Source organism: Pseudomonas sp. 43mfcvi1.1 (assembly GCF_900115935.1).
Taxonomy (GTDB): domain Bacteria; phylum Pseudomonadota; class Gammaproteobacteria; order Pseudomonadales; family Pseudomonadaceae; genus Aquipseudomonas; species Aquipseudomonas bijieensis.
The window spans coordinates 115,344-173,014 of the sequence record NZ_UETT01000005.1; the positions used below are offsets into that span (position 1 = coordinate 115,344).

The window sequence follows — 57,671 nt, forward strand, 5'->3', positions numbered from 1 at the left end:
CATTTTTTTCGCGTGGGCCAGGGATTCCTTGGTGAGGTCGATACCTCCGAGCATTCGCGCCACCTCTTCCACGCGCTCATTTTTGTTGAGTTTGGACACAGCGGTGCGGGTGGCGTCCTCGCCACGCACTTTGTGCACGAACAAATGCTGGTGTCCCTGGGCGGCGACTTGGGGCAGGTGGGTAACCGTCAGCACTTGGCCACGCTCACCCAGTCGGCGCAGCAGTTGGCCGACAATTTCCGCGGTTGGGCCGCCGATGCCTACGTCCACTTCGTCGAATACCAGCGTCGGCACGCGAGAGGTCTGTGCGGTGATGACCTGGATAGCCAGGCTGATTCGTGACAATTCGCCGCCGGAGGCGACTTTGGCCAGGGCCTTGAGTGGTTGTCCGGGGTTGGCGCTGACCAGCAATTCCACTTGCTCAAGTCCATTGGGCTGGAGCTCGTCGCCGGCATTGGGGCGCAATTCGATGGTGAAGCGCCCGCCGGGCATGCCCAGGCGCTGGATTTCCTGCTCCACGGCGCAGGCCAGCCCTGTTGCGGCCTGCCGGCGCAGTTCACTGAGTTCCTTGGCCTTTTCCTGATAATGACGGGCATAAGAAGCCAGTTCGTCCCCCAGGCGTTCGATGGATTCATCGTTGGCGTTCAGGGTTTCCAGTTCGTCCAGTAGCCGCTGCTGGAGCTCGGCAACATCGGTCGGTTGGATGCGGTGCTTGCGCGCCAGCGTATAGATGGTGTCCAGGCGTTCTTCCAGGTATTGCAGGCGTGCCGGGTCGGCATCGAAATGATCGAGGAAGCGATTCAGCTCCCCGACGGCCTCTTCGACCTGGATCTGCGCACTCGTCAGCAGGTTGGTCGCTTCGTTCAAGGCGCCCACCGAATTGTTCACGCTGGAGAGTCGGTTCAGGCTCGCTGTCAGTGCATTGAGCACATTGCCCGAATCGCTCTCGCTGCATTGCTCGACCACTTGGCGGCAGATACCCAGCAGGGTTTCGGCGTTGGTCAGGTTCTTGTGTTCCTGCTCCAGCTCTTCCAGTTCATTTTCACCCAGGGCCAGGTTCTCCAGCTCTTCGAGCTGGTAGCTCAGCAACTGGTGACGGGCGCGTTGTTCGTCGCCGGAGTTGGAAAGTCGATCCAGTTCCTGCCGGGTCTGGCGCCAGCGTTGGGCCGCCAGTTGGACCTGCCGGGCCAGGTCCGTGGCGCCGGCATACTCATCCAGCAAGCGGCGGTGGGTGTCGGTCTTGAGCAGGGATTGGTGTTCATGCTGGCTGTGGATGTCGATCAGCAGTTCGCCAAGGGCCTTGAGATCGCCCAAGGGGCAGGGCGTGCCGTTGATATAGCCTCGGGAACGGCCTTCGGCGGTGATGACCCGGCGAAGGATGCACAGGCCATCGGTGTCCAGGTCGCGCTCGGCCAGCCAGGCGCTGGCCTCGGGGATGTCGACCAGGTCGAACGTCGCCAGGATGTCGGCCTTGTCTGCTCCGGGGCGCACTACGCCACTGTCGGCGCGGTCGCCCAGCGTCAGGCCCAGGGCATCGAGCATGATCGACTTGCCCGCGCCGGTTTCACCGGTGATCACGCTCATGCCTCGGTCAAGTTCGAGGTCGAGATGTTCGACGATGGCGTAGTTGTGTACGGACAGGTGCACCAGCATAAGGCCGCTCCCAGGCTTTAGGTCTGGTTATTTATACAGTGTTTTGTTTCGGCCTGACAATGCCCTCGCTTAGCTCGATTTGCTTGGGCGGATGGTTTTCTTAGCGCTGCGAGGAATGACTATGCAGCTGTTTTTTGTAAGGTTAATTCGTCAGATGGCCCTTGAAGCTGGAAAACCCGACCCCATATACCGGGGCAGAAGCGCGAGTCGAGCTCGCGGACGAAGTTGAGAGGAGAAATCTATGGCTGACGAACAGACGCAGGATACGCAAAATCTAGACGCCAACCAGGCTTCCCAGGATTCCGGTGAAGACCTGGCGGCACGTGTACAAGTGCTCGAAGAGCAACTGGCCGGTGCGCAGGATCAGGCGTTGCGTGTAGCAGCCGACCTGCAGAATGTCCGCCGTCGCGCCGAGCAAGATGTAGAGAAGGCTCATAAATTCGCCTTGGAGCGTTTCGCTGGCGACCTGCTGCCGATCATCGACAGCCTGGAGCGCGGCCTGGAACTGTCCAACCCGGATGACGAAAACATCCGTCCGATGCGTGAAGGCATCGAGCTGACCCTGAAAATGTTCCAGGACACCCTCAAGCGTTATCAGCTCGAAGCCCTCGACCCCCATGGCGAACCCTTCAATGCCGAGCACCATCAGGCCATGGCGATGCAGGAAAGTGCCGACGTCGAGCCAAACAGCGTCCTGAAGGTTTTCCAGAAGGGTTACCTGCTCAACGGTCGTCTGTTGCGCCCGGCCATGGTCGTGGTCAGCAAGACGCCAGCACCGGTTTCGCCTTCTATTGATGAGCAGGCTTGAAATCGGTCGTAGCGGCCCCATCTATTAAGTCAAGCGTTTAAGTGCTACCGCAGTTAGCCACCACTGCTGCGGCAACAAAATCCAAGTTCCGGGAGAGTTAACATGGGCAAGATTATCGGCATCGACCTGGGGACCACCAACTCGTGCGTCTCCGTGCTGGAAAACGGCAAGGCCAAAGTTATCGAGAACGCTGAAGGCGCGCGTACCACGCCGTCGATCATCGCTTACGCCAACGATGGCGAGATTCTGGTTGGCCAGTCGGCCAAGCGTCAGGCAGTGACCAATCCGCATAACACCCTGTACGCGGTGAAGCGTCTGATCGGTCGCAAGTTCGACGAAGAAGTCGTTCAGAAAGACATCAAGATGGTGCCTTACAAAATCGCCAAGGCTGACAATGGCGACGCCTGGGTTGAAGTGAACGGCCAGAAAATGGCACCGCCACAGATCTCGGCTGAAATTCTCAAGAAAATGAAGAAGACCGCTGAGGATTATCTCGGCGAAGCCGTGACCGAAGCGGTCATCACCGTTCCTGCATACTTCAACGACAGCCAGCGCCAGGCGACCAAAGACGCCGGCCGCATCGCGGGCCTTGACGTAAAACGTATCATCAACGAACCAACTGCGGCAGCTCTGGCCTATGGTATGGACAAGGCCAAGGGCGATCACACCGTGATCGTTTATGACCTGGGCGGCGGTACCTTCGACGTCTCTGTGATCGAGATCGCTGAAGTCGATGGCGAACACCAGTTCGAAGTACTGGCGACCAACGGTGACACCTTCCTCGGTGGTGAAGACTTCGACATTCGCTTGATCGACTACCTCGTCGACGAGTTCAAGAAAGAAAGCGGCATGAACCTCAAGGGTGACCCGCTGGCCATGCAGCGCCTGAAAGAAGCCGCTGAAAAAGCCAAGATCGAACTGTCCTCGAGCCAGTCGACCGACGTGAACCTGCCGTACATCACCGCAGACGCCACCGGTCCTAAGCACCTGAACGTAAAAATCTCCCGCGCCAAGCTTGAAGCGCTGGTGGAAGACCTGGTTCAGCGCACCATCGAGCCTTGCCGCATTGCGATGAAAGATGCCGGTATCGACGTTGGCTCGATCAACGACGTGATCCTGGTTGGCGGCCAGACCCGTATGCCGCTGGTTCAGAAGCTGGTGACCGATTTCTTCGGCAAAGAAGCGCGTAAGGACGTGAACCCGGACGAAGCCGTTGCCATGGGTGCTGCCATCCAGGGCGCCGTTCTGGCCGGTGATGTGAAGGACGTTCTGCTGCTCGACGTCAGCCCGCTGACCCTGGGTATCGAAACCATGGGTGGCGTGATGACCGCGCTGATCGAGAAAAACACCACGATTCCTACCAAGAAATCCCAAGTGTTCTCGACTGCTGACGATAACCAGGGCGCCGTGACCATCCATGTGCTGCAAGGTGAGCGCAAGCAGGCTGCCCAGAACAAATCCCTGGGCAAGTTCGACCTGGCCGAGATTCCACCGGCTCCACGTGGCGTGCCACAAATCGAAGTGACCTTCGACATCGACGCCAACGGCATCCTGCATGTCGGCGCGAAAGACAAGGCCACCGGCAAGACCCAGTCGATCGTGATCAAGGCCAACTCCGGTCTGTCCGAGGAAGAAATTCAGCAGATGGTTCGCGATGCTGAAGTCAACGCCGAGGAAGACCGCAAGTTCGAAGAACTGGCTAGCGCCCGCAACCAGGGCGACGCCCTGGTGCACTCGACCCGCAAGATGATCGCCGATGCTGGCGAGAAAGTGACCGCGGAAGAGAAAACCGCTATCGAAGCGGCTGTGGTTGCCCTGGAAGCTGCCGTCAAAGGCGACGACAAGGCTGCCATCGAGGCGAAGATCGAAGAGTTGTCCAAGGTCTCCGCTCCAGTGGCCCAGAAGATGTACGCCGAGCAGGCTCAGCCCGCTGAAGGCGCAGCCCAGGGCGAGTCGGCCGAAAAAGCCGACGATGTCGTTGACGCTGAGTTCGAAGAAGTGAAAGACCACAAGTAATCGCTTGTTGGTCGGCCGGTTGACTGCATTTGTGCGGTGGCTGGTAGGATGTCGCCGCGCGGGAGCTTGCTCCCGCGTTGGCGTGTCTGGAGTCAGTGAATTTTTACAGCATGCGACAACGCTCGGATGCTGGCGGTGTGATCGGGAATGCTCCTGCTTTCCGAACGACATACACCGCGTTTTGGCCGGGTCCCTGGCTGAAAGATTAAAGACCAGGATCGTTGAATCGACGTGAGTTGGGTCCGGGCCTGTATTGGGGCTCAACGAGTTTGGCAAGGTTCAGGAGAGGTTTGCCGGACGTCCTATAAGAGTGCAAAGACTAATGGCAAAGCGTGACTTTTACGAAGTATTGGGTGTCGAGCGGGGGGCCAGCGAGGCAGACCTGAAAAAGGCCTATCGTCGCCTGGCGATGAAGCACCACCCGGACCGTAATCCCGGCGACAAAGCGTCGGAAGAGATGTTCAAGGAGGCCAACGAGGCCTACGAAGTACTGTCCGATTCCAGTAAACGCGCGGCTTACGACCAGTACGGTCATGCCGGTGTCGACCCAAGCATGGGTGGCGGCGGTGCCGGTTTTGGCGGTCAGAATTTCTCCGATATTTTCGGCGATGTGTTCAGCGATTTCTTCGGTGGCGGTCGCGGCGGTGCCCGTGGTGGCGCCCAGCGTGGCAGTGACCTGCGTTACACGTTGGAGTTGGACCTGGAAGAGGCGGTGCGCGGTACTACCGTGAATATCCGTGTTCCGACACTGGTCAATTGCAAGCCGTGCGATGGCTCGGGTGCCAAGAAGGGGTCCTCGCCTGTTACGTGCCCAACCTGCGGCGGCATCGGCCAGGTCCGCATGCAACAGGGCTTCTTCTCGGTGCAGCAGACCTGCCCGCGTTGCCATGGCCAGGGCAAGATCATTTCCGACCCGTGCGACTCCTGCCACGGTGAAGGGCGTGTCGAAGAGTACAAGACGCTGTCGGTGAAAGTGCCGGCCGGGGTCGATACCGGTGACCGCATTCGTCTGTCCGGCGAAGGCGAGGCGGGTGCCCAGGGTGGCCCGACTGGCGACCTGTACGTGGTCATCAACGTGCGCGAGCATTCGATTTTCCAACGTGACGGCAAGCACCTGTTCTGCGAAGTGCCGATCAGCTTCGTCGATGCTGCCTTGGGCGGTGAGCTTGAGATCCCGACCCTCGACGGTCGCGTCAAGTTGAAAATCCCCGAGGGTACGCAGACCGGCAAGCAGTTCCGGATTCGTGGCAAGGGCGTTGCACCAGTGCGTGGTGGCGGCGCGGGTGACCTGATGTGCCGCGTGGCGGTGGAGACTCCGGTCAACCTGAGTCGGCGCCAGCGTGAGTTGCTGGAGGAGTTTCGCAGCTCGCTGGCCGATGACAACAGTCACTCCCCGAAAACCACCGGCTGGTTCGAAGGCGTGAAGCGCTTCTTCGGCGACCTGTAAGGAGTTGGCATGCGACGTATAGCTGTGATGGGCGCTGCGGGGCGCATGGGCAAGGCGCTGGTCGAGGCGGTGCAGCAGCGCTCTCCGCTCTCCGGCCTGACGGCAGCCATTGTGCGGCCCGACAGTACGCTGGTGGGTGCCGATGCTGGCGAGCTGGCCTCGCTGGGGCGTATCGGTGTGCCGATGTCCGGTGGCCTGGAGAAGGTGCTCGACGAGTTCGATGTGCTGATCGACTTCACCCTGCCGGACGTGATGCTGAAAAACCTCGCGATCTGCCGCAAACATGGCAAGGCCATGGTGATCGGCACGACGGGGCTGGATGCCGCGCAAAAGCAGTTGCTGGCCGATGCGGGCAAAGACATTGCGATCGTGTTCGCGGCGAACTTCAGCGTGGGTGTGAACCTGTCACTGAAGCTGCTGGAGATGACGGCCCGGGTCTTGGGTGACGATGCGGATATCGAAATCATCGAGGCGCACCACCGCCACAAGATCGACGCGCCTTCGGGAACGGCCTTGCGCATGGGGGAAGTGATTGCCGATACGCTGGGTCGCGATCTGCAGGAAGTGGCCGTGTATGGGCGCCAGGGGCATACCGGTGCTCGTGAGCGCGATACCATCGGTTTCGCCACTGTGCGCGGTGGCGATGTGGTGGGCGACCATACCGTGCTGTTCGCCACTGAGGGCGAGCGCCTGGAAATCACCCACAAGGCATCGAGCCGGATGACCTTCGCCAAGGGTGCCGTACGTGCTGCGCTGTGGCTGGATGGCCGCGAGCCGGGTTTGTACGACATGCAGGACGTTCTCGACCTGCGTTGATGCCATTGAACGCGGGGTTCAGGTTATACTGAGCCCCGTTTTACACCGCTTCGCGACGGCCTGTCGCATTCCCCTGCCTTTAAGGCTCATTAGCGGTGGACCAAAAAAGCCTTTTTCTGTAAGCTACAGCTTTAGTGTGTCCACTAAAAGCGCGCAGAATAATTCAGTGAAGAAGCGGGGTGACGTGTCCATACGTCACTCCGCTTTTTTACAACCTGCGATCGCCCTTTCAGGCTTTATTTACGGGAGGTCTTCTTGACTAAGCCAGCCATACTCGCCCTTGCTGATGGCAGCATTTTTCGCGGCGAAGCCATTGGAGCCGACGGCCAGACCGTTGGTGAGGTGGTGTTTAACACCGCAATGACCGGCTATCAGGAAATTCTTACCGATCCTTCCTACGCCCAGCAAATCGTTACCCTGACTTACCCGCACATCGGCAACACCGGCACCACGCCGGAAGATGCCGAGTCTGATCGTGTCTGGTCCGCCGGCCTGGTCATCCGTGACTTGCCGCTGGTAGCGAGCAACTGGCGTAACACGATGTCCCTGTCCGATTACCTGAAAGCCAACAACGTTGTGGCGATCGCTGGTATCGACACTCGTCGCCTGACCCGCATCCTTCGGGAAAAAGGCGCGCAGAACGGCTGCATCATGGCCGGCGACAACATTTCCGAAGAAGCCGCCATTGCCGCTGCCCAGGGTTTCCCGGGTCTCAAGGGCATGGACCTGGCGAAAGTCGTCAGCACCAAGAAACAATACGAATGGCGCTCCACGGTCTGGGACCTGAAGACCGACAGTCACGCGACGATCGAGGCTTCCGAGCTGCCATACCACGTGGTTGCTTACGACTATGGCGTCAAGCTGAACATCCTGCGCATGTTGGTCGAGCGCGGTTGCCGCGTCACCGTGGTGCCAGCCCAAACCCCGGCCGCCGACGTCCTGGCCCTCAAGCCCGACGGCGTGTTCCTGTCCAACGGCCCTGGTGACCCCGAGCCTTGCGACTACGCGATCCAGGCGATCAAGGACGTGCTGGAAACCGAGATCCCGGTATTCGGCATCTGCCTCGGTCATCAATTGCTGGCCCTCGCCTCGGGCGCCAAGACCTTGAAGATGGGCCATGGCCACCATGGTGCCAACCACCCGGTGCAGGACCTGGACACGGGCGTGGTGATGATCACCAGCCAGAACCACGGTTTTGCGGTAGATGAAGCGACTCTGCCAGCCAACGTGCGTGCGATCCATAAGTCGCTGTTCGACGGCACGCTGCAAGGCATCGAGCGTACCGACAAGAGCGCGTTCAGCTTCCAGGGCCACCCTGAAGCCAGCCCGGGCCCGAACGATGTGGCGCCGCTGTTCGATCGCTTCATCAATGAGATGGCCAAGCGACGCTGACCGCGTGAAGCCCGAGGGCGGCCCCGAGTGCGGCGGCCCCCTCGGGCGCTTCAAAGATTGTTCGACGGCCTAGCCGACTGACCTGCGGATTTGAGTGACAAACCCATGCCAAAACGTACAGACATAAAAAGCATCCTGATTCTCGGCGCTGGCCCGATCGTGATCGGCCAGGCCTGCGAATTCGACTACTCCGGCGCGCAGGCCTGTAAAGCCCTGCGCGAAGAGGGCTACCGCGTCATCCTGGTGAACTCCAACCCGGCCACCATCATGACCGACCCGGCCATGGCCGACGCCACCTACATCGAGCCGATCAAGTGGCAGACCGTTGCCAAGATCATCGAGAAAGAGCGCCCGGACGCACTGCTGCCGACCATGGGTGGCCAGACCGCGCTGAACTGCGCCCTGGACCTGGAGCGCGAAGGCGTCCTGGAGAAGTTCGGTGTGGAAATGATCGGCGCCAACGCCGATACCATCGACAAGGCCGAAGACCGTTCGCGCTTCGACAAGGCGATGAAATCCATCGGCCTGGACTGCCCGCGCTCGGGCATCGCCCACAGCATGGAAGAGGCCAACGCTGTCCTGGAACGCCTTGGCTTCCCGTGCATCATCCGTCCGTCCTTCACCATGGGCGGCACCGGTGGTGGTATCGCCTACAACCGTGAAGAGTTCGAAGAAATCTGTGCCCGTGGTCTCGACTTGTCGCCGACCAAGGAACTGCTGATCGACGAATCCCTGATCGGCTGGAAAGAATACGAAATGGAAGTTGTCCGCGACAAAAAGGACAACTGCATCATCGTCTGCTCCATCGAGAACTTCGACCCGATGGGCGTGCACACCGGTGACTCGATCACTGTCGCGCCGGCCCAGACCCTGACCGACAAGGAATACCAGATCCTGCGTAACGCCTCCCTGGCGGTATTGCGCGAGATCGGCGTGGAAACCGGCGGCTCCAACGTCCAGTTCGGCATCTGCCCGAACACCGGTCGCATGGTGGTCATCGAGATGAACCCGCGGGTATCCCGTTCGTCGGCCCTGGCTTCCAAGGCCACCGGTTTCCCGATTGCCAAGGTCGCTGCCAAGCTGGCCGTGGGCTACACCCTGGACGAGTTGTCGAACGACATCACCGGCGGCAAGACCCCGGCGTCCTTCGAGCCGTCCATCGACTACGTCGTTACCAAGCTGCCACGCTTCGCCTTCGAGAAATTCGCCAAGGCCGATGCCCGCCTGACTACTCAGATGAAGTCGGTTGGTGAAGTCATGGCCATCGGCCGGACTTTCCAGGAATCCCTGCAGAAAGCCCTTCGCGGCCTGGAAGTGGGCGTTTGCGGCCTCGATCCGAAGCTGGACCTGAATGATCCGGAAAGCATGAGCGTGCTCAAGCGCGAGCTGACCGTGCCGGGCGCCGAGCGTATCTGGTACGTGGCCGATGCCTTCCGTGCCGGCATGACCGTCGAGCAGATCTTCGGCATGAACATGATCGACCCTTGGTTCCTGGTGCAGATCGAAGATCTGATCAAGGAAGAAGAGAAGGTCAAGACCCTGGGCATGTCCAGCATCGACCGCGACACGATGTTCCGCCTCAAGCGCAAAGGCTTCTCCGACATGCGCCTAGCCAAGCTGCTGGGTGTGACCGAGAAGAGCCTGCGCGCTCATCGCCACAAGTTGGAAGTGTTCCCGGTCTACAAGCGCGTCGACACCTGCGCGGCCGAGTTCGCCACCGACACCGCCTACCTGTACTCCACGTACGAAGAAGAGTGCGAAGCGGCGCCATCGACCCGCGACAAGATCATGATCCTGGGTGGCGGTCCTAACCGGATCGGCCAGGGCATCGAGTTCGACTACTGCTGCGTACACGCGGCGCTGGCCCTGCGCGACGACGGTTACGAGACCATCATGGTCAACTGCAACCCGGAAACCGTCTCCACCGACTACGACACCTCCGATCGCCTGTACTTCGAACCCGTGACCCTGGAAGACGTGCTGGAAATCGTTCGCGTCGAGAAGCCCAAAGGCGTGATCGTCCAGTACGGCGGCCAGACCCCGCTGAAGCTGGCGCGCGCCCTTGAAGCCGCTGGCGTGCCGATCATCGGTACCAGCCCGGATGCGATCGACCGCGCCGAAGACCGTGAGCGTTTCCAGCAGATGGTCGAGCGCCTGAACCTGCGTCAGCCGCCAAACGCCACCGTGCGCAGCGAGGACGAAGCGATTCGTGCCGCGGCCAAGATCGGCTACCCGCTGGTGGTGCGTCCGTCCTATGTACTGGGTGGCCGTGCGATGGAAATCGTCTACCAGGAGGACGAGCTCAAGCGCTACCTGCGCGAAGCGGTCCAGGTGTCCAACGACAGCCCGGTGCTGCTGGACCACTTCCTCAACTGCGCCATCGAAATGGACGTGGACGCAGTCAGCGACGGCAAGGATGTGGTGATCGGTGCGATCATGCAGCACATCGAGCAAGCAGGTGTTCACTCCGGTGACTCCGCCTGTTCGCTGCCGCCTTACTCGCTGCCGGCGCACATCCAGGACGAGATGCGCGAGCAGGTCAAGAAAATGGCCCTGGAACTGGGCGTTGTCGGCCTGATGAACGTGCAGCTGGCCTTGCAGGGCGAGGACATCTACGTCATCGAAGTCAACCCGCGCGCTTCCCGGACCGTGCCGTTCGTCTCCAAGTGCATCGGTGTTTCCCTGGCGATGATCGCGGCACGGGTCATGGCTGGCAAAACCCTGAAAGAGCTGAATTTCACCAAGGAAATCATTCCGAACTTCTACAGTGTGAAAGAGGCGGTGTTCCCGTTCGCCAAGTTCCCAGGCGTGGACCCGATCCTCGGCCCGGAAATGAAATCCACCGGTGAAGTGATGGGCGTGGGCGATACCTTCGGCGAGGCCTTCGCCAAGGCCCAGATGGGCGCCAGCGAAGTATTGCCGACTGGCGGTACGGCGTTCATCAGCGTGCGTGATGACGACAAGCCACTGGTTGCAGGCGTAGCCCGTGATCTGATCAACTTGGGCTTCGAAGTGGTCGCCACTGCCGGCACTGCCAGACTGATCGAGGCGGCAGGCCTGAAAGTGCGCCGCGTGAACAAGGTGACCGAGGGGCGTCCGCACGTGGTCGACATGATCAAGAATGACGAAGTCACACTGATCATCAACACCACCGAAGGTCGCCAGTCGATCGCCGATTCCTACTCCATTCGTCGCAATGCGCTGCAGCACAAGATCTACTGCACCACGACCATTGCTGCGGGCGAAGCGATCTGCGAAGCGCTCAAGTTCGGTCCCGAGAAGACCGTGCGTCGCTTGCAGGATCTACATGCAGGATTGAAGGCATGAGCATAACCAAGTACCCGATGACGGTTCAGGGCGCGAAGGCCCTGGAAGAAGAACACGCTTTCCTGACGAAGGTCGAGCGCCCGCGCTTGAGCCAGGCTATTGGTGAAGCGCGCGAGCTGGGCGATCTCAAGGAGAACGCCGAATACCACGCTGCCCGAGAGGAGCAGGGGATGGTCGAGGCGCGTGTCCGTGATATCGAAGGCCGTATGCAGAATGCGGTGATCATCGACGTCACGACGATCCCGCACACCGGCAAGGTGATCTTTGGCACTACCGTGGAAATCGCCAACGTCGAGACCGATGAAAGCGTCACTTACCAGATCGTTGGTGAGGACGAGGCAGACATCAAGCTCGGCAAGATTTCCGTTGGTTCGCCCATCGCTCGCGCCTTGATTGCCAAGGAAGAGGGTGATGTGGTGGCGGTGAAGACACCTGGCGGTGTCATCGAGTATGAGATTGTCGAAGTCCGTCACATCTGAACGAAGGCGCCCGCTGCGAGCAGGCGCCATGATCTGGCAGCTCACCCAGATGTTGTGGGTGGGCGGCGTCTGGTTGTTGCACATCGGTTTGCTGCCGGTGCTGGGTCGAGTCGGCTTGGCACCGCTGCTCATCGATGAAATCGCAGGCATGCTGACGGCGCTGCTGGTAGGTTTTTCCGCAGCGTGCGTGATATTTCAGGTCTTGGTGCTGGTTCAGGCCGAGGGCCTTGCCAGTCTATGGCGCGACATTCGTGGGCAATTGTTGCTCATGTCGTTGTACGCGTGCGGGATGTTCTTTGCAGTGCGTCTCGGCTGGCCGGATGCGAGCCAATGGCAGGTATTCAGTTACCTGGTGCTGGGTTTTTCCGGGTTGGTGCTGGTGTTGCAGCCGGTTCCCGGATGGGGCGGCAGGGTGCGCGAGGCACACCCTTGACCCTTTGACATCACTTGAAGCGGTGAACGTTCGACAGTTGCTTGTTGACGCTGAAATTCTTGCGATAAATCAGCGCCATCTTGCCGATGACCTGCACCAGGTCGGCCTTGCCGGTCTTGCACAGTTCAGCAACGGCAGCCAGGCGGGCTTCGCGGTCGAGGATGTTGAGCTTGATCTTGATCAGCTCGTGATCGCCCAAGGCGCGTTCCAGTTCGGCGAGTACACCTTCAGTCAAACCGTTGTCAGCCACAGTCAAAACCGGTTTCAGATGGTGGCCAATGGATTTGTATTGTTTCTTCTGCTCTTGAGTGAGCGGCATAATCTGACCCCTGCGTCTGATCTTGTAAAAAGCGGCGGCCAGTTTACCCGAGCAAGTCCGGGACCGCCCACTTAATCACGACCCGTTTTATTTTTAGAGGTGGCCCGTGGCCCGTTCCAAGACTAGCCAGAACTGGCTCAGAGAGCATTTCAACGATCCATTCGTGAAAATGGCGCAAAAAGACGGGTATCGTTCCCGTGCCAGCTACAAGCTGCTGGAGATTCAAGAAAGAGACCGTTTGATCCGTCCAGGCATGAGTGTGATCGACTTGGGCGCCGCCCCGGGTGGCTGGTCCCAAGTGACCAGTCGTCTGATTGGTGGACAAGGCACACTGATCGCTTCCGATATCCTGGAAATGGACAGCATCCCGGATGTGACCTTCATTCAGGGTGACTTCACCGAGGACGCCGTACTGGCGCAGATCCTTGAAGCGGTTGGAAAAAACGAGGTGGACCTTGTGATTTCCGATATGGCCCCCAATATGAGTGGATTGGCATCTGTTGATATGCCGCGATCAATGTTCCTGTGCGAGTTGGCACTGGATCTTGCGACTCGGGTATTGAAGCCAGGTGGTGATTTTTTGATCAAGGTCTTCCAGGGTGAAGGCTTCGACGAATACCACAAGAGCGTGCGCAAGCAGTTCGAGAAGGTCACGACGCGCAAGCCGAAATCATCGCGTGATCGCTCCCGTGAGCAGTACCTGCTGGGCCGTGGTTTCCGTGGTCGCAGTGAGGAATAAGAGGTTTTTCGACCGGGGCGATAGGTTTTTCGTATTTCGTCCCGTGAGCATTAGCGAATATTGTGTAGAAAGTGTTTCACAAAGGGTTACAGACGGCGCCTGCCAGAGTCGTAGGTAATGTAGTAAGTTAGGCCGGTGAATATCATGCGAAGCGCGCGCCAGTAGCGGAGCTTGCTTCAGAGGGTAGTTAATTGAACGATATGGCAAAGAATCTGATCCTGTGGTTGATCATCGCCGCTGTCCTTGTGACCGTGATGAACAACTTCTCCAGCCCTAACGAGCCGCAGACCCTCAACTATTCCGACTTCATCCAGCAGGTCAAGGATGGCAAGGTCGAGCGTGTAGCCGTTGATGGCTATGTGATTACCGGCAAGCGCACCGATGGCGACAGCTTCAAGACCATTCGTCCGGCAATCCAGGACAATGGCCTGATCGGCGACCTGGTGGACAACCACGTCGTGGTCGAAGGCAAGCAGCCTGAGCAGCAAAGCATCTGGACCCAGCTCCTGGTCGCCAGCTTCCCGATCCTGGTGATCATCGCCGTGTTCATGTTCTTCATGCGCCAGATGCAGGGTGGCGGGGGAGGCAAGGGTGGGCCGATGAGCTTTGGCAAGAGCAAGGCTCGACTGCTTTCCGAAGATCAGGTGAAAACCACCCTGGCCGACGTCGCGGGCTGCGACGAAGCCAAGGAAGAAGTGGGCGAACTGGTCGAGTTCCTGCGTGATCCGGGCAAATTCCAGCGCCTGGGCGGTCGTATTCCACGCGGCGTGCTGATGGTTGGCCCGCCAGGTACCGGTAAAACCTTGCTGGCCAAGGCGATTGCCGGTGAGGCCAAGGTGCCGTTCTTCACGATTTCCGGTTCCGACTTCGTCGAAATGTTCGTCGGCGTGGGCGCCAGTCGTGTCCGCGACATGTTCGAGCAGGCCAAGAAACACGCGCCATGCATCATCTTCATCGATGAGATCGACGCCGTCGGTCGCCACCGTGGCGCCGGCATGGGTGGCGGGCACGACGAGCGCGAGCAGACCCTCAACCAGTTGCTGGTCGAGATGGACGGCTTCGAAATGAACGACGGCATCATTGTGATTGCCGCCACCAACCGTCCTGACGTACTCGACCCTGCGCTGTTGCGTCCGGGACGTTTCGACCGCCAGGTCGTGGTGGGGCTGCCGGACATTCGCGGTCGCGAGCAGATCCTCAAGGTCCATATGCGCAAGGTGCCAATGGGTGATGACGTCGCTCCGGCAGTCATCGCGCGTGGTACGCCGGGCTTTTCCGGTGCAGACCTGGCGAACCTGGTCAACGAAGCGTCGTTGTTCGCCGCTCGTACCGGCAAGCGTGTCGTGGAGATGAAGGAGTTCGAGCTGGCCAAGGACAAGATCATGATGGGCGCGGAGCGCAAGTCCATGGTCATGTCGGAGAAAGAAAAGCAGAACACCGCGTATCACGAGGCGGGTCACGCGATCGTCGGTCGTGTCGTGCCCGAGCATGATCCGGTCTACAAGGTCTCGATCATCCCGCGAGGTCGTGCCTTGGGCGTGACCATGTTCCTGCCGGAAGAGGATCGCTACAGCCTGTCCAAGCGTGCATTGATCAGCCAGATCTGTTCGTTGTATGGCGGCCGTATCGCTGAGGAAATGACCCTGGGCTTCGACGGTGTGACCACCGGCGCGTCCAACGACATCATGCGCGCCAGTCAGATCGCTCGGAATATGGTCACCAAGTGGGGCCTGTCCGAGAAGTTGGGGCCGCTGATGTATGCCGAAGAAGAGGGGGAGGTGTTCCTTGGTCGTGGTGGCGGTGGCCAGCATGCAAGCTTCTCCGGCGAGACAGCCAAGCTGATCGATTCCGAAGTGCGCAGTATCATCGACCAGTGCTACGGCACTGCCCGGCAGATTCTCACGGACAACCGTGACAAGCTCGATGCCATGGCCGATGCCTTGATGAAGTACGAAACCATCGACGCCGAGCAAATCGACGACATCATGGCGGGTCGCGAACCTCGCGAGCCTCGTGACTGGTCGGGTGGTACCGGCACCTCCGGTACGCCTCCGGCGGTACAGGGTGAGCGTCCGGAAACACCGATTGGCGGTCCGGCCGCTGATGTCTAAGGCTTGAAATGACTTCTGTTCAGTCCTCGACCCGGTTACCTTGCGGCAACCGGGTTCTTGATTTGGCCCATGCGCATGTCATGGGCATTCTCAATGTCACGCCTGATTCCTTTTCCGATGGCGGTCGATTCAGCCAGCTCGATGCTGCGCTGCGGCATGCCGAAGCCATGGTGGCTGCCGGTGCAACGCTGATCGATGTAGGAGGCGAATCGACCCGGCCGGGCGCGCGGGCAGTCTCGCCTACCGAAGAGCTGGAGCGGGTAGCGCCGATTGTCGAGCGCATCCATCGCGAACTTGATGTCATTATCTCGGTCGATACGTCCACGCCTGCGGTCATGCGCGAGACTGCGCGACTGGGGGCAGGCCTGATCAATGATGTTCGGTCCCTGCGGCGCGACGGCGCCCTGGACGCTGCGGCGGCCACCGGGTTGCCGGTGTGCCTGATGCATATGCTCGGCGAACCGGGGACCATGCAGAATGACCCGCACTATGATGATGTAACCAGGGAGGTGGGTGAATTCCTGGTGGAGCGTCTGGACCAGTGTGCTGCCGTGGGCATTCCCGCCGAGCGGATCGTTCTTGATCCCGGCTTTGGCTTTGCCAAGACGCTGGCTCACAACCTGAGCCTGTTCAAACATATGGAAGCCTTGCATGCACTGGGGCGGCCCCTTTTGGTTGGGGTTTCGCGAAAGAGCATGATAGGCAATGCCTTGGGCCGACCGGTGGGAGAGCGCCTGTATGGTGGTCTCGCCCTTGCGGCCTTGGCCCTTACCAAAGGCGCGCGCATATTGCGTGTGCACGATGTAGCCGAAACGATGGATGTCGTGCGGATGATCGCAGCTGTGGATTCAGCCGAATAAGAATGACGGAGCACTTATGAGCAAGAAATACTTTGGCACCGACGGTATTCGTGGTCGGGTCGGCGAATACCCTATTACCCCTGATTTCATGCTCAAGCTCGGCTGGGCGGCCGGCATGGCGTTCCGCAAGATGGGCGCCTGCAAGGTGCTGGTCGGCAAGGACACGCGAATTTCCGGCTACATGTTCGAATCGGCACTCGAGGCTGGCCTGACATCGGCGGGCGCCGATGTGATGCTGCTGGGCCCGATGCCGACGCCGGCCATTGCCTACCTGACGCGTACGTTCCAGGCCCAGGCAGGCATCGTGATCAGTGCCTCGCACAACCCTCATGACGACAACGGCATCAAGTTCTTCTCCGGCCAGGGTACCAAGCTGCCGGACGATATCGAGCTGATGATCGAAGAGCTGCTGGACACGCCGATGACTGTGGTTGAGTCGAGCAAGATCGGCAAAGTGTCGCGGATCAACGATGCGTCGGGTCGCTACATCGAATTCTGCAAGGGCAGTGTGCCCACAGGTACCAGTTTTTCCGGCCTGAAAGTCGTCGTCGATTGCGCCCACGGGGCAACCTATAAAGTCGCGCCGAGCGTCTTTCGCGAGCTGGGGGCCGAGGTGGTGGTGCTTTCCGCCCAGCCTAATGGCCTGAACATCAACCACAACTGTGGCTCCACCCATACCGAGGCATTGCAGGCTGCGGTGCTGGCTGAGCAGGCTGATCTCGGGATCGCCTTCGACGGCGACGGTGATCGGGTCTTGATGGTTGATCACACCGGTACGGTCGTCGATGGTGACGAGCTGCTGTTCATTATTGCTCGTGACCTGCATGGGCGCGGCAAGCTGCAGGGCGGCGTAGTCGGCACGTTGATGAGCAACCTCGGGCTGGAGCTGGCCCTGGCAGACCTGGATATCCCGTTCGTGCGGGCCAATGTGGGTGACCGCTACGTGATCTCGGAGCTGCTGGAGCGCAACTGGGTGATCGGTGGTGAGAACTCCGGCCACATCGTATGCTTCGACCATACCACCACGGGTGATGCGATCATTGCGGCCTTGCAAGTGCTGATGGCGCTCAAGGCGCGTAACGAAGGGCTCGCACAGTCGCGCCAGGCATTGCGCAAATGCCCGCAAGTGTTGATCAACGTGCGTTTCGGGGGCGGTGTGAATCCTCTCGAGGATGCCAAGGTCAAGCAGGCCAGTGAGCGTGTGACACAGGCGATGGCGGGGCGTGGACGTGTATTGTTGCGCAAGTCCGGCACAGAGCCTTTGGTGCGTGTCATGGTCGAAGGCGAGGATGAAGCGCAAGTTCGCGGTTATGCCGAAGAGCTGGCAAAACTGGTTACTGAAGTTTCTGCCTGAATTCGGCTTGCCAGTCATGGATCGGTTGGGTAACATCTGCGCCCACTTTGACCGACGAGGTACAGCATGCGTCGCCCTATGGTAGCTGGTAACTGGAAGATGCACGGTACCCGCGCCAGCGTCGCTGAGCTGATCAATGGCCTTCGTCATCTGGCCTTGCCAAGCGGTGTTGATGTCGCGGTATTCCCGCCTTGCTTGTATATCAATCAAGTGATTGATGGCTTGAAAGGTAAGTCGATTTCGGTCGGCGCGCAGAACTCTGCGGTGGAGTCCATGCAAGGTGCGTTGACCGGTGAGATTGCACCGAGTCAATTGGTGGATGCAGGTTGTTCCCTGGTCCTGGTCGGACATTCCGAGCGTCGCCAGATCATGGGCGAGCAGGACAAGGCCTTGATCCGCAAATTTGCTGCGGCCCAGGCCTGTGGTCTGACTCCGGTGTTGTGCATAGGGGAAACCCTTGCGCAGCGTGAAGCCGGCAAGACCCTTGAAGTTGTCGAGCGTCAGCTGGGCAGCATCATCGAAGAGCTGGGTGTTGGTGCTTTTGCAAAGGCAATTATTGCTTACGAGCCAGTCTGGGCCATTGGTACCGGGCTGACTGCTTCGCCGCAACAGGCGCAGGATGTGCACGCAGCCATCCGCGCGCAGTTGGCGGCAGAGAATTCTGAAGTGGCACGAGGTGTGCGGCTTCTATACGGCGGCAGCGTGAAGGCGGCCAATGCGGTCGAACTGTTCGGCATGCCGGATATCGATGGGGGGCTCATTGGTGGAGCGTCCCTGAATGCAGATGAGTTCGGTGCGATCTGTCGCGCCGCGGGAAACTGAAAAAATGCTGGAAACAGTCGTAGTCGTTTTTCATCTGCTGGGTGCACTGGGTGTAGTTGCTCTCGTATTGCTGCAGCAGGGTAAAGGTGCGGATGCTGGTGCGTCTTTCGGTGCAGGTGCTTCAAATACTGTGTTCGGAAGCCAAGGTTCCTCTACCTTTCTTAGTAAGTTTACTGCTATACTTGCCGCCGGTTTCTTCATGACCAGCTTGGGGTTAGGTTACTTTGCTAAAGAGAAAGCTCACGAGCTGACTCAAGTAGGTTTGCCAAACCCAGCAGTCTTGGAGGCGCCAAAGCAACAACCGGCTTCTGATGATGTCCCGGTGCTTCAAGAGCAAAAGTCGGCCAACCCGGCGACTGACGTGCCTCCAGCTCAAGAGCAGAAGTAAGAAGGTTTCAAACGCTGTATTGCCGAGGTGGTGGAATTGGTAGACACGCAACCTTGAGGTGGTTGTGCCCATAGGGTGTAGGGGTTCGAGTCCCCTTCTCGGTACCAATTATCAGGAGAGCCCGCGATTGCGGGCTTTCTTGTAGGTGGAAGGGTTACATTGACCCTGTAAGGGATCGGTCGTATACTTCCGCCCCAGCTTTGTCGCGGGATGGAGCAGTCTGGTAGCTCGTCGGGCTCATAACCCGAAGGTCGTCGGTTCAAATCCGGCTCCCGCAACCAGTTTCAGGGGCCCCTTCCAAGGGGCTTTTTGTTAGCTGGACACTTTATAACGCCGCTATTCGACGGCGTTTCAGGGATGGGCGATTCGCCCATTTTTTTTTATTTGCACAGCATGCACAAACATGCACGAGGGGGTTCAGGTGTCGAGCAAGCTAGAACAGTTGCAGGCCTTGTTGGCCCCGGTGGTCGTGGCCCTTGGCTATGAATGCTGGGGTATTGAGTTTTCGGCTCAAGGTCGCCACTCACTGTTGCGCGTTTATATCGATAAGGAAGGCGGCGTGTTGGTGGATGATTGCGCCATCGTCAGCCGTCAGATCAGCGGTGTACTGGATGTTGAAGATCCAATCACCTCCGAATACACCCTTGAAGTTTCCTCGCCTGGCATGGAGCGCCCCCTGTTCACTCTTGAACAGTTCGCTTTGTTTGCCGGTGAACAAGTGAAGATCAAGCTGCGCTCGCCTTTCGAAGGTCGACGCAACTTCCAAGGCCTTCTGCGCGGTGTAGAAGAACAGGACGTCGTGGTGCAGGTAGATGACCATGAGTTCCTGTTGCCGATCGATATGATCGACAAGGCCAACATTATTCCCAGTTTTGACTGATACGTGCCAGATACTGCGGATCCCGCGGATCCAATGGCTTGCGAAAGGCGAGGCGTACGATGAGCAAAGAAGTACTGCTGGTTGTTGAGTCGGTATCCAATGAAAAGGGCGTACCGGCTAACGTTATTTTTGAAGCGCTGGAGCTGGCCCTGGCCACTGCTACCAAGAAGCGGTTTGAAGACGAAGTTGATTTGCGTGTGGAAATCAATCGCCACACGGGTGCCTACGAGACTTTCCGTCGCTGGACGGTAGTCGAGGAAGCCGACCTGGACGATCCGGCTATCGAAACCTGGCCGAGCAAGGTTGCAGAAACGCACCCGGGCGCCAAGGTCGGTGATGTCGTCGAAGAAAAAATCGAATCCATCGAGTTCGGTCGCATCGCTGCACAGACTGCCAAGCAGGTTATTGTGCAGAAAGTTCGCGAAGCCGAGCGCGCGCAAGTCGTCGACGCTTATCGCGAGCGCCTGGGGGAAATCATCTCCGGCACCGTGAAAAAAGTGACCCGCGACAACGTGATCGTCGACCTGGGCAACAACGCTGAAGCGTTGCTGGCTCGCGAAGACATCATTTCTCGCGAAACTTTCCGGGTTGGCGTGCGTTTGCGTGCGCTGCTCAAGGAAATCCGCACCGAGAACCGCGGCCCACAGCTGATCCTGTCGCGTACAGCGCCGGAAATGCTGATCGAGTTGTTCCGCATCGAAGTGCCGGAAATTGCTGAAGGCCTGATCGAAGTCATGGCCGCCTCCCGTGATCCGGGATCGCGTGCCAAGATCGCGGTCCGCTCCAAGGACAAGCGCATCGACCCGCAAGGTGCTTGCATCGGCATGCGTGGTTCGCGTGTCCAGGCCGTATCCGGCGAGTTGGGCGGCGAGCGCGTGGACATCGTCCTGTGGGACGACAACCCGGCTCAGTTCGTGATCAACGCCATGTCGCCTGCTGAAGTGGCGGCAATTATCGTCGACGAAGATGCCCATGCCATGGACATCGCCGTTGGCGCAGACAATCTCGCTCAGGCTATCGGTCGTGGTGGTCAGAACGTGCGTCTGGCCAGCCAGTTGACTGGCTGGACCCTGAACGTGATGACCGAATCGGACATCCAGGCTAAGCAACAAGCGGAAACCGGCGACATCCTGCGCAACTTCATCGAAGAGCTCGAAGTCGATGAAGAACTGGCGCAGGTGCTGGTGGACGAAGGCTTTACCAGCCTGGAAGAGATTGCCTACGTACCGGTGGAGGAAATGCTCAACATCGACGGCTTTGACGAGGAAATCGTCAACGAGCTTCGCGCTCGGGCCAAGGATCGTTTGTTGACCAAAGCCATCGCTACTGAGGAAAAGCTGGCAGACGCCCATCCGGCCGAAGACCTGCTCTCGCTTGAGGGCATGGACAAGGATTTGGCGATGGAACTGGCGGTGCGCGGCGTAATTACCCGCGAAGACCTGGCCGAGCAGTCTATTGACGATCTGCTCGACATCGACGGCATTGACGATGATCGTGCCGGCAAGTTGATCATGGCCGCCCGAGCCCACTGGTTCGAGTAATTAGGCGCGGCCTGAGGAGAGAAGTGCATGACGCAAGTCACGGTGAAACAACTGGCCGATGAGGTCAAAACACCGGTAGAGCGCCTGTTGCAGCAGATGCGTGAGGCAGGTCTGCCGCACACCGCCGCCGAGGAACATGTGACCGACAGTGAGAAGCAGTCCCTGCTGACTCACTTGAAGAGCAGTCACAAGGCGAAAGTGGAAGAACCGCGCAAGATCACTCTGCAGCGTAAAACCACCAGCACCCTGCGTGTTGCCGGTAGCAAAAGCATCAGCGTTGAAGTACGCAAGAAGAAAGTCTTCGTACAGCGCAGCCCGGAAGAAATCGAAGCCGAGCGCAAACGCGAACAGGAAGAACGTCGCGCAGTAGAAAATGCTGCTCGTCAGAAGGCTGAAGAAGAAGCCAAGCGTCGCGCCGAAGAAGAAGCGCGCCGCCAGCCTGCTGCTGCGCAAACCGCTCCGGTGGAAGCTGTCGAGGCTGTTGCCCCGGTAGTCGAACCTGTGCGCGAAGCGGCTCCAGTCGTGGCGCCAGCTCCGGCTCCTGCCGATACTCGCAAGCGCGACGAACAGCGTCGTCCGGACAAGCCACGTGCCGACGACAATCGTCGTGGCAGCGGCGATGGCGAGCGCAAGAACGCGCCTCATCGTGCTTCGGTCAAGGAAAAGGCTCCAGCACCCCGTGTTGCGCCACGTACTACCGATGAAGAAAGCGATGGCTTCCGTCGCGGCGGTCGCGGCAAGGCCAAGCTGAAGAAACGCAACGCCCACGGTTTCCAGAGCCCTACCGGCCCTGTCGTGCGTGAAGTGAAGATCGGCGAGACCATCACTGTGGGCGATCTGGCCCAGCAGATGTCGGTCAAGGCTGCTGAAATCATCAAGTTCATGTTCAAGCTGGGTACGCCAGCCACCATCAACCAGGTACTGGACCAGGAAACTGCCCAACTGGTTGCTGAAGAGCTGGGCCACAAAGTGACCCTGGTCAGCGACACCGCCCTGGAAGATTCCCTGGCCGAGTCCCTGAAGTTTGAAGGTGAGGCGGTTTCCCGTGCACCGGTCGTGACCGTCATGGGCCACGTCGACCACGGTAAAACCTCCCTGCTCGACTATATTCGTCGTGCGAAGGTTGCGGCAGGTGAGGCTGGTGGTATTACCCAGCACATCGGCGCCTACCACGTTGAAACCGACCGCGGCATGGTGACGTTCCTCGACACCCCGGGTCACGCTGCGTTTACCGCGATGCGTGCCCGTGGTGCCAAGGCGACCGACATCGTGATCCTGGTGGTTGCAGCGGACGACGGCGTGATGCCGCAAACCATCGAAGCCGTTCAGCATGCCCAGGCAGCTGGCGTGCCGCTGGTGGTGGCAGTGAACAAGATCGACAAGCCGGGCGCTGATCTCGATCGCATCCGCAGCGAACTGTCGGTCCACGGCGTGACCTCCGAAGAGTGGGGTGGCGACACTCCATTCGTTCCGGTCTCGGCGAAGATGGGTACCGGCGTTGACGAACTGCTCGAAGCCGTTCTGTTGCAAGCCGAGGTCCTGGAATTGACTGCTACGCCTTCGGCTCCTGGCCGTGGTGTGGTCGTTGAATCGCGCCTCGACAAAGGCCGTGGCCCTGTCGCGACCGTCCTGGTTCAAGACGGTACCCTGCGCCAAGGCGACATGGTGCTGGTCGGTTCGAACTACGGCCGCGTGCGTGCCATGCTCGACGAGAACGGCAAGCCAATCAAGGAAGCCGGTCCGGCTATCCCGGTCGAGATCCTTGGCCTGGACGGTACCCCGGACGCTGGCGACGAGATGAGCGTTGTGGCTGACGAGAAGAAAGCCCGTGAAGTGGCTCTGTTCCGTCAAGGCAAGTTCCGCGAAGTCAAACTGGCTCGTGCTCACGCCGGCAAGCTGGAAAACATCTTCGAGAACATGGGCCAGGAAGAGAAGAAGACGCTCAACATCGTCCTCAAATCCGACGTCCGTGGTTCGCTCGAAGCGTTGAACGGCGCCTTGAATGGCCTGGGTAACGACGAAGTGCAAGTGCGTGTGGTCGGTGGCGGTGTCGGTGGTATCACCGAGTCCGACGCCAACCTGGCACTGGCCTCCAATGCTGTACTGTTCGGCTTCAACGTGCGTGCCGATGCCGGCGCTCGCAAGATCGTCGAGCAGGAAGGCCTGGATATGCGTTACTACAACGTGATCTACGACATCATTGAAGACGTCAAGAAAGCGTTGACCGGTATGCTGGGCAGCGACGTCCGGGAGAACATCCTGGGTGTGGCCGAAGTTCGCGACGTGTTCCGTTCGCCGAAGTTTGGTGCCATCGCCGGTTGCATGGTGATCGAGGGTGTCGTTCACCGTAACCGTCCGATCCGTGTATTGCGTGAAGACATCGTGATCTTCGAAGGCGAGCTGGAATCCCTGCGCCGCTTCAAGGATGACGCTTCCGAAGTACGTGCCGGCATGGAATGCGGTATTGGCGTCAAGAGCTACAACGACGTCAAGGTCGGCGACAAGATCGAAGTCTTCGAGAAGGTTCAGGTTGCTCGCAGCCTCTAACTCGCGCACTTCAAGAGCCGCACCGGGCAGCCGCACGAATATGCGCCGCCTCGCTGCCGGACTCTAAACGCAACGCCCGGTCTGGCTTTTGCCAGGCCGGGCGTTTGCCGCTTTCAGACCTCACGGGTTTGACCGTGGGGCAGTAACAGGTAACAAGACATGGCAAAAGAATACAGCCGTACCCAACGAATCGGCGATCAGATGCAGCGCGAGCTGGCCCAACTGATCCGTCGCGAAGTCAAAGACCCGCGCGTCGGCCTGGTCACCATTACCGCTGTGGAAGTCAGCCGTGACGTCGGTCACGCGAAGATTTTCATCACTGTGATGGGCCAGGACAGCGCCGAAGAAATCGCCCAGAGCATCAAGGTGCTCAACTCGGCCGCCGGCTTCCTGCGTATGCAGTTGGCCCGGGAGATGAAGCTGCGCAGCGTCCCACAGTTGCACTTCCACTACGACGAAAGCGTCGTGCGCGGTGCGCATCTGTCGGCCCTGATCGAGCGCGCCGTGGCTGAAGACAGTCAGCACCCGGTTGCGGCTGAACCCGAAGACACCAAGGAGTAATCGGTGGCTCAGGTCAAACGCATCCGTCGTAACGTCAGCGGCATCATCCTGCTCGACAAGCCGCTGGGGTTCACCTCCAACGCGGCGCTGCAGAAGGTTCGCTGGCTGCTCAATGCCGAAAAGGCCGGGCACACTGGTAGCCTCGATCCGCTGGCCACCGGCGTGCTGCCGCTGTGCTTTGGCGAGGCGACCAAGTTCTCCCAGTACCTGCTCGATTCCGACAAGGGTTATGAGACCCTGGCGCAACTGGGCAAGACCACCACCACGGCGGATGCCGAAGGTGAGGTTCTGCTCGAACGCCCGGTGACCGTTGGTCAGGCCGATATCGAGGCTGTATTACCGGCTTTTCGTGGGCAAATCAGCCAGATACCGCCAATGTACTCAGCCCTCAAGCGTGATGGGCAGCCGTTGTATAAACTGGCCCGTGCCGGCGAAGTAGTGGAGCGCGAACCGCGTTCTGTTACTATTGCGCGCTTGGAATTGCTGGCCTTTGACGGTAATACTGCGCGGCTGGCTGTGGATTGCAGCAAGGGCACCTATATCCGCACCCTGGTGGAGGATATTGGTGAACGGCTCGGCTGTGGCGCGTACGTGGCAGAGTTGCGACGGACCCAGGCCGGGCCTTTTACGCTGGCCCAGACGGTCACGCTCGAAGAGCTCGAAGCGGTGCATGCCGAGGGTGGTAACGAAGCGGTCGATCGTTTCCTGATGCCATCGGACAGCGGGTTGCTGGATTGGCCGCTACTGCAATTCTCGGAACATAGCGCGTTCTACTGGCTCAACGGCCAGCCGGTACGTGCCCCGGATGCGCCGAAATTCGGCATGGTCCGGGTACAGGATCACAACGGTCGCTTCATCGGTATTGGTGAAGTGAGTGAAGACGGGCGTATTGCGCCGCGTCGACTGATTCGGTCGGAATGACCGGAACCAGCCTGCGTAACAGCAGGTTGGCGAGTGTGGCTGTTAACAGGCACGGTCACTACTCATTTATAGATACAGGGATTTGTCCCTGGCCTGTTGGTACGGTTTCCCTGGAGACGGTACCTCACAAGAGGAAAGCCACATGGCACTCAGCGTTGAAGAAAAAGCTCAGATCGTGACCGACTACCAGCAAGCTGTTGGTGATACTGGTTCGCCAGAAGTGCAAGTTGCACTGCTGACCGCCAACATCAACAAACTGCAAGGTCACTTCAAGGCCAACGGTAAAGACCACCACTCCCGTCGTGGTCTGATCCGCATGGTAAACCAGCGTCGCAAGCTGCTGGATTACCTCAAGGGCAAAGACGTTAATCGTTACAGCACCTTGATCGGCCGCCTGGGCCTGCGTCGCTAATCAGCGATTGCGCTATGAGGTTGGTTGTCTGCCAGTTGCCCGCGTTTTGCGCTGGCAGCCGGCAGGCTCCCAGCCTCAAGTTTTATCTGGACAGTCGTTGGGCCGATTCCCCGCACTGCCCAAGAATTTCGCAAGAAGACAAGTTCCCCAAGAGCCACAAAGAAGGTAGGACACCGTGAACCCGGTAATCAAAAAATTCCAATTCGGTCAGTCGACCGTTACCCTCGAGACTGGCCGTATCGCCCGTCAGGCCTCCGGCGCAGTGCTGGTCACCGTTGACGACGACGTCAGCGTATTGGTGACCGTTGTCGGTGCCAAGCAAGCCGATCCAGGCAAGGGCTTCTTCCCTCTGTCTGTTCACTACCAGGAAAAGACTTACGCTGCCGGTAAGATCCCTGGCGGTTTCTTCAAGCGTGAAGGCCGTCCTTCCGAGAAAGAAACCCTGACTTCCCGACTGATCGACCGTCCGATCCGTCCGCTGTTCCCTGAAGGTTTCATGAACGAAGTGCAGGTTGTCTGCACCGTCGTGTCCACCAGCAAGAAAACCGATCCGGACATCGCTGCGATGATCGGTACCTCGGCTGCCCTGGCCATCTCCGGCATTCCTTTCGATGGCCCGATCGGCGCTGCCCGCGTCGCGTTCCACGAAAGCACCGGCTACCTGCTGAACCCGACCTACGAGCAACTGAAGGCATCGAGCCTGGACATGGTCGTGGCCGGTACTTCCGAAGCCGTGCTGATGGTTGAATCCGAAGCCAAGGAACTGACCGAAGACCAGATGCTGGGCGCCGTGCTGTTCGCCCACGACGAGTTCCAAGTGGTGATCAACGCCGTCAAGGAACTGGCCGCCGAAGCCGCCAAGCCAACCTGGACCTGGGCTCCACAAGCCGAAGCCACCGAACTGCTGGGCGCGATCCGTGCCGAGTTCGGCGAAGCGATCTCCCAGGCCTACACCATCACCGTCAAGGCCGACCGTTATGCACGCCTGGGCGAGCTGAAAGACCAGGTCGTTGCCAAGCTGTCCGGCGAAGAAGGCCAGCCATCGGCCAGCGACGTCAAAGCCGCTTTCGGTGAAATCGAATACCGCACCGTTCGCGAAAACATCGTCAACGGCAAGCCGCGTATCGACGGTCGCGACACTCGCACCGTGCGTCCGCTGAACATCGAAGTCGGCGTCCTGCCGAAGACCCACGGTTCGGCACTGTTCACCCGTGGCGAGACCCAGGCCCTGGTCGTTGCCACACTGGGCACCGCCCGTGACGCGCAACTGCTCGACACCCTGGAAGGCGAAAAGAAAGACCCGTTCATGCTGCACTACAACTTCCCTCCGTTCTCGGTGGGCGAGTGTGGTCGCATGGGTGGCGCTGGTCGCCGCGAAATCGGCCACGGTCGTCTGGCCCGTCGTTCGGTCCAGGCCATGCTGCCTGCCGCTGATGTGTTCCCGTACACCATTCGCGTGGTCTCGGAAATCACCGAGTCCAACGGCTCGAGCTCGATGGCTTCGGTCTGCGGCGCTTCCCTGGCCCTGATGGACGCCGGTGTGCCGATGAAGGCGCCGGTTGCCGGTATCGCCATGGGCCTGGTGAAGGAAGGCGAGAAATTCGCCGTCCTGACCGACATCCTGGGTGACGAAGACCACCTGGGCGACATGGACTTCAAAGTGGCCGGTACCGCCAAGGGCGTCACCGCACTGCAGATGGACATCAAGATCAAGGGCATCACCGAAGAGATCATGGAAATCGCCCTGGGCCAAGCCCTGGAAGCGCGCCTGAACATCCTCGGCCAGATGAACCAGATCATCGGTCAGTCCCGTACCGAACTGTCGGAAAATGCTCCGACCATGATCGCGATGAAAATCGACACCGACAAAATCCGTGATGTCATCGGTAAAGGCGGCGCGACCATCCGTGCGATCTGTGAAGAAACCAAGGCTTCGATCGACATCGAAGACGACGGCTCGATCAAGATCTTCGGCGAAACCAAGGAAGCGGCAGAAGCAGCACGCCAGCGCGTCCTGGGCATCACTGCCGAAGCCGAGATTGGCAAGATCTACGTCGGCAAGGTTGAACGCATCGTCGACTTCGGCGCCTTCGTCAACATCCTGCCGGGCAAGGACGGTCTGGTCCACATCTCCATGCTGAGCGATGCTCGCGTCGAGAAAGTGACCGACATCTTGAAAGAAGGCCAGGAAGTGGAAGTGCTGGTGCTGGACGTGGACAACCGCGGCCGTATCAAGCTGTCCATCAAAGACGTGGCAGCAGCCAAGGCATCGGGCGTTTAATCACTCCCTCGCTTAGCCGCTGAACAAGCAAACGCCCCGACTGGTTCGGGGCGTTTTGCTGTGTGGTGAAAATCCCTGTGTCGCAGGTTGCCTGGCCACGGGGGACGGTGCTAGTTTTAGCCACCGCCCGTGTAGCTCAGCCGGTAGAGCAGCGCACTCGTAACGCGAAGGTCGCAGGTTCGATTCCTGTCTCGGGCACCATCTTGCATTCCACAGAGCGCTTTTGAGTTCTTTGGAAGTCTTGAAAAACCTGCCTTCTGACGGTTTTTTTCGTTTCAGCTATTCCGTTGGAATGCGATCGGTACAGGGGGCCAGTCGAGGTTGCCGCTGAAGAGGCCGAAATCGACTCAAAGCGGTCAATTACCGCAACCTGAAAAGGGCTTTATCTGCTGAATAGCTCTTGTGTAACAGTCATCGGTGGCCGTCCCGTGACTTCGCCAATGATGAAATCCTCACCTCCGTGCTGGTAGTCCTTCGCAACTTCCAGCAGATGCTGAATGAGAAAAGGCTGTAGGCCATCTCTCTCCAATTCCTGGCGGTATTGATCCAGTGTTGTCGCCACGTACTTGATCTCACGATCCAAGACTTTGCCGACTGCATCAGCTATGGACTGTTGGTTCAGTTCAATCGGACCGTGTAGCGGGTAAGTCTTGCCCTTGTGGGGTTAAGGGGTTTCCAGGATGGCTGCGATTAGTCGAGCCTGATCCTCGGCTGCGATCGGGGCATGGCGACCTGAGCCAAACGGTAGGCGAATCTCTCCGTGTTCAACGATATGCCTACGCCAGTGCGGATAGATCAGCCACTGTGCAAAGGAAGTCGGTTGCAAGTGCGTCACATCCACACCCGACCAGTCAAATACTCGCTCCGCAGTGTAATGATCAAGGGCCGCGTGACTCTTGGCCACGCGACGTGCGGAAATCTGAGACGTGTTTACAGGCGAGCGACTGCTGTGGTTTCTGTGGCTGTCGCCCGTTATCAGAGTAGTTGCAAGCTAAGGTAGCAGGCCCATCGAGCGATAGGTTTCGATCGTTTGGTCAAAAACACTGATGTCGTCACGCCCACGCGCGATCAACTGAGCGCCTTCCACTGCCGCATAAATCGCTAGCGCCTGCTGCTGCCGTTCTTCTTGGTTCAACTGCGGCCGGCAAACGGACAACACTTCCGATAACCATCGGACATTGAGTGAGTTAAAGGCTTCGACCTCTGTCCTAACCTCCGGCGGCAGGTCGTCGAATTCGGCGGACATGATTCCGCAAAGGCACATGCGGTTATCGTTCACCAGCGCCAGGCGAAAAATGTCGGTGTATCCCTTCATCCACACGCGAAGGTCATCGGAACGGGTCCGCAAACCCTCGAGGTACTCCTGACCGTCTTCGGTGTAACGCTTGGCCAGCGCGGCACCCAGGTCGCCTTTGGTAGGGAAATGGTAATGAATGCTAGCGCTCTTGATGCCTACCTCTTTGGCTAGCTCACGAAAGCTCAAGCCGTTGTAGCCCCGGGTCTGCACCATGGTTCGGGCGACTTGCATGATCGTTTCTCGCGTATCCGTCGTCACAAATTTACCTTCCTATCGATAGATAGATGTTGACAGTGAAAATATTCTTGCCGTAGTTTATACCTATCGATAGGTAGATAGATAGGTAAGGCATTTGTATGAAGGTTTTCGATATTCCCGGGTTCCCGAATCCTCTGCGTGTTCGCATTGTCCTGGCTGAAAAAGGCTTGGACTCGCAAGTGGAGTTCATCAAGATCGATCTGCCCGCGGCAGAGCACAAGCAACCTGCATTCCTGGCCATCAACCCGCTGGGCACTGTTCCCGTTCTTCAACTGGATGACGGCACCAACATTTCCGAGTGCACCGCGATCACCGAGTATCTGGACAATCTGGACGGAGAGCCGATTCTCACAGGCACAACGCCAAAGGAGAAGGCCATCATTCATATGATGCAGAAACGCGCGGAGTCAGAGCTGGTCGATCCGGTCGGGATCTATTTCCACCATGCCACGCCGGGACTCGGTGCTGCACTGCAGCCGTATAAAAGTCCGGAATGGGAAGGGCGTGTCGATTGGGGTAACCGCCAGCGCGACAGAGCGGTCGACGGAATGAAGTATTTCGATTATGTCCTCCGCAACCAGCCCTATATCGCCGGGGAGCAATTTTCCATGGCCGACATCACCGTATTCGCGGGGCTTGTGTTCGCCGGTTTCGCTTCTATCGCCATTCCCGAAGAGTGCACCGCGCTCCTGGCCTGGCAAATCAAGGTGCAGCAACGCCCTAGCGTGAAAAATCCCGCTTGATTCTGCTCCGCCCCCATCTGCAACCCGTCCGGGGCGGACCTTATACCCACCTTTTGTATCAGGTACATCTCTATGACCGCTCTCAACACCCGTGGGGCGTTGCGCCGTACGTTCGCCCTCGTCACGCTGGCGGCTGCCTGCTCGACGCTGACTGTTCAGGTCAGCGCCTCCCCGGCAAAGCACAAAGTGGCTTCCAGCTACACCCATCAAACCGCGCCGACCCAATTCGTCGAAGTTGATGGTGCGCGCTTGGCTTACCGTCGTTTTGGCAAAGCCGGTGGCGTACCGTTGGTGTTTCTCCAGCATTTCGTCGGCAACCTCGACAGTTGGGACCCGAAAGTCATAGACGGTTTTGCCCATGATCGCGAAGTCATACTTTTCGACAATGCCGGCGTCGCCAGCTCAAGCGGTGAAGTGCCGAATAATATCCAGGGCATGGCCAAATACGCCGCCGGGCTGCTCCAGCGGTTGGGTGTAACCAAGGCTGATGTGCTTGGTTTTTCCATGGGCAGTCTGATCGCCCAGCAAATGACGCTTGATCATCCGGAACTGGTACGTCGACTGATTCTGGTCGGCTCCTCACCTCGCGGTGGCGTAGGCATGTCTTCGCTGACGCCCGAGTTCCAAGGCTACCTGGCGAAAAAGCGCGACGTACCGGATGAGCTGCTGTTGGACGTATTTTTCACCCAAACTGCAGAAAGCCAGGCCGCTGGACGTGAATTTCTTACCCGTCTGCGTGCACGTAAGGTCAATCGGGATGTCGACGTCGATAGCAAGACCGCACCAGCGCAAGCCGCGGCCATAGCAGGCTGGGGAGCGCGGATAGACAACGCCAACGACTACCTGAAGGCCATCAAGCAACCGACGCTAGTAGTCGCCGGCAGCCACGATATTGTCTTCTACAGCGTCAATGACGTGACCTTGCAGCAGACGTTGCCCAATGCCCAATTGGTGATCTACCCGGATTCAAACCATGGCGCGATCTATCAATACCCGGATCTGTTTTTGAAACACGCTACGTTGTTTCTCAATGGGGTGAAGTAATTGAAACATTGCGCTGACGATTTGCTCGGCAGCACACGCCGCACCACTGATTAGGCTCCAAGTCGGGCCTGCGTCTACAGATCTGACGAGCGAAGAATCCAGGGTCTCAGATTATGAAAGCAATTCAGTTCCGTAGCTTCGGCGGCCCCGAAGTGCTCGAGTACGTCGACTTGCCAACGCCCGTGCCGGGGCCCGGCGAGGTATTGATAGACACCTCTGCGATCGGGGTGAATTTTCCAGATATTCGTGAACGGTTGGGCATGTATAACCGGCCCGAAACACGCGTTGGTGGTGTTACGCTGCCACATGTCGCCGGACTTCAGGTGGTCGGACGCGTTTCGGAAACAGGGGAGGGTGTTGACCCTGGTGTCGTCGGTCGCAAGGTCATGGCGCTCATGTCCAAAGGCGCATACGCACAGCAGGCTATCGCTCGCGTGAACATGCTGGTTACGCTGGATGAGATGGCAAACGATGTCGCAATGGCTGGCCTGCCTTGTCAGGGGGTTACTGCGTACCTCGCTTTACGTGTATGCGCACATCTGCAAGCAGGTGAAAACGTTTTGATTCAGGGGGCCGCCGGCGGTGTCGGGAGCCTGGCTGTACAGATCGCCAAAGCCATGGGCGCACAGTTGGTTTTCGGTACGGCCAGCACTGAAAGTCGACGCGCATTCGTGCGCGGCCTTGGGGCTGACCATGCCATTGCCTACGACACTCCTCAGTGGCCGCAACGCGTTCTGGAGCTGACAGCGGGGCGCGGGGTGAATGTGATCCTCGAGACGATCGGCGGCGAGGTGTTCGATCAGAACTTTGAGTGCCTCGCCACGCTTGGGCGTTGTGTGGTGGTGGGCTCCACGCGGGGTCCAGGCGAGGCATTGGCGCCTCGTCGGTTGATGGCCAAAGCGCAAACCTTGGCCGGCGTTTACCTACCGACGTTCTTTCAGCGCCCAGCGTTGATTCGCGAGGCTTTGGAGTTCCTCGCTGACGGCGTTTCAAGCGGCGTGATCAAACCCGTCATCGGCGCGACGCTCCCCTTAAGCGAAACGGCCCTGGCTCATGCCTTATTGGAACGAAGGGAAGTGCAAGGCGTCATTGTGCTGGATCCAAACCTCTAAGAGTGGATCACCGATCCCCCGGAATTTTCTTGCGAACTAGGGACGCAGGAGTGTCTGCGTCCCAGTCGTACCATTGGAAAGCCCAATGAGGGTACACCTAGAGGTAGAGAAATTTTCTAACTTAAAAATTTCCTTCTTTATGTTCAGAGGCAAAGAGGAGGATCGATTCCGGTTTCGCCTCTCGTTATTTCACTTTCCTGCTCAGCTCCTCGACCGTGCGTTTGAGCTGGTCCATCTGACCGTCCTGATCGCTGAGCTCCCGTTTCAGGGACGAAATCTCGCTGTTGCTCGAACTCGAACTGGAGCCGCTATTGCGCTTGAGTTCTTCCACTTGTTTGCCAAGGTCCTTCAGATCGTCTTGCTGTTCCTTGATCGTGCGCTTGAGCTCATCAATCTCCTTGCTGCTGGAGGTGGAGCTGGAGCCGCTGTTGCGCTTGAATTCTTCGATCAGGCGGGCCTGCTCGCTGAGGGTGCGCTTCTGGTTTTCCAGTTCGGCGGCGTTATCCCTGACTGCTTCTGGCAAGTTTTCCAAGTCACCCACGCTGATATTGGTCTTGATGAGAACATCTTTATCAAATGAGTTGCGGAGCACGGGGATTGTGTCGGAAGGCAAAGGTGTACCGGAGCTAACTTCGACAGCCGCTTGAGCAAGGCCGGCCAAGCTCAGGCTGCCGAGCAGCAAGGTCGCGGTAGCAAGCCGGGTCGACGAACGTTTCGAAAAGCTGTGCATCACTAGGGTTCCTTGTGAAGTGCCTATATAGCACATCGCTATGACTGGTTATTTTGACAGATGTTCCCAAGCCCGCCTGGTTTCTCATACGCATGGTTTTTTGTGGGATAGATGTAAAGAACCGTGTAAATCGTCGGCAAAACGTCCTATATTCGTTGCCTGCATGTGCATCGCCCAGCAGTTTTCAGATGATCCCCGAATGGTTCTGAAGGCCAGATAAACCGGGCTTCACACGGTTTTTTGCGTCAGAGAGATCCTTGATGATCCAGATCCATCTTCCATTCCCCAGATCAACGAGAACGCCATGACCGTTAAAGCATTGACCCAGGAAGCCAGGCACGAAGAAGCGCTGAAGAAGTACGTGCTGGATGCGCCCCAACTGCTGGAAGAGATCAAGGACTTGCCTGCCGATGATCAAAAAGACCAGATCCAGTGGGCGTTCGAGGATGAGGCCGAAGCCCAGGGCCTGCAGCCTTGGGAGTTGACGCTCAAGTACACCTGTACACCTGAAGAGTTCGAGGCGCAGCGCCTTGCATTGCACAAGGAAGCGGCCGAGGTGCTGGGTGTGGAATGGGATGAGTACTGCGAGATGAATAATCTGGTGGTCTGAAAAAAACGCCAGCCTTTCGAGGCTGGCGTTTTTCGTTGTCAGAGGCTCAAGCGCATCGACAGATCCACCGCCTTCACATCCTTGGTCATCGCCCCGATCGAGATGTAGTCCACCCCGGTCTCGGCAATCGGACGCAACGTGCTTTCGTTGATCCCGCCGCTGGCTTCCAACTTCGCCTTGCCGCCGTTCAGGCGTACGGCTTCCCGCATGTCGTCCAGGCTCAGTTCGTCGAGCATGATGATGTCGGCATTGGCCGCCAGCGCTTCTTTCAATTCCGCCAGGCTTTCCACTTCGATCTCCACCGGCTTGCCCGGTGCGATCTTGTGGGCGGCAGCGATGGCCTGGGCGATCCCGCCGCAGGCAGCAATGTGGTTTTCCTTGATCAGGAACGCATCGTACAGGCCGATGCGGTGGTTATGGCAGCCGCCGCAAGTGACTGCGTACTTCTGGGCCAGGCGCAGCCCGGGCAGGGTCTTGCGGGTGTCCAGCAACTTGACCTGAGTGTCGGAGACGAAATCGGCCAGGTAGCGGGCCCGAGTGGCGACCCCCGAGAGCATTTGCAAAAAATTCAGTGCGCTGCGTTCGCCAGTCAGCAGCGAGCGGGCCGGGCCTTCGAGGTGGAACAGTGCCTGATCGGGGCTGACCCGGTCGCCGTCGTGCACTTGCCAATGCACCGCGACACGCGGATCCAGTTGCCGGAATACGGCATCGACCCAGGCCGTGCCGCTGATGATCGCCGCGTCGCGGGTGATGATGGTGGCCTTGGCCAGGCGTTCGGCGGGGATCAGTTGCGCGGTGATGTCGCCGCTGCCGATGTCTTCGAGCAACGCACGGCGCACGTTGGCTTCGATTTCGGCGGTCAGATCGGCGAGGCGTAGATTCGGCATAACAGGCTCCACAAACAAAGTGGCCTGATTATAGGGTGTCGAAACCTGCATTTGGTCGCGTCCTCGCAACATTTCCTCTTTTCGCCGGTCACTAATTGCGCCGTATTTCGAGCTGGATCACAGAGTCTACTGGTACGACGGGGTTCTTTTACCCGATAATCCGCCTTTCGATTGACGTCATGACTTTGACGTTGCGAACCGAAGAAAGCCGTTTCAGGAGGCCAGGATGCACAACGACGGGAATGTAGTGCCTTTGCACAAGGTGTCTACCGATGAGGCGAATCGTTCGCCGCTCGCCCGCCTGCCTGTGATTCTGCTGCAGGTTCGCGACAAGGCTGCCCAGCAGCTGCGCCTGGGCTTGCAAGGGCTGTTCGATAACGCCGACGACACCTTGTTTGAAATGGCCGACCGCGCGCGCGACGACGTCGAGCAGAACCTGTACTTCGAGGCCATGCGCGACCTGCGCCTGAAGCGCAAAAGTATCGAGCGGGAATTTATCGAGCAGTTTTTCGAGACCTTCGTCAGCCTTGCCCAGTACGACCTGACCCACGTCACCTTGACGCCCAGCCTGGCGCCGGACAGCCAGACCCAGCGCTCCCAGGACGAGCTGGAGCGGCAGCTGGCGGTCGAGGCGATGGTCACTCGGGTGCTCAGGCGCGATGGCGTGGCGCTGGAACAACTGACGGCCCGACTCGGTGTGCTGCTGGCCCGACCGCTGTCCAACCAGCACAATCCCCTGAGCCCGGCACTGCTGTGCGAGAAGTTCCTGCAGGCCGGACGCAACCTGGGGGTGGGCATCAAGGTCAAGCTGATCCTGCTCAAGCTGTTCGAACGTTATGTGCTCAGCGAGTGCGACCAGCTCTATACCGAGGCCAACCAGCTGCTGGCCGCCACTGGCATCTTGCCGGAGCTCAAGGTTACGCCGGCGCGGCGCGCGTCGGATCGCTCCGAGGATCAGCCAAGGCCCAACGCCGAGATCGCTGCCAAGCCCAGCGATGGCGAGGTCGATGACAGCGTCCAGGAAGTGTTCGCCGCCTTGCAGAAACTGTTGATGCAAGTGCGTGGCAGCGTGGCGCCGACCCTGGAGCCCAGTGTACCGCCCCAGCCGATCTCCACGCGTGACCTGCTGCGGCTGCTCTCTCATTTGCAGCAATACGTACCGGCGCCTACCGTTCACGACGAATTCGACTTGCGTAGCCAGCTCGAACAGCTGTTGACCCGGGTCAGCGTCAGGAGTGGCAAGTCCCGGGTGGTCGAAGGCGCCGATGAAGACGTGATCAATCTGATCTCGATGATGTTCGAGTTCATCCTCGACGATCACAACTTGCCGGACTCCTTCAAGGCCCTGATCGGCCGCCTGCAAATTCCGATGCTCAAGGTCGCGGTGCAGGACAAGAGCTTCTTCAGCCGCGGCAATCATCCGGCCCGGCGGCTGCTTAACGAAATCGCGGCTGCAGCCATGGGCTGGGGCGATTGCGACGATCATCAGCGCGACAGTCTGTACCTGCGCATCGAGCAGGTGGTGCAGCGCTTGCTGAATGATTTCGTCGATGACCCGGCCATTTTCTCCGAGTTGCTGGCCGACTTCCTGGCCTTCACCAGTGACGAGCGGCGCCGCAGTGAACTGCTCGAACAGCGTATCCGCGATGCCGAAGAGGGCCGGGCCAAGGCCGAACTGGCACGCCAGCGAGTCGAAGGGGCGCTGAACCAGGTGATGCTGGGCAAAGTCTTGCCGCAAGCGGTGGTGGAGTTCGTGCAACACGCCTGGAGCCAGGTGTTGTTGCTGACCTGTTTCAAGCACGGCAAGTATTCCGCCGAGTGGCAGGCCGACGTCCTGACCCTGGAGCAATTGATCTGGAGCGTCCAGCCTCACGACGAACCTGATGCCGGCCTGCGTTTGCTGGCGATGGTGCCGGAGCTGCTCAAGGCCCTGCGTGAAGGCCTGAGCCGTTCGGCGTTCGACCCGTTCGCCACCAGCGAGTTTTTCAGTGAGCTGGAAGTCCTGCATGTGCAGGCCCTCGAACGTACGGGCCAGGCAACGGAACAGGCCCAGCCGTTCGATTCGCCGGCCATGGTCGAGGTGCGGGACAGAATCGTCCTGCGCCCCCCGCAAAAATCGGCGGGAGAGAACGTGGCGGTGCATTTGCCGGCGGATGATGTCGGCCTGCTGCAGGTCGACCAGTTGCACCTGGGGAGCTGGGTCGAGTTCCAGGAGGACGATGACAACACCTTGCGTTGCAAGTTGGCGGCGATCATCGAGGCCACCGGCAAATACGTCTTCGTCAATCGCACTGGCCTCAAGGTGCTGGAGCACAGCCGCACCAGCCTGGCCCTGGAGTTTCGCCGGGGCGCGGCGCGGTTGTTGGACGACACCCTGTTGTTCGACCGCGCGCTGGAGTCGGTGCTGGGCAATCTGCGCCAGCTCAATCGCGGCAAGTGATCGCGCAGCCCGGTCCGATCACGGCATACTGGCGGCATTCACCGTCGTCATCGAAGGAACCTGTATGCAGTTGGACTCCGCGAGCGGTTGGTGCGAGGGGGTGCGTCATTGCCCATCGCCCAACTTCAATGCGCGCCCCGAAGGCGAAATCTCCCTGCTGGTGATCCACAACATCAGCCTGCCACCGGCACAGTTCGCCACGGGCAAGGTGCAGGAATTCTTCCAGAATCGTCTGGATGTCACGGAACATCCCTACTTTGCCGGTATCGCCGACCTGCGCGTCTCTGCGCATTTTCTGATCGAGCGTGACGGCACCGTGACCCAGTTTGTCTCTTGTCTGGATCGCGCATGGCATGCGGGCGTCTCGTGTTTCGAGGGACGTGAGACCTGTAACGATTTTTCCCTGGGCATCGAGCTTGAGGGCACCGATGATCTGCCGTTCACCGACGCGCAATATGCCGCATTGGTGGACCTGACCCGGCAGTTGCAAGCGGCGTTCAGGGCGATCACTGTGCAGCGTATCTGCGGGCACAGCGACATCGCCCCGGGGCGCAAGACCGATCCAGGACCGGCATTCGACTGGGCGCGCTATCGCGCGGCCCTGACAGAAGGGGAAGGACAATGAGTTTTCTGGTGTTGCTGCTGGCCGTCTGGATCGAGAAGTTCTCGGCCTTGCGCCAGCGGGTCCAGCGCGACGGCGGTTGGCTGCACGAGCTGAACAAGCTCGAGGCGAGCCCACGTTGGGTCGACCGACCCTGGTTGGTGCTGACGGTGATGGTCCTGCTGCCCGTGGCGCTGCTGGCGTTGCTGCTGTGGGTGCTGGAACCGGTAGCCTATGGCCTGCTGGCGCTGCCGGTGCATTTGCTGGTGGTGATTTACAGCCTGGGGCGCGGTGATCTACTGGCGGACCTGGGACCGTTTCGCGACGCGTGGCGCCGGGAAGACCTGCAAGCGGCGGCTCATGTGGCCAAGCGCGACCTGGACATCGAAGCCGATGATGGCGAGCAGTTGCTGGAGCGGGTCCAAGGGCATTTGTTGTGGCAGGCCTACCAGAGCTTTTTCGCGGTGATTTTCTGGTACTTCCTGCTCGGCCCGGTGGCGGCCCTGAGTTATCGATTGCTGGCCTTGGCTGCCGAGCACAGCCAGAACCCCGGCGTGGCCGAGCGGGCCACGCAAATGCGCCATGCCTTCGATTGGGTGCCGGTGCGGTTGCTGGCGGCAAGCTTCGCCCTGGTGGGCAATTTCGTCGCGGTCAGCCGGGTCATGCTGCATGAGCTGTTGAACTGGAACATCAGCGCCGCCGAACTCATCGATAAAGTCGGCCTGGTGGCTGGCGAGATCCCCAAGCCCGTCGCCGGACCGGACGGCATCAACAGCCTGGACCGCCTCTGGGAGTTGCTGCTGCGTGCGGCGGTGCTCTGGTATGCCGGGTTTGCGTTGTGGACGGTGTTGGCCTGAGAACACCAACACATTTCCTTGTGGCGAGGGGATTTATCCCCGTTGGGGCGCGAAGCGGCCCCTATCACTCTAAAGCCTGAGATCTATGGGGCTGCTCCGCAGCCCAACGGGGATAAATCCCCTCGCCACAGGGAACGGGTGATGGGCCTCGTTAACCTTAAGTTACAAATCTCCCCGCCGATTTAGGCTATACAGGGACAGCGCCCGAATAGTGGCTTTCTGCTGTCTCCGTGCGCGAGCTCATAACAATAAGAACACTACCGGGAGACTTCCTTGTGAAGAGTTTGCTCTGGCCCGCCGTCGCGCTGATGAACCGCCTGAGCTTCGGCATGAAGTTCAGCCTGATCAGCGTGCTGTTCCTGCTTCCCATGCTGGTGACCAACTTCTTTCTGGTGCGCGATTCCTATCGGGAATTCCAGGGCACACAAGTGGAGCTGCAAAGCCTCGATTTGCTAGGCAGCAGCCTGACTTTGCGTCGGGACCTGGAAACCCTCAACAACCTGGTACAGATCAACGCCAGCCTGGGCCAGTCCGGCAAGGCCGGTGATGTGGAAGCGAAGATCGGCAGCCTGGAGCAACAGGTTCTCGCACGCCTGCAAGGCATGACCGCCATGGCCATCGAGCCGGAGCAGGTCAGCGCCTTCGAGGCCAAGCGCGACGAGATGATCGGCGCTTTCAAGGCCCAGCAGGCCGAAAGCTCCCTGCAGAGCAAAAGTGCGCTGATCGGCAAGTTGCTCAACAGCGCCCAGATGTTCAGCCAGATCATCGCCAGCCAGGCGGGGCTCAGCCGCGACAACCAGAGCGACATCCGTCAGCTCAGCGAGTTGATCATCGGCACGACCCCCAAGGTCACCCAGATCCTCGGAGAGGGGCGGGCACTGGGGGCATCCTCATTGGGGCTGGGGTTTCTCAATTCGGCATCGAGCACCCGTTTCGACGAGTTGCTGGCGCAGATCGAAAAGCTTCAGGGCGAATATGATTTGAAACTGCAGGACGCCCTCGCTTCCAGCAAGGCCGCCGGGCAGGCCCTGGCCGTCCAGGCCGACGGCAGCAAGAGCAGCCTCAAGAAAGCCTCGGAACTGATCGAGGAGCAGGTGGTGATGGCCGACACCCTCGATGCACCTTGGCCGGCATTCTTTGAGCAGGTCAGCGGCCTGATGGCGCAGACGTATCGGCTGAACGAAGCGACCCAGGAATTTCTCGGCGTGCAGTTGCAGCAGCGCCTGGAGCAGAACCGCAGTCACATGGTGCTGCAAGCCGTGGCACTGGTGCTGGTGTTCCTGTTGATTTTTTACCTGTACGCCGGCTTCTACGCATCGACCCGCACCACCCTCCAGCACTTGGGCCAGATGATGGACAAGGTGGCGGCAGGGGACATGACGGTCAATTTCGTGGCTCGCAGCAAGGATGAGCTGGGCGAGTTGGGTGAGGTGTTCAATGGTACGGTGGCGAAGATCCATGACCTGATCGAACAGGTCGGCCGCACCGTCGCGGAAGTCGAACGTCAGGCCGGGCAAGTGGAAACGGTATCGGCCCGAAGCAACCAGGCCGTCGCCGGTCAGCGCAGCCAGATCGAACTGGTGGCCACGGCGATGAACCAGATGTCGGCCACGGCCCAGGAGGTAGCCCGCAGTGCCGCCGCTGCGGTCAGCAGCGCCCACAGCGTGAACGATGAAACCCTCAGCGGGCGTGGGCTGGTGGAATCCCAGCAGGGCAGCATCGCCCGCCTGGCCAGCGAGATCGATCAGTCGGTACAGGTGATCAATCAACTGGCGACCGACAGCCAGGCCATCAGCCGCGTGCTGGATGTGATCAAGAGCATCGCCGAGCAGACCAACCTGCTGGCGCTCAATGCCGCCATCGAGGCGGCCCGGGCCGGTGAGCAGGGGCGCGGTTTTGCGGTGGTGGCCGATGAAGTGCGGACCCTGGCCAAGCGCACCCAGCAATCGACCGAAGAAATCGAAGCGATGATCACCCGCCTGCACGGCGGTGTCGGCGCCGCCGTCAAGGCCATGGGCTCCAGCCATGAGATGGCCAGCGGCACTGTCAGTCAGTCGGAAAAGGTCCAGCAGGCCCTGGAAAACATCCTGGGTGCGGTCGGCATGATCGTCGACCAGAACCAGCAGATCGCCGCCGCTGTGGAGCAGCAAACGGCCGTGGCCCATGACATCGACCAGAACATTGTCGAAATCAACCGCGCTGGCGAACGTACCGCCGAAGGCGCCCACCAGACCGAAAACGCCAGCCGTGAGCTGTCCGCCCAGGTGGTGCAGCTCAAACAACTGATCAATGCATTCAGGGTTTAGCTACACAATGATGTTCACTGCCGAACCAGTGTGGGAGCGAGCCTGCTCGCGATAGCGGTGTATGAGTCGACAAATATATTGTCTGGCACACTGCAATCGCGAGCAGGCTCGCTCCCACAGGGGGCAGTCACCAGTTGAACAGTTCGCGGGCGTTGGCCGTGCTGGCCTCGGCCAGTCGTTCCGGGCTCACCGCCATGATCCCTGCCAGCGCCTCGCAAATCGCCGGCAAATGCGCCGGGCTGTTGCGCTGACCGGGGAACATCGCCGGAGCCATGTCCGGTGAATCGGTTTCCAGCACCACCGCTTCCAGCGGCAATTTCGCCAGCACCCGATGCATGCGCAGGGCCTGGGGCCAGGTGGCGGCGCCACCGAGGCCGAGCTTGTAGCCGAGCTTGATGTACTCGCGGGCCTCCTCAAAACTGCCGGCGAAGGCATGGATGATTCCCCCGCGCTTGAGACCAATGCGCTTGAGGGTGGCAGTCACGGCGGCATGGCTACGGCGCACATGGATCAGCGCCGGCAGTTCGAACTCCGCCGCCAGTTGCAGTTGCGCCTCGAACAACGCTTGCTGGCGCTCACGGTCGAGGGTCTCGATGTAGTAATCGAGGCCGATTTCCCCCACTGCACACAGCTGCCGATGCCCGGCCAGGCGGGTCAGCCACTCGCGCAATTGCGCCAAGTCTTCGTGGCGATGCTGATCAAGGTACACCGGGTGCAGGCCCAGGGCGGCGTGCAGGTCGGGGTCGCTTTGCACGAGGTCCCAGACCCGCCGCCAGTTGTCCCGATACACGCCCAGTACCACCATTTGCCGCACCCCCAGGGCTCGGCTTTCGGCCAGCAGCGCCGGGCGGTCCGCATCGAAGTCCGGAAAGTCCAGGTGGGTGTGGGTGTCGATCAACTCCATGCATCAATCCTGAAGAGTCTTCAGCCCTGGTGAATACGCTGCTTGAACGTCCGTGCGATGGCCTGCACGCCTGGCTGGTAGTCATCGTTTTCGATGGCCGCCAGCGCCAGCTCCAGGGCTTTGTCAGCGATCAGCTGATGCTGCTGGGACATGGCATTGACCGGCAGCGGCAGGAAATCCAGCAACTGCGTGTCGCCAAACGTACCCAGGCGCAACGGCCGCGACTTGAGCGGGAAATCGTGCAGGGCGTCGAACACCCCTTGCAGCAGCACGTAGGACGTCGTGATCAGCGCGTCGGGCAGATGCCCCAGGCGCGTGAGCATTTCATCCATCAACTGGCGGCCGCATTCACGGCTGAACGACTCGCCGTGCTCGATCAGCACCTGGCCCTCGAACCCGGCCAGGGCTTCGCGAAAACCGGCGGCCCGTTCCTGGCTGATGCTCAATTCGGGACGGGCGCTGATCAAGGCGATTTGCCGAGGGTGGGTCTCCAGCAGGCTGCGCGTCAGGTGCAGGCTGGCCTGGCGGTCGTCGCTGATCACCGAGCAGAACCGCGCCGGGTCCATCACCCGGTCGATGGCGATGATGGGAATGCCCTTGGCCTGCAATTGCAGGTAACTGTCGTCTCCGGCCGGCAGGCAACTGGCGACGATCAGCGCGTCGCAGCGCCGGGCGCGGAACAACTGCAACAGTTGCCGTTCACTGTCGGGCGCGTCGTCGGAGCTGGCGATCAGCAACTGGTAACCCCGTGCCCGTGCGCCTTGTTCCAACAACTTGGCGATGCGTGCGTAACTGGGGTTTTCCAGGTCGGGCAGGATGAAACCCAGGGTGCGCGTATGCCGGCTGCGCAGCCCGGCGGCCTGGGGATTGGGCGTGAAGCCGTGTTCCTGGACCACCGCCCGCACCCGTTCGACGGTGGCGCTGCTGATGCGTTGCTGTTCGGCCTTGCCGTTGATGACGTAGCTGGCGGTGGTTACGGACACACCGGCCAGTTGGGCAATATCACTGAGTTTCAACCCGGTTTTCCTTGTTTTTTCGAGTTAGCCCTGACGATAAGAGCCATCCTACCCGATTCAAGAGGGTGATCACCGTCCAAGCGCTTACGACAAGTTGCACTTCAACGATGAGAGATTATCGAGTAACGTGCCAATCTTTCTAGATTAAACGTTTCAGCAAGCGTATTTTCAAGGCTAGCAGGATTTTTGGCGGTGCTGCCGCGATACCGCCAAAAGCCGTCCTGTAACGCTAAGCTGATTCATTCAAAACAATACCTGGCGCCAACCCGGACGCCAAAAAGGAGAAAGCATGCTCGAGCTCACTCTAGAGCAGATATCCATGGCTCAGACGGCTGTGGATAAAGACGCTGCACTGCAATTGCTCGCTGACAAACTGGTGGCCGATGGCCTGGTAGCCGAAGGTTACCTCGCCGGCTTGCAGGCCCGCGAAGCCCAGGGCTCGACCTTTCTTGGCCAAGGTATTGCCATCCCCCACGGCACTCCGCAAACCCGCGACCTGGTCTATTCCACCGGCGTGCGTCTGTTGCAATTCCCCGAGGGCGTGGATTGGGGCGATGGTCAGATCGTCTACCTGGCCATCGGCATCGCGGCCAAGTCCGACGAGCACTTGCGCCTGCTGCAACTGCTGACCCGCGCCCTTGGCGAGACTGACCTGGGCCAGGCCCTGCGCCGTGCCGGTTCCGCCGAAGCCTTGTTGAAACTGTTGCAAGGCGCGCCACAGGAACTGGCCCTGGATGCCCAGATGATCGGCCTCGGTGTGTCGGCTGACGATTTTGAAGAGCTGGTATGGCGCGGCGCCCGCCTGCTGCGCCAGGCCGACTGCGTGAGCAACGGCTTTGCCGGGGTGTTGCAGCAAGTCGATGCGCTGCCCCTGGGCGATGGCTTGTGGTGGCTGCACAGCGAGCAGACGGTCAAGCGCCCGGGCCTGGCCTTCGTCACCCCGGACAAACCGATCCGTTACCTGGGGCAACCTTTGAGCGGTCTGTTCTGCCTCGCCAGCCTCGGCGAGGCCCACCAGGCCTTGCTGGAACGGCTCTGCGCCTTGCTGATTGAAGGTCGCGGCCACGAACTGGGCCGCGCCACCAGCAGCCGCAAGGTACTGGAAGTGCTCGGCGGCGAATTGCCCGCCGATTGGCCCAGCGCGCGTATCGGCCTGGCCAATGCTCACGGCTTGCATGCCCGTCCGGCGAAAATTCTTGCCCAGTTGGCGAAAAGCTTCGAAGGCGAGATCCGCGTGCGCATTGTCGACGGTCAGGACAGCGCCGTGTCGGCCAAGAGCCTGAGCAAACTGTTGAGCCTGGGCGCCCGTCGCGGCCAGGTCCTGGAGTTCATCGCCGAGCCGAGCATTGCCGCCGATGCGTTGCCGGCACTGCTGGCGGCCATCGAAGAAGGCCTTGGCGAAGACGTCGAACCGCTGCCGCCGCCCAGTGCGCCACGGGAAACCGTGATGGCCGAAGTCGCGACCGTCATGTTGGCCCCCGAGCCCGGCAGCCTGATCCAGGCCGTCGCCGCCGCCCCGGGCATCGCCATCGGCCCGGCGCACATCCAGGTCTTGCAGGCTATCGACTATCCGTTGCGCGGTGAATCGGCAGCCATCGAGCGCGAGCGCCTGCAAAACGCCTTGAACCAGGTACGCCGTGACATCCAAGGCCTGATCGAACGCGCCAAGGCCAAGGCCATCCGCGAGATCTTCATCACTCACCAGGAAATGCTCGACGACCCGGAACTGACCGACGAAGTCGACACCCGCTTGAAGCTGGGTGAGAGTGCGCAAGCGGCATGGATGGGCGTGATCGAAGCCGCCGCGAAAGAGCAGGAGGCCTTGCAGGATGCCTTGCTGGCCGAACGCGCCGCTGACCTGCGCGATGTCGGCCGTCGTGTGCTGGCGCAACTGTGCGGCGTCGAAACCCCGAACGAGCCGGATCAACCCTACATCCTGGTGATGGACGAAGTCGGCCCATCCGACGTGGCCCGCCTGGACCCGACGCGTGTGGCGGGGATTCTCACCGCCCGTGGCGGCGCCACCGCCCACAGCGCCATCGTCGCCCGGGCCCTGGGCATTCCGGCGCTGGTGGGCGCCGGTGCGGCGGTGTTGTTGCTGGCGCCGGGCACGTCCTTGCTGCTGGATGGCCAGCGCGGTCGCTTGCACGTGGACCCTGACGCCGCCACTTTGCAGCGAGCCAGGGAAGAGCGCGACACCCGCGAACAGCGCCTCAAGATCGCCGCCGAGCAGCGCCACCAACCGGCGCTGACCCGTGACGGTCATGCCGTGGAAGTGTTCGCCAACATTGGCGAAAGCGCCGGTGTCGCCAGCGCGGTGGAGCAGGGCGCCGAAGGTATTGGCCTGTTGCGCACCGAACTGATCTTCATGGCCCACACCCAGGCGCCCGACGAAGCGACCCAGGAAGCCGAGTACCGCAAGGTCCTCGATGGCCTGGCCGGGCGGCCGCTGGTGGTGCGCACCCTCGACGTGGGCGGCGACAAGCCGCTGCCGTACTGGCCGATCGCGAAAGAAGAAAACCCGTTCCTCGGTGTGCGTGGCATTCGCCTGACGCTGCAGCGTCCGCAGGTCATGGAAGCACAATTGCGTGCCTTGTTGCGCTCGGCGGACAACCGTCCGCTGCGGATCATGTTCCCGATGGTGGGCAGCGTCGATGAGTGGCGCCAGGCCCGGGCCATGACCGAGCGCCTGCGCCTGGAAATCCCCGTGGCAGACCTGCAACTGGGAATCATGATCGAAGTACCGTCCGCCGCGCTGCTAGCACCGGTGCTGGCCAAGGAAGTCGACTTCTTCAGCGTCGGCACCAACGACCTGACGCAATACACCCTGGCGATCGACCGCGGTCATCCGACGCTTTCGGCCCAGGCCGACGGCTTGCACCCGGCCGTGTTGCAATTGATCGACATCACCGTGCGCGCTGCACATGCCCATGGCAAATGGGTGGGTGTGTGTGGCGAACTGGCGGCCGATCCGCTGGCGGTGCCGGTGCTGGTGGGCCTGGGCGTGGACGAGTTGAGTGTTTCGGCCCGCAGCATTGCCGAGGTCAAGGCGCGCGTACGCGAATTGAGCCTGGCGCAAGTACAAACCTTGGCCCAAGAGGCCTTGGCCGTGGGCAGCGCCGATGATGTGCGCGCATTAGTGGAGGCGCTGTAATGGCGAAGATTCTTACCCTGACCCTCAACCCGGCGCTCGACCTCACGGTGGAGTTGGCGCGCCTGGAGCCGGGCCAGGTCAACCGCAGCGACGCCATGCACGCCCACGCCGCCGGCAAGGGCGTGAACGTGGCCCAGGTGCTGGCCGATCTCGGTCATACGCTGACGGTCAGTGGTTTTCTGGGCGAAGACAATGCCCAGGTGTTCGAGACGCTGTTCACCCAGCGCGGTTTCGTCGACGCCTTTATCCGGGTCCCCGGCGAAACCCGCAGCAATATCAAGTTGGCCGAGCAGGACGGGCGCATCACTGACCTCAACGGGCCCGGCCCGGTGGTCGATGAAGCCGCACAACAGGCCTTGCTGACGCGGCTGGAGCAGATCGCCCCCGGCCATGACGTGGTCGTGGTAGCGGGCAGCTTGCCTCGGGGCGTCAGCCCGCAATGGTTGCAGGCCTTGATCACTCGCTTGAAAACACTCGGCCTGAACGTGGCCCTCGACACCAGTGGCGAAGCCTTGCGCGTCGCCCTGGCGGCGGGGCCGTGGCTGATCAAGCCGAACACCGAGGAACTGGCCGACGCGTTGGGTTGCGAGGTGGTGAGCGAAATGGCCCAGGCGCAAGCGGCACAGCGCCTGCATGCCCAGGGCGTCGAGCATGTGGTGATTTCCCACGGTGCCGATGGCGTGAACTGGTTCAGTGTCGGCGCGGCGCTGCATGCCTCGCCGCCCAAGGTCAGTGTTGCCAGTACCGTGGGCGCCGGGGATTCGCTGTTGGCGGGCATGCTGCATGGCCTGCTCAGCGCCGACACCCCGGAACAGACACTGCGCACCGCCACGGCCATCGCCGCCATGGCGGTCACGCAGATCGGTTTTGGCATCCACGACACCGCGTTGCTGGCGTCGCTTGAACAGGGCGTGCGCGTGCGCCCCCTGACAGAACAATAAGAGGGTTCGCAAGAATGAAACTAGCCATTGTGACGGCCTGCCCCAACGGCATGGTCACCAGTGTGTTGTGCGCCCGCCTGCTGGACGCCGCGGCTCAGCGCCAGGGTTGGAGCACCAGTGTCGAAGTCCATGACGCCGCCCATCCGGAACGCCAGTTATCGGCCGCGACTCTCGAAGCGGCCGAATGGGTCTTGCTGGTTGCCAGCGGCCCGGTGGATATGTCGCGTTTCGTCGGCAAGCGTCTGTTCCGCAGCACGCCGGCCCAGGCCCTGCAAGACGTCGATTCGGTGCTGCGGCGCGGCGCCGAAGAGGCCAAGGTCTTTCTCGCCTCGGATGTCGTGAAGCAGGTGCCAACGGTGTCGAGCGAACGCGCGCCACGCCTGGTCGCTATCACCGCCTGCCCGACAGGCGTTGCCCATACCTTCATGGCCGCCGAGGCATTGCAGCAGGCAGCGAAGAAGCTGGGCTACGACCTGCAAGTGGAAACCCAGGGTTCGGTGGGCGCACGCAACCCGCTGAGCCCCGAGGCCATCGCCGAGGCGGACGTGGTGCTGCTGGCGACCGACATCGAAGTCGCCACCGAGCGTTTTGCCGGCAAGAAAATCTACCGCTGCAGCACGGGCATTGCCTTGAAACAGGCCGAAGCGACGCTGAACAAGGCGTTGGTCGAAGGTCGCCAGGAAAGTGCGTCGAGCAGCGCCAGTGCCCCGGCCAAGTCGGAGAAGACCGGCGTCTACAAGCACCTGCTGACGGGTGTGTCGTTCATGCTGCCGATGGTGGTGGCCGGTGGTCTGTTGATCGCCTTGTCGTTCGTGTTCGGCATCACCGCCTTCAAGGAGCCCGGCACGCTGGCGGCCGCGCTGATGCAGATCGGCGGCGACACCGCGTTCAAATTGATGGTGCCATTGTTGGCCGGCTACATCGCCTATTCCATCGCCGACCGCCCGGGCCTGGCGCCGGGCATGATCGGCGGGCTGCTCGCGAGCACCTTGGGCGCCGGTTTCATTGGCGGGATCATCGCCGGTTTCCTGGCCGGTTACGTGGCGAAGGCGATCAACCGCTACGCGCGCCTGCCCCAGAGCCTGGAAGCGCTCAAGCCGATTCTGATCATCCCACTATTGGCGAGCCTGATCACCGGCCTGGTGATGATCTACATCGTCGGCAAACCGGTGGCGGGCATGCTCGAAGGGCTGACCCATTTCCTCGACAGCATGGGTACCACCAATGCGATTCTGCTGGGCGTGCTGTTGGGAGCGATGATGTGCGTCGACCTCGGCGGGCCGATCAACAAGGCCGCCTATGCGTTTTCGGTCGGGCTGCTGGCGTCGCAGAGTTATGCGCCGATGGCCGCGACCATGGCCGCCGGCATGGTGCCGCCGATTGGCCTGGGCATCGCCACCTTCATCGCCCGGCGTAAATTCGCCCAGACCGAGCGCGAGGCCGGTAAAGCGGCGCTGGTGCTGGGGCTGTGCTTCATCTCCGAAGGGGCGATTCCGTTCGCCGCCAAGGACCCGCTGCGGGTGATCCCGGCCAGCATCGCCGGCGGCGCGCTGACCGGTGCGCTGTCGATGTACTTCGGCTGCAAGCTCATGGCCCCCCACGGCGGCCTGTTCGTGATGCTGATCCCCAACGCCATCAACCATGCGCTGTTGTATTTGCTGGCGATCGTGGCGGGGAGCCTGCTGACGGGAGTGGCGTATGCGCTGCTCAAGCGGCCTGAGGTGGTGGAGATGGCGTTGGAGCCGGCGAAGGCTTGATCACTTTTATTTGAGCAATGAAATTCCCTGTGGGAGCGAGCCTGCTCGCGATAGCGGTGTGTCAGTCGACAAATGGGTTGCCTGACACTCTGCAATCGCGAGCAGGCTCGCTCCCACAGTGGTTTTGGGGTGGTTATAAAATTCCTGTCACAGCCATTTCACAGAGCCATGCTTAAGTTTTCCCATTTCAAGGGAGAACACCATGAGCGAATTCGACCTGGGCCGTCGCCGTGTGATGCAAGCCGTGGGGGCGGGATTGTTGTTGCCGGGGTTGGCGCCGGCGGTGATGGCTTCGGTCAAGGATCGGCCGGTGCTCACCGAGGGGGTGCAGTCGGGCGACTTGCAGGGCGACCGGGCGATGATCTGGAGCCGCAGCGACCGCCCGGCGCGGATGGTGGTGGAGTGGGACACCCGCAGCAAATTCAGCAATCCCCGCCGCTTCGTCTCGCCACTGGCCGACTCGCGCAGCGATTTCACCGCCCGGGTCGAACTCACCGGCCTGCCGCCCGACCAGGCGATTTTCTACCGCGTGCATTTCGAAGACGCCCAGAGCGGCGTCGCCAGCGAGCCCTGGCTTGGCCACCTGCGCAGCGTGCCGCAGTTCAAGCGCAACATCCGCTTTGTCTGGAGCGGTGATACCGTCGGCCAGGGTTTCGGGATCAACCCGGACATCGGCGGCATGCGCATCTACGAAGCCATGCGCCTGCGCCTGCCGGACTTTTTTATCCACAGCGGCGACACCATTTATGCCGACGGCCCGGTGCCGGCGCAGATCACCACCGAGGGTGGACGCGTCTGGCGCAACCTCACCACCGCAGCCAAGAGCAAGGTCGCCGAGACCCTGGATGAATATCGCGGCAACTATCGCTACAACTTGATGGACGAAAACGTGCGCCGCTTCAACGCCGAAGTGCCACAGATCTGGCAGTGGGACGACCATGAAGTGGTCAACAACTGGTCGCCGGGCAAGCAACTGGACGAGCGCTACCAGACCAAGGATATCCACAGCCTCGTCGGCCGGGCGCGACAGGCCTGGCTGGAATACGCACCGATGCGCCGGCAGAAGGCCGACGGCGGTGGGCGCATCTACCGCAAGCTCGGTTACGGGCCGCTGCTGGATGTGTTCGTGCTGGACATGCGCAGTTACCGCGGAGCCAATGACGCCAACCTCGGCGCGGCCAAACCGTTCCTGGGGCGTGAGCAATTGAATTGGCTCAAGCGCGAATTGAAGCACTCCCGTGCCCAGTGGAAAGTCATCGCCGCCGACATGCCCATCGGCCTGGGCGTGCCGGATGGCGAGGTCAGCCCCGGCGTGCCGCGCTGGGAAGCGGTCGCCAACGGTGACCCGGGCGCGGCCCAGGGGCGTGAGCTGGAAATCGCCGAATTGCTCGGCTACCTGCGTAAGCATCAAGTGCGCAACTACGTCTGGCTCACCGCCGATGTCCACTATTGCGCCGCTCACCACTACCACCCCGAACAAGCCGCGTTCCAGGATTTCGAACCGTTCTGGGAATTCGTCGCCGGGCCATTGAACGCTGGCAGCTTCGGGCCCAATGCCCTGGACAAGACCTTCGGCCCCGAGGTGGTGTTCCAGAAAGCCCCACCGGCCCAGAACACCTCGCCGTTCGCCGGGTATCAGTTCTTTGGCGAAGTGAACATCGACGGGCAGAGCGGGGAGATGAGCGTGGTGTTGCGGGACTTGGAAGGCGTGGCGGTGTTCGAGAAGAAGTTGCAGCCGGTTTGATGATTGGCTGTAGTTATCTTCTGTGGGAGCGAGCCTGCTCGCGATGCGGTTTGTCAGCCGACACATAGGCTGTCTGATACTCCGCTATCGCGAGCAGGCTCGCTCCCACAGGGGATGGTGTGTGGCTGTGGATGAGGGGCGGTCAGTAGACATCCCGCCGATACCGCCCCTGCTCGATCAGCCGCTCCACTTCCTCGCGCCCCAGCACCATGTTGAGCACGTGATCCACCCCTGACGCCATGCCCTGCAAGCTGCCGCAGACATAGATCACCGCACCGTCGGCCAGCCATTGCTTGAGCAGTGCGGCCGATTCCAGCAGGCGATCCTGGACGTAGATTTTCTGTTGCTGATCCCGGGAGAACGCCAGGTCCAGGCGTTCCAGGTCGCCGGAAGTCACCCATTCCTGCAGTTCGTCGCGGCAGTGGAAGTCGTGTTCGCGGTTGCGTTCGCCGAACAGCAACCAGTTGCGTTGCATGCCCTCGGCGACGCGGGCCTTGAGCAGGCTGCGCAGGCCGGCCAGGCCGGTGCCGTTGCCCAGCAGGATCATCGGCACGCCGTGGGCCGGCAGATGGAAGCTACTGTTGCGACGCAGCCGCAGGCTGATGGCGCTGCCCAGCGGTGCGTGTTCGGTCAGCCAGCCGGAACCGACGCCCAGGCTGCCGTCGGCATGGCGCTCCTGGCGTACGATCAGCTCCAGCACTCCGTCGGCCGGGATCGAGGCGATGGAATACTCGCGCATTGCCAGCGGCGCCAACGCATCCACCAGTGCCTGGGCATGCAGGCCAACCAGATGGGAGCGGTTCTCCGGCAGTTGGCGGGTCGCCAGCGCCTGAACGAGGCTCTGGGCCAGGCCATCGACTTGCACGCGTGCGTGGCCGGAGAGGCCGAGCCCGTCGAGGAAATGCTCGATGGCCCACAGGTCATTGCGCGGCAGGATTTCCACCAGGTCACCGGCCAGCCAACTGCTCGGGCCGGGGGCGGTGAGGCCCAGCAGGTACACGCCCGAGCCGCTGCTGGCGGGGTTGAGCAGGGTGCGTTGGCTGAGGGTCCAGTTTTCGAAGCTGGGTGCCTGCCAGGTGTCCACTGGCGCCTGGCCGGTCAGTTCGGCCAGTTGTTGTTGCCAGTGGCGCAGGGCGTAAGGGTCGCCGCTGTCGACTTCCACCGGCGCGAACAGGGTCTTGCCGCCGTGTTCCGCCAGCCAGGCGTGCAGGCGTCGGGCGAAACCACAGAAGTGTTCATATTGCCGGTCGCCCAGGCCCAGCACCGAATATTGCAGGCGCTCCAGGCTCAAGGCCTGGCCCAGCACCTTGCGTTCGAAACCGCGGGCACTGTCCGGCCCTTCGCCGTCGCCAAAAGTGCTGACGACAAACAGCGCGTGGGTGGTGTCGTTCAAGTCCTGCTCACGAACATCAGCCAGCGGCTGGACCTTCACCGGCAGGCCGGCCGCCTGGAGTTGGCCGGCGGTCTGCCAGGCCAGGCGCTCGGCGAAACCGCTTTGGCTGGCGAAGCCGATCAGCCAGGCCGGTGCATGGTCCGGGGGCGCGATGAGTGCCTGGCGGGCTTGCCGGACTTGGCGTTTCTTGCGGCGACGGTCCAGGTACAACAACCAGCCGGTGATGAAGAACAGCGGCATGGTCAGCGCGGCGACGGTCACCAGGATCCGCCCGACCAGGCCGAAGTAACTGCCGACATGCAGGGCATAGACACTGGTCAGCAATTGCGCCTTGAGGCTCTTGTCGCTGTAGCGGCTGTGTCGGCTGACAACGCCGGTGGTCGGGTCGAGGGTGAGCTGGTTCAGTGCCCGGTCATGGGGCGAGTTTTTCAGCAAGTAGAACACGGTGGCCGGCTGCCCGGCCACGGGCGGCATGCGCACGTTATAGGCGGACAAACCCGGGCCGGCGGCGCTGTAGATGCTGCTCCACATCGCCCGGTAATCGGCCACGGGCAGTGGGCCGCTTGGCGCCGGGCCGCGATTGCGCACCCGCTCCTCTTTGGGGGAATCGGAGAGCAGGCGGGTCACGCCTTTGTTGTACCACTCGTAGGACCAGGTCAGCCCGGTCAGTGCCGCCAGCAGGTAGAACAGCAAGCACCAGGTACCCGCCACCGAGTGCAGGTCCCAATTGAAGCTACGGCCTTTTTTCCCCCAGTCGAGGGTCAGCCAGGCGCGCCAGCTTTTCCATTGGCGCGGCCAACGCAAGTACAGCCCGGACAGGCAGAAAAACACCAGGATCAACGTGCAGGCACCGGTGATTTGCCGGCCCACGTCATCCAGGGTCAGGACGCGGTGCAGCCTGAGCAGCAGGCCGAAGAAATCCTGGCCCACCACATCACCCATGAACTGAGCGTTGTACGGATTGAAATAGCGCATTGGCCCGCGCTTTTCCCCAGGCGGTGCCGCGAAGATCACCCGCGCGGCGTTGCCGCTGTCAGTCTCGACCCAGAGCATGGCGACGGTCTTGCCGGTGACGGCCTCGATCTGTTCCACCAGTTCGGCGGGCGGCAGGACACCGGCCGGTTGCTTCTCGACCGTCAGTACCTGCGGATTCAAGGCTCGCAGGATTTCATCCTGGAACGACACCATCGCCCCGGTAACGCCCATCAACGCCAGGACCAGCCCGGCACTGATGCCGAAAAACCAGTGCAACTGGAACAGGGTTTTCTTCAACACGTCGCCCGCCTTTGAGTCATTTGTTCATCACGGCGCGCATGTTATCGAGAATCATTAATAAACACACATAAAAGCCATGCTCTATGGGGATGAACGGGGCTATTTTTGTGGCCGATTGTCTAAGTGGATGATGTATCGAACACCTCCTTGTGGCGAGGAGATCTATCGAAACGTCGCATCGCCCCGCTGGACTGTGGGAGCAAAGCTTGCTCGCGAAACAGGCGCCTCGACTTCTGGAAGACCGTATTGCTTCCATCGCGGGCAAGTCTTGCTCCCACAAAAAAGCCCGTGACACAGTCACGGGCTTTCGGGGCCGGCGATCAGCGCGTTATACGTAGAACGACTTCAGCGGCGGGAAGCCATTGAATTCCACCGCGCTGTAACTGGTGGTGTAGGCACCGGTCGACAGCCAGTACAGGCGGTCACCGATGGCCAGGTTCAGCGGCAAGCCATACTTGTAGTTTTCGTACATGATGTCGGCACTGTCGCAGGTCGGGCCGGCGATGACCACTTCTTCCATCTCGCCTTTTTTCTCGGTCCAGATCGGGAACTTGATGGCTTCGTCCATGGTTTCGATCAGGCCGGAGAACTTGCCCACATCGGTGTATACCCAACGCTCGACGGCGGTACGGGACTTGCGCGCCACCAGCACCACTTCGCTGACCAGGATACCGGCGTTGGCGATCAACGAACGGCCCGGCTCCAGGATGATTTCCGGCAGATCGTCGCCGAAGTCTTCCTTGAGGAAGCGGATGATCTCCTCGGCGTAGGTTTCCAGGCTGTTGGTACGGGTGATGTAGTTGGCCGGGAAGCCGCCACCCATGTTGATCAGCTTCAGGACGATGCCGTCTTCTTCTTTCAAACGCTCGAAGATCACCTTGACCTTGGCGATGGCTGCGTCCCAGACGCTGATGTCGCGCTGTTGCGAGCCAACGTGGAACGAAATGCCATACGGCACCAGGCCCAGGTCGCGAGCCAGGATCAGCAGGTCCATGGCCATGTCGGTCTGGCAGCCGAACTTGCGCGACAACGGCCAGTCAGCGGTGGTCGAGCCTTCGGTGAGAATGCGCACATAGACTTTCGAGCCCGGCGCAGCCTTGGCGATGTTGCGCAGGTCGGCTTCGGAGTCGGTGGCGTACAGGCGCACGCCCTTCTCGTAGAAGTAGCGAATGTCGCGGGATTTCTTGATGGTGTTGCCATAGCTGATCTGATCCGGGCCCACGCCGCGGCTCATGACTTTGTCCAGCTCGTAGATCGAGGCGATGTCGAAGTTCGAGCCTTTATCCTTGAGCAGGTCGATGATTTCCACCGCCGGGTTGGCCTTGACGGCGTAGTAGACCTTGGCGAATTCGAAACCGGCGCGCAGGTCGTCATAGGCCTGGGCGATCATCGCGGTGTCGATCACCACGAACGGGGTTTCCTGCTTGTCGGCGAACGCCTTCATTTTCTGGAAGGTTTCGCGCGCGAAATAATCTTCGACCTGGATCGACATACTTGGGACTCCTACTGGCAAACATCAGGATCAATGGGTGTGAGGGCAAGCAGCCCTCGTGAACGTCCTCCGTATCCCCACTTTGGTTCGCCTACTTCCCAAGGCATGTCGCCGAAAGCAAAAAGGCCATGGGATGCATGATTCCCTTGGCCTTGCTGTCTCGTCGTCAGTACTTGAGCCGGATGGATCGTTTCCAGCATGGACGTTCGGCGCGAACTTTAGGGCGTGAGGGGCCTGAGATCAACTAAAAATGTCGCGTTTTTGCACACATCCGTCGTGCGGCCCGCGACAGCTCATGATGTAACCGACCGGCGTGACAGATTGATGTTCCCCTCAATAGGTTTATTGAGGCTATTCAATGGGGGGGGCTTTGTGGCGAGGGAGCTTGCTCCCGCTTGAGTGCGAAGCGCTCATCGCCTTTTTGGGGGCCGCTTCGCGACCCAGCGGGAGCAAGCTCCCTCGCCACAAAAATCTCGCCACAAAGCCTGCGGTGCCTGATCAGACCAACGCGGTCTCGGCCGGCGAAACAATGCTGGTCTTGCCCCCACGGGATTTACCGGAGCTCAGGTACTCGGCAATCGATTCCTGGGTCACTTCACCGAGGAACACCCGCTCGGCGTCCATCACCGGCAGCCACGACCGGTTGAACTCGTACATGCGCGACAACAGGATCCGCAGGTGTTCGTCGTAGGCGGCGGTGGCGTTGAATTCGCGCAGGTATTGGCCGCACGTGCCGGCCTGGCGGTACAGGTCGCGACGGCGGACATAGCCCAGGGCCTTGTTCTCGGCACAGGTGACCACCACGTAGCGGCGGTCATGTTCGTCCATCAGCTCCAGGGCCTCATTCACCGGCGTCTCGGGGCTGACCGACGGAGCGTTGTCCGCCGCGTCCTCGGCCTTGACCAGCAACAGGCGCTTGAGGGTGCTGTCCTGGCCGACGAAGTTGCTGACGAACTCATCGGCAGGATGCGCCAGCAGGGTGTCCGGGTGATCGCACTGGACCAGCTTGCCGGCGCGGAAGATCGCGATCTTGTCCCCCAGCTTGATGGCTTCGTCGATGTCGTGGCTGACCATGATCACGGTCTTGTTCAGCGCCCGTTGCATCTCGAAGAACTCGTTCTGGATCATCTCGCGGTTGATCGGGTCCACCGCGCCGAAGGGTTCGTCCATCAGCAGCAGTGGCGCATCGGCCGCCAGGGCGCGGATCACGCCGATCCGTTGCTGCTGGCCGCCCGACAGTTCGCGGGGGTAGCGATGCAGGTATTGCTTGGGCTCGAGCTTGATCATGCTCATCAACTCGCGGGCACGGTCGTGGCATTTCTGCTTGTCCCAGCCGAGCAGGCGCGGGACCACGGTGATGTTCTCCTCGATGGTCATGTTCGGGAACAGGCCGATCTGCTGGATCACGTAGCCGATGTTGCGACGCAGGGTCACTTCGTCCAGGCCGGTGGTGTCCTCGCCATTGATCAGGACTTTGCCCGAGGTGGGCGGGATCAGGCGATTGATCATCTTCAGCGTGGTGCTTTTGCCACAGCCCGACGGCCCGAGGAACACGCAGATCTCGCCTTCGTTGACGATCAGGTTCACCGAGTCCACGGCCTTGACGTCTTTGCCGTTGCTCTTGAAGGTTTTGCTGAGGTTTTGAAGTTCGATCATTTCAATAGTCCTTTTGGGGTCAGCGAGCGTTGCAGCCATTGCAGAAGCAGGTCGGCGAAGATGGCCAGGAGACTGACCAGCACGGCGCCGACGATCAGCATCGACATGTCGCTGCGGCTGATGGAAGCGAGGATGAGTACGCCCAGGCCACCGGCACCGATGGTGGCGGCGATGGTCATGACACCGATGTTCATGACCACGGCGGTGCGCACGCCGGCCAGGATCACCGGCACGGCGATGGGCAGTTCGACCATGCGCAGGCGCTGGCCGAAGGTCATGCCAATGCCGCGGGCGGCTTCACGGATGCCCGGTTCGACGCCGGTGAGAGCCAGGTAGGTGTTGCGCATGATTGGCAGCAGGGAATAGAGGAACACGGCGGTGATCGCCGGCATCGGCCCCAGGCCCTGGCCGAATTTGGAATAGAACGGCAGCAACAGGCCGAACAGGGCAATCGACGGAATCGTCAGCAGCACCGTGGCGCTGGCCTGCAATGGGCCGGCGAGCGCCGGAAAGCGGGTCATGAAGATGCCCAGCGGCACGCCGACGACAATCGCCAGGGTCACGGCGATGCCCACCAGGGTGATGTGCTGCCAAGTCAGGTGCAGCACCAGCGGCCAGTCCAGATGGGAAAAGGCGTCAAGAAAATCCATGGCTTTTCCTCCAGGTCATTGGGTTGAGAGCAGCGAATGTTGGCGCAGGAAATCGGCGGCAACGGTGGAAGGGCTTTCGTGGTTGACGTCCACGCGGGCGTTGAGCTGGCGCATGGTTGCATCGTCGAACAGTTCGGCCAGAGGCTTGAGCTGTGCGGCCAGTTGCGGATGGGCGTCGAGGAACGCCTGGCGCACCACTGGCGCGGCGGTGTAGTCGGGGAAGTAATGCTTGTCGTCTTCCAGCAGTTTCAGCTTGAACGCGTTCAGCCGACCGTCGGTGGTGTACACCAGCCCGGCGAATACCTGGCCGTTGCGCAAGGCGGTGTAGACCAGGCCCGCGTCCATCTGCCGGATATTCTTGCGGGTCAGGTTCATGCCGTACTGCTCGACCATGCCCGCCAGGCCGTCGGAGCGGTTGGCGAACTCGGTGTCCAGGGCTACCAGGTGATTGTCATCGGCTTCGGCCTGCAACACCGTGTTCAACTGGCTGATGCTGTTGATCTGCGGGTATTGGCGGGCGATTTTTTCCGGCAGGGCCAGGGCGTAGGTGTTGCTGAACTTCGACGGCGCCAGCCAGGCCAGGCCTTTTTTCGCGTCGAGTTCCTTCACTCGGGCATAGGACTGGGCGCTGTCGAGTTTCTCGGTGACGTGGTTGTAGGCCACCAGCGACACGCCGGTGTATTCCCACAGCAGGTCC

General features: G+C 60.5%; 44 protein-coding genes, 3 tRNA genes and 2 pseudogenes (2 of these 49 cut by a window edge). 37 read left to right on the forward strand and 12 right to left on the reverse strand.

Annotated elements, in window-relative coordinates; all coding sequences use genetic code 11:
* Positions 1–1,653, reverse strand: the 5' portion of a protein-coding gene (gene recN, locus DTP52_RS11420; RefSeq protein WP_109753476.1) for a DNA repair protein RecN. 21 nt of this gene lie to the left of the window's left edge; 1,653 of the gene's 1,674 nt are visible here — the first part of the coding sequence; the start codon lies at positions 1,651–1,653; its stop codon lies off the left edge, out of view.
* A gap of 241 nt (positions 1,654–1,894) precedes the next feature.
* On the opposite strand from recN, the gene grpE reads away from it, so the two are divergent.
* From grpE to DTP52_RS11460, 8 genes are all read left to right on the forward strand, one after another.
* The gene (grpE, locus tag DTP52_RS11425; protein ID WP_109753477.1) at positions 1,895–2,461 is read left to right on the forward strand and encodes a nucleotide exchange factor GrpE; all 567 of its coding nucleotides are present in this window, start codon (positions 1,895–1,897) and stop codon (positions 2,459–2,461) included.
* 102 nt (positions 2,462–2,563) lie between these two features.
* Positions 2,564–4,477 carry a molecular chaperone DnaK gene (gene dnaK / locus DTP52_RS11430; RefSeq protein ID WP_109753478.1) on the forward strand — a complete coding sequence of 638 codons (1,914 nt, stop codon included), beginning with the start codon at positions 2,564–2,566 and terminating at the stop codon, positions 4,475–4,477.
* Between the two features lie 322 nt (positions 4,478–4,799).
* Complete coding sequence (dnaJ, locus tag DTP52_RS11435; RefSeq protein WP_109753479.1) at positions 4,800–5,924, forward strand: molecular chaperone DnaJ; 1,125 nt, start codon at positions 4,800–4,802, stop codon at positions 5,922–5,924.
* 9 nt (positions 5,925–5,933) lie between these two features.
* Positions 5,934–6,740, forward strand: coding sequence for a 4-hydroxy-tetrahydrodipicolinate reductase (gene dapB / locus DTP52_RS11440; protein WP_109753480.1), 807 nt, complete (start codon positions 5,934–5,936; stop codon positions 6,738–6,740).
* A gap of 255 nt (positions 6,741–6,995) precedes the next feature.
* Complete coding sequence (gene carA, locus DTP52_RS11445) at positions 6,996–8,132, forward strand: glutamine-hydrolyzing carbamoyl-phosphate synthase small subunit (RefSeq protein ID WP_003197697.1); 1,137 nt, start codon at positions 6,996–6,998, stop codon at positions 8,130–8,132.
* A gap of 105 nt (positions 8,133–8,237) precedes the next feature.
* On the forward strand, positions 8,238–11,459 hold the full coding sequence (carB, locus tag DTP52_RS11450) for a carbamoyl-phosphate synthase large subunit (protein WP_109753481.1): 3,222 nt from the start codon (positions 8,238–8,240) through the stop codon (positions 11,457–11,459).
* Between the two features lie 2 nt (positions 11,460–11,461).
* Positions 11,462–11,938, forward strand: a complete 477-nt coding sequence (gene greA / locus DTP52_RS11455; protein WP_030139783.1) for a transcription elongation factor GreA — start codon at positions 11,462–11,464, stop codon at positions 11,936–11,938.
* 28 nt (positions 11,939–11,966) lie between these two features.
* Positions 11,967–12,371 carry an MFS transporter gene (locus tag DTP52_RS11460; protein ID WP_109753482.1) on the forward strand — a complete coding sequence of 135 codons (405 nt, stop codon included), beginning with the start codon at positions 11,967–11,969 and terminating at the stop codon, positions 12,369–12,371.
* A 10-nt stretch (positions 12,372–12,381) separates the two neighbouring features.
* Here DTP52_RS11460 and DTP52_RS11465 read toward each other — a convergent pair whose 3' ends face one another.
* Positions 12,382–12,690, reverse strand: a complete 309-nt coding sequence (locus DTP52_RS11465; RefSeq protein WP_003177852.1) for a YhbY family RNA-binding protein — start codon at positions 12,688–12,690, stop codon at positions 12,382–12,384.
* A gap of 106 nt (positions 12,691–12,796) precedes the next feature.
* Between DTP52_RS11465 and rlmE the strand changes: the two genes are divergently transcribed.
* From rlmE to DTP52_RS11545, 16 genes are all read left to right on the forward strand, one after another.
* Positions 12,797–13,429: a 23S rRNA (uridine(2552)-2'-O)-methyltransferase RlmE gene (rlmE, locus tag DTP52_RS11470; protein ID WP_109753483.1), complete on the forward strand. Its 633-nt coding sequence runs from the start codon at positions 12,797–12,799 to the stop codon at positions 13,427–13,429.
* Positions 13,430–13,629: 200 nt separating this feature from the next.
* Positions 13,630–15,540, forward strand: coding sequence for an ATP-dependent zinc metalloprotease FtsH (ftsH, locus tag DTP52_RS11475; protein ID WP_109753484.1), 1,911 nt, complete (start codon positions 13,630–13,632; stop codon positions 15,538–15,540).
* Between the two features lie 8 nt (positions 15,541–15,548).
* Positions 15,549–16,400, forward strand: a complete 852-nt coding sequence (gene folP, locus DTP52_RS11480; protein WP_109753485.1) for a dihydropteroate synthase — start codon at positions 15,549–15,551, stop codon at positions 16,398–16,400.
* Positions 16,401–16,416: 16 nt separating this feature from the next.
* A complete protein-coding gene (glmM, locus tag DTP52_RS11485; RefSeq protein WP_109753486.1) occupies positions 16,417–17,754 on the forward strand; it encodes a phosphoglucosamine mutase in 1,338 nt (445 codons plus the stop codon).
* Positions 17,755–17,820: 66 nt separating this feature from the next.
* Positions 17,821–18,576, forward strand: a complete 756-nt coding sequence (tpiA, locus tag DTP52_RS11490; protein ID WP_109753487.1) for a triose-phosphate isomerase — start codon at positions 17,821–17,823, stop codon at positions 18,574–18,576.
* A 4-nt stretch (positions 18,577–18,580) separates the two neighbouring features.
* On the forward strand, positions 18,581–18,964 hold the full coding sequence (gene secG / locus DTP52_RS11495; protein WP_003197714.1) for a preprotein translocase subunit SecG: 384 nt from the start codon (positions 18,581–18,583) through the stop codon (positions 18,962–18,964).
* A 21-nt stretch (positions 18,965–18,985) separates the two neighbouring features.
* Positions 18,986–19,071, forward strand: a tRNA-Leu gene (locus DTP52_RS11500).
* Between the two features lie 97 nt (positions 19,072–19,168).
* Positions 19,169–19,245 (forward strand) — tRNA-Met (locus tag DTP52_RS11505).
* A gap of 140 nt (positions 19,246–19,385) precedes the next feature.
* Positions 19,386–19,844, forward strand: coding sequence for a ribosome maturation factor RimP (gene rimP, locus DTP52_RS11510; RefSeq protein ID WP_053118762.1), 459 nt, complete (start codon positions 19,386–19,388; stop codon positions 19,842–19,844).
* Positions 19,845–19,903: 59 nt separating this feature from the next.
* Positions 19,904–21,385 (forward strand): transcription termination factor NusA, encoded by a 1,482-nt coding sequence (gene nusA / locus DTP52_RS11515; RefSeq protein WP_003177868.1) that lies wholly within the window; start codon positions 19,904–19,906, stop codon positions 21,383–21,385.
* 27 nt (positions 21,386–21,412) lie between these two features.
* Positions 21,413–23,932 (forward strand): translation initiation factor IF-2, encoded by a 2,520-nt coding sequence (gene infB / locus DTP52_RS11520; RefSeq protein ID WP_109753488.1) that lies wholly within the window; start codon positions 21,413–21,415, stop codon positions 23,930–23,932.
* Between the two features lie 159 nt (positions 23,933–24,091).
* A complete protein-coding gene (gene rbfA / locus DTP52_RS11525; RefSeq protein WP_003177871.1) occupies positions 24,092–24,493 on the forward strand; it encodes a 30S ribosome-binding factor RbfA in 402 nt (133 codons plus the stop codon).
* 3 nt (positions 24,494–24,496) lie between these two features.
* Positions 24,497–25,414, forward strand: coding sequence for a tRNA pseudouridine(55) synthase TruB (gene truB / locus DTP52_RS11530; protein WP_109753489.1), 918 nt, complete (start codon positions 24,497–24,499; stop codon positions 25,412–25,414).
* Between the two features lie 142 nt (positions 25,415–25,556).
* Positions 25,557–25,826: a 30S ribosomal protein S15 gene (gene rpsO / locus DTP52_RS11535; RefSeq protein ID WP_039592311.1), complete on the forward strand. Its 270-nt coding sequence runs from the start codon at positions 25,557–25,559 to the stop codon at positions 25,824–25,826.
* A 175-nt stretch (positions 25,827–26,001) separates the two neighbouring features.
* Entirely contained in the window at positions 26,002–28,107 is a 2,106-nt protein-coding gene (pnp, locus tag DTP52_RS11540) for a polyribonucleotide nucleotidyltransferase (RefSeq protein ID WP_003197725.1), read from the forward strand.
* Between the two features lie 125 nt (positions 28,108–28,232).
* A tRNA-Thr gene (locus DTP52_RS11545) sits at positions 28,233–28,308 on the forward strand.
* A gap of 790 nt (positions 28,309–29,098) precedes the next feature.
* On the opposite strand, the gene DTP52_RS11555 is transcribed toward DTP52_RS11545, so the two are convergent.
* Positions 29,099–29,662, reverse strand: a complete 564-nt coding sequence (locus tag DTP52_RS11555; RefSeq protein WP_204334263.1) for a TetR/AcrR family transcriptional regulator — start codon at positions 29,660–29,662, stop codon at positions 29,099–29,101.
* Between the two features lie 98 nt (positions 29,663–29,760).
* Here DTP52_RS11555 and DTP52_RS11560 point away from each other — a divergent pair, with 98 nt between their 5' ends.
* The 3 genes from DTP52_RS11560 to DTP52_RS11570 all read left to right on the forward strand — a co-directional run bounded on the left by DTP52_RS11560 (position 29,761) and on the right by DTP52_RS11570 (position 32,561).
* Positions 29,761–30,405 (forward strand): glutathione S-transferase, encoded by a 645-nt coding sequence (locus DTP52_RS11560; RefSeq protein WP_109753491.1) that lies wholly within the window; start codon positions 29,761–29,763, stop codon positions 30,403–30,405.
* A 72-nt stretch (positions 30,406–30,477) separates the two neighbouring features.
* Positions 30,478–31,449, forward strand: a complete 972-nt coding sequence (locus tag DTP52_RS11565) for an alpha/beta fold hydrolase (protein ID WP_109753492.1) — start codon at positions 30,478–30,480, stop codon at positions 31,447–31,449.
* Between the two features lie 113 nt (positions 31,450–31,562).
* Positions 31,563–32,561: an NADPH:quinone oxidoreductase family protein gene (locus DTP52_RS11570; protein ID WP_109753493.1), complete on the forward strand. Its 999-nt coding sequence runs from the start codon at positions 31,563–31,565 to the stop codon at positions 32,559–32,561.
* Positions 32,562–32,745: 184 nt separating this feature from the next.
* On the opposite strand, the gene DTP52_RS11575 is transcribed toward DTP52_RS11570, so the two are convergent.
* The gene (locus DTP52_RS11575) at positions 32,746–33,291 is read right to left on the reverse strand and encodes a hypothetical protein (protein ID WP_109753494.1); all 546 of its coding nucleotides are present in this window, start codon (positions 33,289–33,291) and stop codon (positions 32,746–32,748) included.
* A gap of 304 nt (positions 33,292–33,595) precedes the next feature.
* Here DTP52_RS11575 and DTP52_RS11580 point away from each other — a divergent pair, with 304 nt between their 5' ends.
* Positions 33,596–33,901 carry a DUF6388 family protein gene (locus DTP52_RS11580; RefSeq protein WP_109753495.1) on the forward strand — a complete coding sequence of 102 codons (306 nt, stop codon included), beginning with the start codon at positions 33,596–33,598 and terminating at the stop codon, positions 33,899–33,901.
* Between the two features lie 38 nt (positions 33,902–33,939).
* Here the strand turns inward: DTP52_RS11580 and nadC are convergent, their stop codons facing one another.
* Entirely contained in the window at positions 33,940–34,788 is an 849-nt protein-coding gene (gene nadC, locus DTP52_RS11585; RefSeq protein ID WP_109753496.1) for a carboxylating nicotinate-nucleotide diphosphorylase, read from the reverse strand.
* 226 nt (positions 34,789–35,014) lie between these two features.
* On the opposite strand from nadC, the gene DTP52_RS11590 reads away from it, so the two are divergent.
* The 5 genes and pseudogenes from DTP52_RS11590 to DTP52_RS31605 form a co-directional block, all read left to right on the forward strand.
* Positions 35,015–37,228: a DUF1631 domain-containing protein gene (locus tag DTP52_RS11590; RefSeq protein WP_109753497.1), complete on the forward strand. Its 2,214-nt coding sequence runs from the start codon at positions 35,015–35,017 to the stop codon at positions 37,226–37,228.
* A 64-nt stretch (positions 37,229–37,292) separates the two neighbouring features.
* Entirely contained in the window at positions 37,293–37,853 is a 561-nt protein-coding gene (ampD, locus tag DTP52_RS11595; RefSeq protein WP_109753498.1) for a 1,6-anhydro-N-acetylmuramyl-L-alanine amidase AmpD, read from the forward strand.
* Entirely contained in the window at positions 37,850–38,686 is an 837-nt protein-coding gene (gene ampE, locus DTP52_RS11600; protein ID WP_109753499.1) for a regulatory signaling modulator protein AmpE, read from the forward strand. Before ampD ends, ampE begins: the two co-directional genes overlap by 4 nt.
* 1,244 nt (positions 38,687–39,930) lie before the next feature.
* A pseudogene (locus DTP52_RS31600) lies at positions 39,931–40,134 on the forward strand (HAMP domain-containing protein); the annotation flags it as partial.
* A gap of 285 nt (positions 40,135–40,419) precedes the next feature.
* Positions 40,420–40,992 (forward strand): annotated as a pseudogene (locus DTP52_RS31605) (methyl-accepting chemotaxis protein); the annotation flags it as partial.
* Positions 40,993–41,119: 127 nt separating this feature from the next.
* Here DTP52_RS31605 and DTP52_RS11610 read toward each other — a convergent pair.
* Both DTP52_RS11610 and cra read right to left on the reverse strand, forming a co-directional pair.
* Entirely contained in the window at positions 41,120–41,896 is a 777-nt protein-coding gene (locus DTP52_RS11610; protein ID WP_109753501.1) for a TatD family hydrolase, read from the reverse strand.
* Between the two features lie 20 nt (positions 41,897–41,916).
* Complete coding sequence (gene cra, locus DTP52_RS11615; protein WP_109753502.1) at positions 41,917–42,912, reverse strand: catabolite repressor/activator; 996 nt, start codon at positions 42,910–42,912, stop codon at positions 41,917–41,919.
* Positions 42,913–43,201: 289 nt separating this feature from the next.
* Between cra and ptsP the strand changes: the two genes are divergently transcribed.
* The 4 genes from ptsP to DTP52_RS11640 all read left to right on the forward strand — a co-directional run bounded on the left by ptsP (position 43,202) and on the right by DTP52_RS11640 (position 50,508).
* A complete protein-coding gene (ptsP, locus tag DTP52_RS11620) occupies positions 43,202–46,066 on the forward strand; it encodes a phosphoenolpyruvate--protein phosphotransferase (RefSeq protein ID WP_109753503.1) in 2,865 nt (954 codons plus the stop codon).
* On the forward strand, positions 46,066–47,007 hold the full coding sequence (gene pfkB, locus DTP52_RS11625) for a 1-phosphofructokinase (protein ID WP_109753504.1): 942 nt from the start codon (positions 46,066–46,068) through the stop codon (positions 47,005–47,007). Before ptsP ends, pfkB begins: the two co-directional genes overlap by 1 nt.
* 14 nt (positions 47,008–47,021) lie before the next feature.
* Positions 47,022–48,764, forward strand: coding sequence for a PTS fructose-like transporter subunit IIB (locus tag DTP52_RS11630; protein WP_109753505.1), 1,743 nt, complete (start codon positions 47,022–47,024; stop codon positions 48,762–48,764).
* A gap of 202 nt (positions 48,765–48,966) precedes the next feature.
* Positions 48,967–50,508 carry an alkaline phosphatase gene (locus DTP52_RS11640; protein WP_109753506.1) on the forward strand — a complete coding sequence of 514 codons (1,542 nt, stop codon included), beginning with the start codon at positions 48,967–48,969 and terminating at the stop codon, positions 50,506–50,508.
* A gap of 142 nt (positions 50,509–50,650) precedes the next feature.
* Here DTP52_RS11640 and DTP52_RS11645 read toward each other — a convergent pair whose 3' ends face one another.
* From DTP52_RS11645 to DTP52_RS11670, 5 genes are all read right to left on the reverse strand, one after another.
* The gene (locus DTP52_RS11645; protein WP_109753507.1) at positions 50,651–53,176 is read right to left on the reverse strand and encodes a sulfite reductase flavoprotein subunit alpha; all 2,526 of its coding nucleotides are present in this window, start codon (positions 53,174–53,176) and stop codon (positions 50,651–50,653) included.
* 328 nt (positions 53,177–53,504) lie between these two features.
* Positions 53,505–54,668, reverse strand: a complete 1,164-nt coding sequence (locus tag DTP52_RS11655; RefSeq protein WP_072341133.1) for a type III PLP-dependent enzyme — start codon at positions 54,666–54,668, stop codon at positions 53,505–53,507.
* A 498-nt stretch (positions 54,669–55,166) separates the two neighbouring features.
* The gene (locus DTP52_RS11660) at positions 55,167–56,324 is read right to left on the reverse strand and encodes a betaine/proline/choline family ABC transporter ATP-binding protein (RefSeq protein WP_109753509.1); all 1,158 of its coding nucleotides are present in this window, start codon (positions 56,322–56,324) and stop codon (positions 55,167–55,169) included.
* Entirely contained in the window at positions 56,321–56,974 is a 654-nt protein-coding gene (locus tag DTP52_RS11665; protein WP_003197757.1) for an ABC transporter permease, read from the reverse strand. The genes DTP52_RS11660 and DTP52_RS11665 overlap by 4 nt, the downstream gene beginning before the upstream one ends.
* Before the next feature lie 15 nt (positions 56,975–56,989).
* Positions 56,990–57,671, reverse strand: the 3' portion of a protein-coding gene (locus DTP52_RS11670) for a glycine betaine ABC transporter substrate-binding protein (RefSeq protein WP_109753510.1). 221 nt of this gene lie beyond the right edge of the window; only the last 682 of its 903 coding nucleotides appear in the window; the start codon falls outside the window, past its right edge — the gene reads right to left on this strand; its stop codon occupies positions 56,990–56,992.

Coding starts and splice junctions, on each gene's coding strand:
- DTP52_RS11630 (WP_109753505.1), top strand. CDS start 47,022: ATGAAACTAGCCATTGTGACGGCCTGCCCCAACGGCATGGTCACCAGT.
- secG (WP_003197714.1), top strand. CDS start 18,581: ATGCTGGAAACAGTCGTAGTCGTTTTTCATCTGCTGGGTGCACTGGGT.
- pfkB (WP_109753504.1), top strand. CDS start 46,066: ATGGCGAAGATTCTTACCCTGACCCTCAACCCGGCGCTCGACCTCACG.
- tpiA (WP_109753487.1), top strand. CDS start 17,821: ATGCGTCGCCCTATGGTAGCTGGTAACTGGAAGATGCACGGTACCCGC.
- DTP52_RS11565 (WP_109753492.1), top strand. CDS start 30,478: ATGACCGCTCTCAACACCCGTGGGGCGTTGCGCCGTACGTTCGCCCTC.
- rpsO (WP_039592311.1), top strand. CDS start 25,557: ATGGCACTCAGCGTTGAAGAAAAAGCTCAGATCGTGACCGACTACCAG.
- DTP52_RS11465 (WP_003177852.1), bottom strand. CDS start 12,690: ATGCCGCTCACTCAAGAGCAGAAGAAACAATACAAATCCATTGGCCAC.
- glmM (WP_109753486.1), top strand. CDS start 16,417: ATGAGCAAGAAATACTTTGGCACCGACGGTATTCGTGGTCGGGTCGGC.
- ftsH (WP_109753484.1), top strand. CDS start 13,630: ATGGCAAAGAATCTGATCCTGTGGTTGATCATCGCCGCTGTCCTTGTG.
- ampE (WP_109753499.1), top strand. CDS start 37,850: ATGAGTTTTCTGGTGTTGCTGCTGGCCGTCTGGATCGAGAAGTTCTCG.
- DTP52_RS11660 (WP_109753509.1), bottom strand. CDS start 56,324: ATGATCGAACTTCAAAACCTCAGCAAAACCTTCAAGAGCAACGGCAAA.
- ptsP (WP_109753503.1), top strand. CDS start 43,202: ATGCTCGAGCTCACTCTAGAGCAGATATCCATGGCTCAGACGGCTGTG.
- carB (WP_109753481.1), top strand. CDS start 8,238: ATGCCAAAACGTACAGACATAAAAAGCATCCTGATTCTCGGCGCTGGC.
- ampD (WP_109753498.1), top strand. CDS start 37,293: ATGCAGTTGGACTCCGCGAGCGGTTGGTGCGAGGGGGTGCGTCATTGC.
- DTP52_RS11610 (WP_109753501.1), bottom strand. CDS start 41,896: ATGGAGTTGATCGACACCCACACCCACCTGGACTTTCCGGACTTCGAT.
- nadC (WP_109753496.1), bottom strand. CDS start 34,788: ATGCCGAATCTACGCCTCGCCGATCTGACCGCCGAAATCGAAGCCAAC.
- dapB (WP_109753480.1), top strand. CDS start 5,934: ATGCGACGTATAGCTGTGATGGGCGCTGCGGGGCGCATGGGCAAGGCG.
- DTP52_RS11570 (WP_109753493.1), top strand. CDS start 31,563: ATGAAAGCAATTCAGTTCCGTAGCTTCGGCGGCCCCGAAGTGCTCGAG.
- DTP52_RS11575 (WP_109753494.1), bottom strand. CDS start 33,291: ATGCACAGCTTTTCGAAACGTTCGTCGACCCGGCTTGCTACCGCGACC.
- DTP52_RS11460 (WP_109753482.1), top strand. CDS start 11,967: ATGATCTGGCAGCTCACCCAGATGTTGTGGGTGGGCGGCGTCTGGTTG.
- DTP52_RS11560 (WP_109753491.1), top strand. CDS start 29,761: ATGAAGGTTTTCGATATTCCCGGGTTCCCGAATCCTCTGCGTGTTCGC.
- infB (WP_109753488.1), top strand. CDS start 21,413: ATGACGCAAGTCACGGTGAAACAACTGGCCGATGAGGTCAAAACACCG.
- folP (WP_109753485.1), top strand. CDS start 15,549: ATGACTTCTGTTCAGTCCTCGACCCGGTTACCTTGCGGCAACCGGGTT.
- DTP52_RS11580 (WP_109753495.1), top strand. CDS start 33,596: ATGACCGTTAAAGCATTGACCCAGGAAGCCAGGCACGAAGAAGCGCTG.
- rbfA (WP_003177871.1), top strand. CDS start 24,092: ATGGCAAAAGAATACAGCCGTACCCAACGAATCGGCGATCAGATGCAG.
- grpE (WP_109753477.1), top strand. CDS start 1,895: ATGGCTGACGAACAGACGCAGGATACGCAAAATCTAGACGCCAACCAG.
- DTP52_RS11640 (WP_109753506.1), top strand. CDS start 48,967: ATGAGCGAATTCGACCTGGGCCGTCGCCGTGTGATGCAAGCCGTGGGG.
- nusA (WP_003177868.1), top strand. CDS start 19,904: ATGAGCAAAGAAGTACTGCTGGTTGTTGAGTCGGTATCCAATGAAAAG.
- dnaJ (WP_109753479.1), top strand. CDS start 4,800: ATGGCAAAGCGTGACTTTTACGAAGTATTGGGTGTCGAGCGGGGGGCC.
- DTP52_RS11655 (WP_072341133.1), bottom strand. CDS start 54,668: ATGTCGATCCAGGTCGAAGATTATTTCGCGCGCGAAACCTTCCAGAAA.
- DTP52_RS11590 (WP_109753497.1), top strand. CDS start 35,015: ATGCACAACGACGGGAATGTAGTGCCTTTGCACAAGGTGTCTACCGAT.
- DTP52_RS11665 (WP_003197757.1), bottom strand. CDS start 56,974: ATGGATTTTCTTGACGCCTTTTCCCATCTGGACTGGCCGCTGGTGCTG.
- dnaK (WP_109753478.1), top strand. CDS start 2,564: ATGGGCAAGATTATCGGCATCGACCTGGGGACCACCAACTCGTGCGTC.